We start from the raw sequence: 57671 nt of genomic DNA on the forward strand, positions 1-57671 counted from the left end.
TCTCTTCTCTGCGGCGGGCCCCGGGCGGGGGGGGGGGGGGGGGGGGGGGGGGGGGGGGGGGGGGGGGGGGGGGGGGGGGGGGGGGGGGGGGGGCAGCCCCCCCACCCCCTCCCCGCCGCCGATTTATCGATAAACCCAGCCCCCACGTTCCCCTCTCGATAACGATTGCGATTCGGATCGCTTGCAGGGGTGTGATCCTGGGGACCGTGTTGCGGCTTCTCCCTAGGATCCGACGAGTACTCACGGGGGCTGATCTGTTCAGCTGTTGAGTTGTCTGGGATCTTTCCGGCGAGGCTTCTCCCCACTCGACCGCCTCGCCCAGAGGGGAAATTCATGCTTTCGAGGAAGAGGCGGGGCGCAGCCCGTCTTGCCGCCGCGGTCCTGGCTTCGGGCCTGGTCGCGGCGGGTGCGATAGCCACGGCGGGACCTGCCGCGGCGGACGAGACGGTCGCGGGGCACGGCGGTGCCACGGCCACGCTCGGTGGATTGAAGGTCTACGACCAGGCGATCGTGCACGGTGAGGGTGGGGACCAGCCCCTCGGTGCGGGCCTGTTCGAGATGTCCGTGGACAACGGTGGCACGCTGCAGACCTACTGCATCGACGTGCACAACCCGACGCAGCAGCAGGCGAAGTACCAGGAAGTGCCGTGGAGCGCTTCGTCGCTGCACAACAACGCGGACGCCGGCAAGATCCGCTGGATCCTGCAGAACTCGTACCCGCAGGTGAACGACCTGGCGGCGCTGGCGCAGAAGGCCGGTGCGCAGAGCCTGACGGAGAAGACCGCGGCGGCCGGTACGCAGGTCGCGATCTGGCGGTTCTCCGACCACGTCAAGGTGGACGCGGTGAACCCGGCGGCCGAGAAGCTCGCCGACTACCTGGAGCGCAACGCGCAGAACCTCTCCGAGCCCAAGGCGTCGCTGACGCTGGACCCGCCGGCGGTCTCCGGTAAGTCGGGCAGCCGTCTCGGCCCCGTCACGGTGCACACCAACGCGGACAGCGTCGCGGTGTCCCCGGCGGCGGACCTGCCCTCGGGCGTGAAGGTCGTCGGCAAGGACGGCAAGCCCGTCACCAGCGCCGCCGACGGCTCCCAGCTGTTCTTCGACGTGCCCAAGGGCGCGGAGGACGGCAGCACCTCGCTGACCGCGCAGGCCGCGACGAAGGTGCCGGTCGGCCGGGCCTTCACCGGCATCGGTGAGCACGCGAAGAGCCAGACGCAGATCCTGGCCGGCTCCAGCGAGTCGACGGTGTCGGCGTCGGCGACCGCGTCGTGGAAGAAGCAGGGCGCCGTTCCCGCGGTGACCGCGCAGAAGAACTGCTCCAAGGGCGGGGTGGACGTCACCACCACCAACAGCGGTGACGAGGCGTTCCCCTTCTCGCTGTCCGGCAAGGACTACGAGGTCGCTCCCGGTGAGTCGAAGACCGTGACGGTTCCGGTGGGCGAGGACCAGCCGTACAAGATCACGGTGAAGGGTGCGGGCGGCTTCGAGAAGTCGTTCTCGGGCGTGCTGGACTGCAAGACCGCCGGTTCCGGCGGCGGCAAGCCCACCCCGCAGCCCAGCCCCGCGTCGGTGGGCGGCACCAACGGTGGCAGCACCACCGGCGGCGGTGACCTCGCCGAGACCGGTTCGAGCAACGCCACCCCGGTGATCGCCGGCGTCGCGGTCGTGCTGGTGCTGATCGGCGGCGGCGCGGTGTTCTTCCTCCGTAAGAAGAAGACCGCGTAACACCTCCTCGTGAGCGACGGCGGGCGGCACCCCTCAGACGGGGGCCGCCCGCCGCCGTATGCGCGGACGCCCACGAACCGTGGCCCGGGCGCCTGCCACGGCACCGCCCGGGCCCGGCCACCGGGCCCTGCGCGGGAGCCACCGGCCCACGGGCCACCGAGCCACAAGCCACCGGCCCACAAGCCACCGGCCCACAAGCCACCGGCCCACAAGCCACCGGCCCACGAGCCACCGGCCCACGAGCCACCGGCCCGGCCACCGGCCCACGAGCCACCGGCCCGGCCACCGGCCCACGAGCCACCGGCCCGGCCACGGGGCCACAAGCCCCCGGCGGCACCCCGCCCCTCCCGCTCACTTTCCCCACGCGTTTCCGCCAGGGCCGGGCGGTACGGCAAGATGGGTGTATCTGCCCTCGCGCGGCCACGCCGCTTCATGGCCCACGCGGCGGAGCCCCTACAGACCCGCACGATCCAGACTGCCGGACGGTTTCTCTTGGCTGAGTACATCTACACGATGCGCAAGACGCGCAAGGCGCACGGTGACAAGGTCATCCTCGATGACGTCACGCTGAGCTTCCTGCCGGGCGCGAAGATCGGTGTCGTGGGCCCCAACGGCGCCGGTAAGTCCACGGTGCTGAAGATCATGGCAGGTCTTGAGCAGCCCTCGAACGGTGACGCGTTCCTCTCCCCCGGCTACACCGTCGGCATGCTCCTGCAGGAGCCGCCGCTGGACGAGTCGAAGACGGTGCTGGAGAACGTCCAGGACGGCGCCAAGGAGATCATGGGCAAGCTCCGGCGCTTCAACGAGGTCGCCGAGCTGATGGCGACCGACTACTCCGACGAGCTGATGGAGGAGATGGGCAAGCTCCAGGAGGACCTCGACCACGCCAATGCGTGGGACCTGGACACCCAGCTGGAGCAGGCGATGGACGCGCTGGGCTGCCCGCCCGGTGACTGGCCCGTCACCAACCTCTCCGGTGGTGAGCGCCGCCGCGTCGCGCTGTGCAAGCTGCTGCTGGAGGCGCCCGACCTGCTGCTCCTCGACGAGCCCACCAACCACCTGGACGCCGAGTCCGTGCAGTGGCTGGAGCAGCACCTGGCGAAGTACCCGGGCACCGTCGTCGCCGTCACCCACGACCGGTACTTCCTCGACAACGTCGCCGGCTGGATCCTGGAGCTGGACCGAGGCCGGGCCATCGGCTACGAGGGCAACTACTCCACGTACCTGGAGACCAAGCAGACCCGTCTGAAGGTCGAGGGCCAGAAGGACGCCAAGCGCGCCAAGCGGCTCAAGGACGAGCTGGAGTGGGTCCGCTCCAACGCCAAGGGGCGCCAGGCCAAGTCCAAGGCGCGTCTGGCGCGTTACGAGGAGATGGCCGCCGAGGCGGACAAGATGCGGAAGCTGGACTTCGAGGAGATCCAGATCCCGCCGGGCCCGCGTCTGGGCAATGTCGTCGTCGAGGTGGAGAACCTCTCCAAGGCGTTCGGCGAGAAGGTCCTCATCGACGACCTGTCGTTCACGCTGCCGCGCAACGGCATCGTCGGCGTCATCGGTCCGAACGGCGCGGGCAAGACCACGCTGTTCAAGATGCTCCAGGGCCTGGAGACGCCGGACGCCGGTTCGATCAAGGTCGGCGAGACGGTCAAGATCTCCTACGTCGACCAGAGCCGCGAGAACATCGACCCGAAGAAGACGCTGTGGGCCGTCGTCTCCGACGAGCTGGACTACATCAACGTCGGCCAGGTCGAGATGCCCTCGCGCGCCTACGTCTCGGCGTTCGGCTTCAAGGGCCCGGACCAGCAGAAGCCCGCCGGGGTGCTCTCCGGCGGTGAGCGCAACCGCCTCAACCTGGCGCTCACCCTCAAGCAGGGCGGCAACCTCCTGCTCCTCGACGAGCCGACCAACGACCTCGACGTCGAGACCCTGTCGTCGCTGGAGAACGCGCTGCTGGACTTCCCCGGCTGCGCCGTGGTCGTCTCCCACGACCGCTGGTTCCTCGACCGCGTCGCCACGCACATTCTGGCGTACGAGGGCGACTCCAAGTGGTTCTGGTTCGAGGGCAACTTCGAGTCGTACGAGAAGAACAAGGTCGAGCGGCTCGGTGCCGACGCGGCTCGTCCGCACCGGGCGACGTACAAGAAGCTGACCCGGGGCTGACATCGTGCGTCACACCTATGCCTGCCCCCTGCGCTGGTCCGACATGGACGCGTTCGGTCATGTCAACAACGCGGTCTTCGTGCGCTATCTCGAAGAGGCGCGGATCGATTTCATGGACCGGCTGGCGCCGGGGAACGGCAGTGTGTCGTTCACCGGCGGTTCCGTCGTCGCGCGGCACGAGATCGACTACGTCCGCCCGCTGGTGCACCGGCACGCGCCGGTGACCGTCGAGCTGTGGGTCACCAAGATCAGCGCCGCGTCGATGACGGTCGCCTACGAGGTCAAGGACGAGGAGACGCTGTATCTGCGTGCCTCGACCGTCGTCGTGCCGTACGACTTCGAGGCCGAGCGGCCCCGCCGCCTGACCGCGGAGGAGAAGGCGTATCTGAAGGAGTACCTCGACGACGCCGCGCAGTCGAAGGGGGCAGTCGCCGGATGACGGTGCTGCGTCTGGCCGATGCCGGGGAGGCGGTGGATCTCGCCGCCTTCCTGGCCCGGCTGCTGCATTACGACAAGGCCGCCGCGGTGCGGCTGCAGGGCGCCGGCGGGGCGCTGGCCGTCTTCGGGCGGCCGCCGTCCTTCGAGGTCCTGGCGATCCGCACGGCGCGGCTCGCCGATCCGCGGGGTCCCGGCGGCCCCGACGGGATGCCGCTGGATGTCACCGTCTCGGCCGGTGATCTGCTGGAGGCGATCGATCCGGAGGCCGCCGGGGAGGCCGCCGGTGCGCTGACGGTGCCCGCGGCGGTCACCGGGCCGCCGTGGGCCGGGGTGCTGCCGCCGCGCGGTGGCTGGCGGCGGGTGCCCGGGCTGCCGGGGCCCGAGGCGCTGGGCCGGGCGGTCGCCGCGGCCGTCGCGGAGTTCCGGGCCCGGGACGAGGCGCTGGCCCCGCAGGAGCGCACCCGCGCGGCGCGGGACGCGATCGGCCGGGAGATCTGGTCGCGGACGCTCGGCGACACCCGGCTGCCGCTGCGCGCCGTGCACGCCGCGCGGTCCCTGGGCTTTCTGCGCCCCGCGCAGGTCGCGGCGGCGCCCGGCGGCGGGACGCTGACCGCGCCCGCCCCGCAGCCGCCCGTGCTGCTCGCCGCCGGCGGCTGGCTGCGGCTGTCCACGCCGTACGGTTCGGTGGCGGTACGGGTCACGGGCCCGGGGCTGGCCGGGCTGACGGTCACCCCGACCTGAGCGGGCGCCGGACCGCGCCGCCGCTTCTCTTTCCCCGGATCCGGTGTCCGCAGGGCCGCCGCCGCCGGCTCAGCCGGTCCGGCCCCCGGCGGCGCCGTCGTCCGCTTCGTCCGTACGGCCGCGGGCCGCGGCGTCCGCGGTGCGGTCCGGCCAGACGCCGATGTGATCGCTCTCCAGCTCCAGCAGCACCCGGTGGGCCATGCCCAGGCTCGTCAGATGGTCGGCGGGCAGTTGCAGGCGTCCGGCGCGGTCGAGCATCGCGTACTCGCGGGAGACCAGGGATTCGGCGCCGGTCGCCGCGTCGCGTTCGGTGCGGCGCAGCACCTCCGACGAGGTGCGGCCGTCGCGGATGGCGACGGTGCGGCGGACCTCGTCGGCGACGGCCTGGTCGTGGGTGACGATGACGACGGTGGTGCCCAGCTCCGCGTTGGCGGTGCGGAAGGCGGCGAAGACCTGCTCGGCGGTGGCGGAGTCCAGCTCGCCGGTCGGCTCGTCGGCGAGCAGCACCTTCGGGGCATTGGCGAGGGCGACGGCGATGGCGGCGCGCTGCTGCTCCCCGCCGGACATCTCGTGCGGGCGGCGGTCGCGGCAGTGGCCCAGCTCCAGCACGGCCAGCAGCTCCTCGGCGGCCCGGGCCCGCTCCGCGCGGCGCCGCCGGCCCGCCAGCCGCATGGGCAGGGCCACGTTCTGGAGTGCGGTGAGGTACGGCAGGAGGTTGCGGGCGGTCTGCTGCCAGACGAAGCCGACGGTGTCGCGGCGGTAGGCGAGGCGGTCGCGGGCGCCCATCGTCAGCAGGTCGCGGCCGGCGACGCGGGCGGCGCCCGCGGTGGGGACGTCGAGTCCGGCGAGGATGTTCATCAGCGTCGACTTGCCGCTGCCGGACGCGCCGACCAGCGCCATCAACTCGCCCTCGGCGACCAGCAGATCGAGTCCCTGGAGGGCCTGGACCTCCACGCCGTCGGTGGCGAAGACGCGGACCAGCCGGTCGCAGACGATCAGCGCGTCGTGGCCGTAGGCGGGGCGGTCGCCGCGGGCGGCGGCGCGGCGCTCCAGCTCGGCGAGGGCGACCGGGGCGGCGTCGTCCGGTGCCCGGCCCGGTGTGCCGTCGGCCGGTGCGTCGCGGGCCGGTGTCCGGTCCTCGGTCGCACCGCCGTCCGTCGTCCCGTCGGGGTGTGCGGGGCGTTTCGTCACAGGGCACCTGCTTCCGGTCGGGGGGAGTGCCGTCGTCCGGGCCGCCAGGTCTGCGCCAGGGCCGCCGTCAGGGTGAGGACGAGGACGCCCGCCGACGGCAGCAGCAGGGCGGCGGGGCCGGCGCGCAGCGGGACGGTGCCGGCGGCGCCGCCGGGCAGCGCCAGCGGGGTGAGGTCGGTGGCCGGGCCCAGCAGCCACAGGGTGACGGCGGCGGTCGCCGCGCCGCCCGCCGCCGCGAGGAGGGCCTGCGGCAGCGCCTCCAGGAGCAGCAGCCGCCGCCCCTGCCGCCGGGTCATGCCCAGGGCCCGCAACCGGTCGAGCAGCGGGGCGCGTTCGGGAGCCGCGCGCGCCCCGGCGAGCAGCAGCGCCAGCAGCGCGTATCCGGCCCCGGCGGCGGTCGCCGCGGCGTACAGCCGTTCGGCGCCCTGCTGGAGCGGCGCGTCGGCGAGGCGGGCGCGGACCTCGCCGCGGACCACGGTCACCGGGTGCGCGCCGGGCGGGGTGTGGGCGCGGACGGCGGCGCGGAGCACCGCGGGATCGGGGGAGACGCCGGAGAGCAGCAGGGCGGTGGGGCCGCCGGCCGCGTCGGGGTGGCGGCGGTGCACGGCGTCGGCGGAGACGACCAGGAAGCTGCCGCCGGGCAGGGCGGGGGTGTCGGCGCGTACCGCGGCGGGCCGGACGACGAGGGCCCCGGCCTCGGGTTGCAGCGGCATCGGGTCGCGGCCGAAGCGGCGCGGGACGTCGGGGGAGACGAGGGCGGGCAGCGGGGCGTCGCCGCCGGGGTCGGCCAGGGTGCGGGCGTCGAACGTGCCGAGGCCGGTGGCGCGGGCGAGCCGGGCGTAGGCGTCGGCGTCGGCGGTGACGAGGGTCAGCGGCGGCCCGTTGTCCGGCGCGGGCTGCACCTCGGTACGGACGGCGACGGCGTCGGTGACGCCGGGGACCGAGGTGAGCGCGGTGCGCAGGGCGGGCGGTAGGGGCCGGTCGGAGGTGATGCGGGCCTCGGCGCCGACGGTGGCGAGGGCGGCCGTATCTCGGCCGTGGCCGACGCCCAACAGCACCGCGCCGCCGAAGGATGCGCAGGTCAGGGCGGTCAGCAGGGCGAGCAGCGGGAGTCCGGTGGCGGGGTGGGCGCGGCCGGCGCGGGCCAGTGCCAGGAAGCCGGTCAGGCCGCGGCGGCGGGCGGCGGGCCGGGCGAGGGCGCGCAGCGGCAGCGGGTGGAGGCGGAGCAGCAGCAGGGTGGCGATCACCGCGATCAGCACGGGCGCGGCGCTGACGAGGAGGTCGGGGCCGTTCGCCGGTCCGTGGCGGCGCAGCGCCGCCACGGCCGCGGCGGCGAGCGCGACGGTGGTGAGTTCGGCGACGGCGCGGCGGCGGGAGGGCCGGGCGGTGGCGGTGTCGCGGCGGGCGGCGGGGTGCGGGCGCCGGTGGGCGTGGGCGGCGCGCAGCGGCAGGACGGCCGCGCCCGCCACGGCGACGGCGGCCGCGGCGAGCAGTGAGCCGGTGGCCGGGGTGCCGGGCGGGGCGGGGACGAGGAGGCGGGCGGCGGCCCAGCCGGCCGCGGCGGCGGGCAGCGCGACCGCGCAGGTGCCCGCGGCGAGCCGGCCGGCGAGCCCGGGGAGGGCGGCGCCGCGGGCCCGCAGCAGGGCGAACTCGTCGTGCCGGCGGGCGGCGGCGAGGGAGCCGGCCAGGACGAGGACCACGGCGGCGGCGGTGGCGGCGGTGCAGGCGGCGACGGCGAGGACCGGGGTGAGGGCGGCGCGGGAGCGTTCGTAGCCGGACAGCAGGGTGTCGGCGGCGGTGTCGACGACGGTGTCGGGGCCGGTCACGGCGCGGAGGGCGGCCAGGCCCGTGCCGTGTTCGAGGGAGGCCAGCCGGGCGCGCAGCGCCGGGACCTGACGGGCGGTGAGGTGCCGTGCGTCGAGCCCGTACCACCAGAACTTCTCCGGGGCGCCGCGGTCGTCGGCGGCGAGCGCGGGACCGTCGCCGGGCGCCAGCAGCAGCGCGCCGCGCCAGGCGCGCCGCGGGGGGACGCCGTCGGTGGGGGCGAGGTGCGGGGCGGTCAGCAGGTCGTCGACGGACCAGTAGGCGCCGGTGGTGGCGCGGGGCGTGAGCAGGCCGGTGATCCGGACGGTCAGGGTGCCGGGGTGCAGGGTGTCGCCGGGGCGCAGGTGCAGGGCGGTGGCGGTGGCGGTGGTGACGGCGGCCTCGGGCACCGGGGCGCCGGCGCGCGGCAGGCGGCCCGCGGTGAGCGTGGCGTGGCTGCCGAGGCCGGAGGGCGCGTACAGGGCGAACGCGGCGGGCGCGCCGTCCGGGCGGGGCAGCGCGGGGTCGGGGGTGGTCAGCGGGACGGTGGTGCGGACGCCGTGCACCGCGTCGCCGGGGGCGACGGGGACGCCGAGGGCGCGGCGCAGCGCCCGGTCCTCGCGGTCGGTGCGGTGCGGGGCGAAGGCCGTGGCGGGGCCGGTGGTGTCGGTGCGGGAGAGGGAGATCTGGAGGGTGCGCTGTTCGGCGGGGGCGGTGGCCAGCGCCGCGCGGGCGCCGCGGGTCTCGTACGCGTCGGTGCCCCGGACGAACGCGGCGGCGAGGAACGCGGTGAGCAGCACGAGCGCGCCGAGCACGGCGGCGGGCCCGTGTGCGGGGTGCCGGGCGGGACGGGGACGGGCGGTGGTGCGGCGCATCTCAGAGGCCTCCCCGGCCGCGCAGGTCCGAGACGGTGTCGCCGCGCCGCGCGGCCACCGCGGCGCAGGTCAGCAGCGGCACCGCGACGATCGCGGCGATCAGCGGCGCGATCTGCCCGGCCGGCAGCTCCACCAGGACCGGCGGGACGGGCCGGTCGGCGTGTTCGGTCAGCACGGTCAGCGGGACGACGGCATGGGTCAGCAGCGCGCCGAGGGCCGCGCCGACGCCGGTGGCCGCCGCGATCAGCAGGCCCTGTTCGGCGACGACCGCACGGGCCCGGCGGCGCCGCGACGTGCCCAGGGCCCGCAGCACGGCGAACTCCGCGGCGCGGGCGCGCAGCGCGGCGGCGCAGCCGACCGCGAAGCCCGCCGCGGCCAGCGCGACGGCGACGGCGGTGGCCGCGGCGAGCGCGGCGCGCGGGCCGCGGCCCAGCGGGTCGCCGTGGAGCGCGGCGGCCGTCTCGTCGCGGACCAGGACCTGTCCGGGCTCGGTGTCGGCCCGCCCGCGCAGCGCGGCCGCGGCCCGCGCCGCGTCGCCGTCCGCGGGCCGGATCCACCACTCGGTGGCGGGCAGCGGCGCCGCGTCGCGGTCGGCGAGCGCCTCGTTGACGGCGCCGAAGTCGACGAGGAGTCCCGCGCCGTCGGCGGGCCGGTCGGCGGGCCCGGGCAGGGCCCGTACGGCGCGGACGATGCGGGCCCGCAGCGGCTGCCCGTTGACGGTGATGTCCACCGTGGCGCCCGCCTTCGAGCCGCCGGCGCGCAGATACGCGTCGGTGGCGACGGCGGGCAGCGGGCCGCGCCGCGGGTGGGCGGCGAGGGTGCGGACGGTGGTGACGGCGGCGCCGTAGCCGTCGGCGGGCCGGGCGCCGGTGTCGTAGGTCTGGGCGGCGAGCGCGCCCGGCGGGACGGTGGCGGCGCCGGCGCGCGGGCCGAAGTCCTGGTCGGCGTAGGTGCTCTTGGTGCCGAGGACGCCGGTCCAGGCCGGGCCGCGCGGCGGGCGCAGGGCGCGGTGGCCGCCGTCGGGGAGGTCGGCGCGGGCGGCGGTGAGGGTGAGCTGCTGGCGGTGGGCGACCGGCGGCTGGGCCGTGGTGGTGGTGAGCGCGGTCAGCCGCAGCGGCCCGACGGGCGCGCCGCCCGGGCCGGCGGCGGCGGTGAGATCGGCGGTGCGGGTGTGCGGCCGCCCGTCGGCCGGGATCCGGCCCAGGGCCAGCGGGTACGGCGCGCCGTGGCCGTCGGTCAGCTGGACGGTCAGGTCGGCGGGGACCGGCCCGGTGTCGTGCGCCCGGGCGCCGGGGGCGGCGGTGAGGGTGCGCAGCGAGCGGAGGGTGACGGTCAGCCGCAGCCGGGCGGTGTGCTCCGGGACGGCCACGCCCAGGGCGCCGGGCCCGGGGGCGAGGGCGCGCAGCACGGCGTCGGCGGCGCGGCCCGGTGGCGCGTCGGCCAAGCCGCCGGCGAGGTCGCCGCGGAGCAGCAGGGCGCCGGTGGCGGCGCGGGTGTCGAGGGCGAGGAGGGTGGCGCTGCGGCCGTCGGAGAGGTTCAGCGTGGCCTGTCCGGCGGGCAGCGCCGCGGCCACGCCGTCGGTGGCCGCGAGCGCGCCGCCGGTGCCGAACTGCGGGGCGCGGCCCGCCAGGACGCGGACGGCCGAGCCCGCGCGGTGGTCGGCCTGGTCGTCCTGGGAGCGGTCCCAGGAGGCGCGCTGGCCGACGGCGAGCATGCCCAGCGCGGTGGCGAGGACGAGCAGCAGCACGGGGCCCGCGGCGCCGGTGGTGCGGCGGCCGATCTGCCAGGCGGCGAGCGCGGCGCCCAGGCCCCGCCCGGCGGCCGCGGCGCGTTCGGCGAGGCGGGCGGCGAGCGGCAGCAGCCGCAGCGTGACCACGGCGCCCGCCAGCAGCGCCAGCGCGGGCGCCGCGACCGCCACCGGATCGATGACCGGCCGCCTGGCGGCGTCCTCGGTCAGCACCCCGCCGCCGTCCGCGGAGTGCTGCCGCAGCTGGACGAAGGCGACCGCGGCGAGGACGAGCAGCCCCAGATCGGCCCCGGCGCGCAGCGCTCCGGGCGGCGCGGCGAACCTGCGCCGGCCGGGCCGCGCCGCGCCGCCGCGCAGGGCCGGCGCCGCCAGCGTGAGGGCGCAGCCCAGGGCGACGGCGGCGCCGGTGGCCCAGGTGGTGGCGGTCGGCGCGGTGGCGAGCGGCAGGCCGTCGGAGGCGAGGAGCCGCAGCAGCGGGGCGGCGAGGAGCGGCGCGGCGACGGCGGCGGGCAGCGCGAGCAGCAGCGCCTCGGCGAGCGCGGCGGCGGCCAGGGTGCGGCGGGCGCCGCCGCGGGCCCGCAACAGGGCGCTCTCCGCGGCGCGTTCGCCGTTCAGCGCCCCGGCGACCAGCAGCAGCGCGGCGCCGGCGAGCAGGATCAGCTGGAGGGCGACGATCAGGACGCCGGAGCGGTTGACGAGCAGGGCGCGCCGCAACTCCCCGAGGGTGTCGGGCAGTTCGGTGCTCGCGGTGGCGCGCCCGGCGAACGCCGGATCGGCCATCAGCGCCGCGGCGGCCGGCCGGGCGGCGTCGGTCAGCGCGTCCAGCCGCCCCGCGGTCAGGGTGCGGAAGTCGCCGGTGACCAGCCACCCGGCGGACTCCTGGGCGACCCGCCCGCGGGCGAACGCCTCCGGGGCGGTCAGCAGCGGCCCGTAGGTGGTGAACCCGAGGGTGCGTACGCCCCGGCCGCCGAGTTCGTCGAGTTTCCAGTAGGGGTCGGTGCGGTCCTTGGGCCGCCACACGCCGGTGACCTCGATGCTGAGGTCGGGTCCGGAGAGCCGGTCGGCGAGGGTGAGGCGGCGGCCGGGGTGGAGCCCCAGCCGGGCGGCGGCCTCCGGCAGCGCCACCTGGAGCGGCCCGCCGCCGGTGGGCGCGGCGGGCGCGCGGCCCGCGGTGAAGGTGACGCGGGAGAGGTCGGGGGCGGCGAGCTGGGTGAGGTCCGGGTCGCCGCCGCGGCGCGGCCGGCCGCCGGGCGCCGCGAGGTCGCCGGGCAGCGCGTACGGGCCGGAGCGGACCAGGGTGCGGACGCGGTACGGCAGGCCGTCGAAGGCCCGGTCGGCGCCGCGGCGCACCGCCCGGTCGGCGGGGGCGGTGGCGTCGGCGGGCAGCTGCGCGGTGACGCGGAGGGCGGCCGCGGGGGCGGCGCGGGTGGCCAGCGCCCGGCGCAGTCCGGCGTCGCCGACGGCGTCCGCGTAGCCGGTGAGGGTGGTCAGGGCCGTCGTGGTCAGCAGCACCGCGACGAGCGCGGCGGCCGGCAGCAGCCGGTGCGCGCGCAGCCGCGGAAGAACGAAGCCGAACACGGGTCCCCCTGCGCCGATCGGCAACCGAACACTGTTCGGATGCTGTCAGAGCGGGGCCCGCACCGTCAGCCGGCCGACGGGACGTGTCCGGATTGTGACGTACGACGCCACCGGGCCGCTCAGCCCGGGGAGTTGATCATCGTGGCGGCGGCGTACGTGAAGTAGTTCCACAGCTGCGCGGTGTGCTCCTCGGACAGCTCCAGGGAGTCCACCGCGTCCCGCATCAGCCGCAGCCAGGCGTCGTGGGCCGCGCGGTCCACGGTGAACGGCGCGTGCCGCATCCGCAGCCGCGGGTGGCCGCGCCGCTCGCCGTAGGTGCGCGGGCCGCCCCAGTACTGCATCAGGAACAGCGCCATCCGCTCCTCGGCCGGCCCGAGGTCCTCCTCGGGGTACATCGGCCGCAGCAGCGGGTCGCCGGCCACGCCCTCGTAGAAGCGGCGCACCAGACGGCGGAAGGTCTCCTCGCCGCCGACCTGGTCGTAGAAGGTCAGCTCCGGATCGGTGGTGCGCGGGTCGTCAGTCACCCGTCCATGGTGTCAGACACGCCGGGCGGCGCGGGCCGGGCCGCGGGGTGGACAGTGGAGGCATGGACGCGGAACGCGACGGCGACCCGGCCGGGCCCGCGGCGGCTGCCGCGGCGCGCGAGCGGCTGGTGCGCGGCATCGAACGCGGCGGCGCGCTGCGCGATCCGCGCTGGCGGGCGGCGTTCGCCGCGGTGCCGCGCGAGGCGTTCGTGCCGGTCTTCCACGACAGCGTCCTCGGCGGCTACGACCGGCTGGCGGGCGACGACCCCGATCCGCTGCGCCGGGCCGTCTGGCTGCAGGGCGTCTACCGGGACGCGCCGCTGGCGCTCCGCGTCGACGACGAGGGGCGGCTGGTGTCGTCCAGCAGCCAGCCGTCGCTGATGGCGCGGATGCTGGAGGCGCTGGACGTCACCGACGGCTGCCGGGTCCTGGAGGTCGGCACCGGCAGCGGCTACAACGCCGCCCTCCTCGCCCACCGGCTGGGCGACGCCGCGGTGACCACCGTGGACCTGGAGGAGGAGATCACCGCGGCGGCCCGGGAGCGGCTGGCGGCCGCCGGGTACCGGCCGACCGTGGTGACCGGCGACGGGGCGCTCGGCTGCCCCTCGCGCGCGCCCTTCGACCGGATCCTCGCGACCTGCTCGCTGGGCGCGGTGCCGACGGCCTGGCCCCGGCAGTGCACGGCGGGCGCGGTGATCCTCGCGCCGCTCGGCACCGGCCTGCTGAAGCTGCGGGTGGCGCCGGACGGCCGCGCCGAGGGCCGCTTCCTGCCCCTCCCGGTGTTCTTCGTCCCGCTGCGCACCCCGGGCCCGGCGGCCGGCGCCGACGGGGCGTACGAGGCGGACGCGGTGGGGCAGGGGCTGCCGCGCCAGGCGCTGGGCGACGACCGGTTCCGCTTCCTGCTCGGCATCGGCGCCGCCGGGCTGCTGCCGCAGGAGGCGTACGCGCTGTGGCGGCGCGAGCGGCGGCCGCCGCGGGAGCGGTACGGCGTGACGGTGGCGGGCGACCGCCAGTGGTTCTGGCTCGACGACCCGTCCGGCCCCTACGCCTGGGAGCTGGGCGGATACCCGAACGGGGCGTGACCGCGCAGGTCACGCCCCGTTCTGCCGGCTCGCGGCCTCAGCCGCGGCGGACGGTCAGCGTCGTCCACGCGCCGACGTGCACCCGGTCGCCCTCGTGCAGCGCGACGGGGACGTACGGCTGGATCGGCTCCTCGGCGAGGTTGAGCGTGGTGCCGTTGGTGGAGTTCTGGTCCACCACGGCCCAGCTGCCGTCCGGCTGCTGCACCAGCAGCGCGTGCTGGTGCGAGACGCCCGGGTCCTCCGGCGAACGGCCCAGGTCGACGTCGGGCGACTCACCGGTGCTGTTGCGCCGCCGCCCGATCGCGATCTGCCCGCCGGCCAGCGGCAACTGCTGCTCGGGGCCGTACGAGGGGAGGTTGAGCCCCGCCGCCTCCGGGCCGCTGCGCTCCATCATCGCGGCGAAGTACTCGCGGTCCGGCGCGATGGCGACGACCCAGCCGTCCCCGGTGACCGGCGCCGGACCCTGCGGCGCCTCCGGAGCCTGTGCCGGGCCGCCCCACTGCTGCTCGCCCGGCGGGGGCGGCGGCTGCTGCGGGTCGTACGGACCGGGCTGCTGCGGCGGCACCGGGCCCTGCGGCGGGCCGGGCGGCTGCTGCCCGAACGGCGCCGGCGGCGCGGGCGGCGCGCCCTGGGCGTCCGGCGGGCTCAGCGGCCAGTCGTCCCCGGGCTGCTGCGGCGGCACGGGCTGACCGGGCGCGCCCGGCTGACCACCGGGGCCGGGGATGCCGGGCGGCGGGCCCTGCTGCGGCGGCGGGAAGCCGAAACCGTCCTGCGGGCCGGGGCCCGGCGGGGGCGGGAAGCCGTAGCCGCCCTGGGGCGGGCCCGGCTGTCCGGCGCCGACGGGCGGCGCGAACGACGCGGGCGCCTGCCCGGCGAACGCGAAACGGCACTCCTCACAGGCCGGCGCACCCGCGGCGCGCGGCGTACCGCACTGCGGGCACGCCTCGGACGCACCCTGCTCGGCGCCGGGCGCGGGCGGGAAGCCGGGAGCGCCCTGCGGCTGCCCGGGACCGCCCTGCGGACCGGGACCCGGCGGGGGCGGGAAACCGTAGCCGCCCTGCGGACCGCCGGGACCGGGCGCACCCGGGGGCGGCGGGAAGCCCTGACCGCCCTGGGTGCCGCCGGGCGGCGGCGGGAAACCCGGACCGTCCTGGGGACCACCGGGCGGCGGCGGGAAACCGGGAGCGCCCTGGGGGCCGCCCTGCGGTGCGGCGGGCGGCGGGAAGCCGTAGCCACCCTGCGGCGGGCCGTCCTGCGGCGGCGGGAAGCCGTAACCGCCCTGCGGACCGCCGGGAGGCGGCGGCATCTGGCCCGGGGCGGGCCCGGTCGGTGCGCCGGGGGGCGGCGGCATCTGGCCGGGCGGCGGGCCGGGCTGGCCGGGAGGCGGGAAGCCGGGGCCGTCCTGCGGCGGTGCGAAGCCCTGGGGGCCGCCCGGCGGCGGGAAGCCGTAACCGTCCTGCGGACCCGGGCCGCCCTGGGGCGCGGCGGGCGGCGGGAAACCGTAGCCACCGCCCTGGGCGCCGCCCGGAGGCGGCGGCATCTGACCCGGGGGCGGCCCGGCGGGCGCACCAGGAGGCGGCGGCATCTGGCCGGGCGGCGGCCCGGCGGGCGCGCCCGGGGGCGGGCCGTTCTGGCCGGGCGGCGGGAAGCCGGGGCCGTCCTGCGGCGGTGCGAAGCCCTGGCCGTCCTGCGGCGGGGGGCCGCCCTGGGTGCCGCCGGGCGGCGGGAAGCCCTGGCCCGGGGGCGGCGGCGGGCCGGGGGTTCCGGCCGCCGGGGTGTTCAGGAAGCCTGCGGGCAGGGAGGGCGGCGGGGGGACGGCGCCCGCCATCGGCCGGCCGCACACCTCGCACCAGTCCTCGGCCACCGACTGGTGTCCGTTCGGGCAGGTAGGCATGTCGGTTTCTTCCCCCTCCGTACCGTTTCCGGCGCTCGCGGCCGGCGCTGTCGCTGGTCTGTCATGGCGTGGGGCGGACCGTCTCACGGCCGCGTCGGGTGCGCCCCGCGCCTGCCGGAGCCGCCGCCCCGTCGCACAGTACCGGTCGCGCCCGCGCCGCCGCCGCCCGCCTCGGAGCGGGAATCGCCCGCTCCCGGGGCCTCACCGGGCGTCGTGGCCGCCGTCCGCCCCGGGGTGTGGGGTGCGTCACCCGCCACCCGAAACGGTGCCGATCCGACGAATGGGTACGTCCCACCCACGGGTGTCCGCAACGTTTCGCCGGACCGCCGCCGGACGGCCCGGATCAGGCCGTCGCGGAGTGCCCCGCCGGCGCCGGGAACGGCACCACCGCGACCGTGATGTTGTCGTGTCCGCCGCCGTCGAGCGCATGCGTCACCAGCGTCCGGGCGCTCTCCAGCGGCCGGGCGTGCGCGTCGGCGGGCAGCACCGCGGCCATCTGCTCGGCGGACTCCGCGTAGTTCCACAGCCCGTCCGTGCAGACCACGACGACGCCGGGGCCGTCCGGCTGGAAGTGCCGGGTGTGCGGCTCGACCTCGTACGCGTCGGCGCCCAGCCAGCCGGTGATGGCGTGGGCCCGCTCGTCGGCCATCGCCTCCGCCTCGGACATCAGATTGCCCGCGATCATCTGCGCGGCCCAGGAGTCGTCCTCGGTCAGCCGGGTCGGCGGGACGCCGCGGTCGTCCGGCACCCAGTAGGCGCGGCTGTCGCCGACCCAGCCGACGGTCAGCAGCCCGCCGCCGACCACCGCGCCGACGAAGGTGCAGGCCGGGGCGTTCTCCCGGCGCGGCTCCTGCGGGTCGTCCGGCCCGGCCAGCGCGTTGACCGCGGTCGCCGCCGTCACCACCGCGTCGTGCATCGCCCGCTGCGCGTGGACGCCGCGCGGCAGCGACTCCAGCAGCGACTCGCACGCCGCCTCGCACGCCGCGGCCGACGCCTCGTCGGGCCGGGTCGCGGAGGAGACGCCGTCGCAGACGACGGCGACGACGGCGGGCGAACCGTCCTGGAGGGCCGTCGCCGACACCGTGAAGAAGTCCTCGTTGCGGTGGTGGCGGCGGCCGAGGTCGCTGACCGCGCCGACGCCCTCCAACTCCCGCTCCATGTGGTCGCGTTCGCGCGGCTGGGCCTGCCCGCAGCGCGGGCAGTGACCGGCCGCGTCCACCCCGCCCGCACCGCACAGCACGCACCGGCGGACGCCGCGCACCGGCGTCTGCTCGGCGGCGTCGGCGACCGCCTCGTACCCGGCGACCCGGGGGTCGGTGGCCGGCTGCCGCCCGGCCGCCTCCCCGCCCAGCGCCGCGTCGGGCACCCGGGTCTGCGGGTCGGGCGGCGCCGGAACCCCGGCGCCGCAGCGTCCGCAGCCCGCGCCCTCCTCCTCCGGCGGCTCGCCGCAGTTCGGACACCTGGACGGCCCAGTCACACCCATGTCACACCCACGTCCCGGGGCGGAAACGGGTAGGCCCGCTCCACCAGCTCGATCCCTGTCTCGCCACGCCGCGCCCTGCCGCGCGGTCGGTGCCCCGCCGGCCGCGCGGCGGCTCCGGCGGCACCGCACGGCCCGGTCCGTAGGCCGGACGGGCACCGTGGCCCCCGGAGAGTACCCAGTCCGCGGCGAGGTTCCGTACTCCGGTGGCCCCGTCGGCCGGATCCTCCCGGTGCCGCCCGCCCCGCCCGAAGTTGCCGGACGGGCCGGTGCGTTCGGCCGCGGGCCCGCTCACGCCCCGCCCCCGGGCCCCGGCCGCTCCCCGGCGAGCGCCTCCGCCGCCGCCCGCTGGTAGCGCGCCACCGCCGCCTCGGCCGCCCGCAGATCGCACGGCGCGCTCCACAGCAGCCGCCGGGCCACGTCGTAGCGCTCACCCGGCAGCGGATCGCCTGCCAGACCGCGCCGGGCCAGCTCCGCGCGGTACGCGTCGAGGCGGCCGCGCAGCTCGGCGCGGACCGCGAGCGGCGCGGTCACCGCCGTCAGCGACTCCCGGGCGCGCAGCAGCTCGTCCTCGGCGCTGACCTCCAGCCGGTCCAGCAGCGGCGAGAGGCGGTGCCACTGGGCGCGGCGCCGGAAGTCGGCGGCGGCCGCGAGCTGTTCGTGCAGCGCCGTCGACGGGCCGCTGACCGCCGGGACCTCGCACGACGCGATCTTCGCCAGCACCTCGCCGCGCGCCTGCCGCGCCTCGGTCAGGGTGCGCTCGGCGCGCGAGAGGACGTCCCGCAGCCGCATCAGCCGCGCCTCGGCGTCCTGCCGTACGTCCAGCACCGCCTCGATCTCCCGGCGGACGTCCTCCAGCGCGCGGGCCGCCCGGTCGTAGCGCGTGGTGTCCGGGCGGCCGCCGCCGGGCGCGGCGCTGCCGCCCGCCGGTGCCACCCAGAACGCCAGCGGATCGCTGATCACCTCGGCGCGCAGCCGGGTCAGCTCGGCGGTGATGTCCTCCAGGTCGTCGCCGGAGGGGTGGGTCCCGGGGCGGACGCCGACGGAGTGCGCCAGCGAGCGGGTGCGCCGCAGCTCCTCGGCGAGCAGGTCGATCCGGGCGGGCAGCGTGGACCAGACCGCGTCCGCGGCGACGATGGTGTCCAGCGCGCGGGCGTAGCGGGCGTTGAGCCGGGCCACCAGTTCGCGCAGGGTGCACGGCGCGCCGTCGGCGTCGCCGGTGGCCCCGGGCACCGGGATCCGCGCGTCGCGCAGCAGTCCGGTCAGCTCGGCGAGGTCGTCGGGGGAGAGCCAGCGCCGCCGCGCTCTCAACGCGCGGACGGTGGCGAGCGTCCCGGTGTACGCGTCGAAGTCGGCCCAGAGCGCGGCCAGTGAGCGTTCGGTGGCCGCCCAGCGCTCCTTGGTCACGCCGGTCAGGTCCGCGCCTTCGAGCAGTCTGCGCCCCGCGTGGTCCTGGAGCGCCGCCAGCGAGGACTCGATCGCCTCGTACTCGGCGTTCAGCCGCTCCAGCGCGCGGTCGGCCTCCTCGCGGTCCAGCGCCTGACCGGGCTGCTGTTCCGCGGATCCGGGAAAGGGTCCCAAGACCCCCATCGATCACCTCTCCAAACTGCGTACGGGGCGCGGTGGTTGGTGCGCTTCGGCCGCCTCTCGGGTGCTGCTGCCCCCACTTTTCCTCCATAGTGACGCCCCGGCGCCCCGCGCGGGGACGATCAGCCGGGGTAGTTCGCCGACGGTGGTCCCGCGATGCCCGAAACACCGGAAATGCGGGGTGTTGAGGCCGGGGGCCCGGTGACCGGTGGCACACGCAGAAGGGGCGCGGGGCGGTGGCGCGGTCCCCGGGGCCGCCGTGCCACCGCCCCGCGCCCCTGGGCACGGACCTGCGGGTGTGTGTCTACGTCCAGGTCTCCCGCAGCCGCGCGTACGCCGCGGCCGGGGCCCCGGCGTGGTCGAGGGCGGAGAGCGCGGCGCCCAGCACCGGGGGAGCGGTCACCACGTGGGCGACGGCCTTCGGCGCGCGCTCCGCCAGCAGCCGCACCACCCGTTCGTGCAGCAGCGGGTGGCGGGCGGCCAGCACCCCGCCGCCGAGCACCACCCGGGTCTCCTCGCCGAGCAGCTCCAGCCGCTCCAGCGCGACCGCCGCCAGCAGCACCACCTCATCCGCCTGCCGCTCGACGATCGACCGGGCCACCGCGTCGCCGGCCGCCGCGACCTCGAACAGCACCGGCGACAGCTCGTACCGCCGGTGGTCGGGCAGGCGGCGCAGGTGCAGCGCCTCGATCAGTTCGGCCATGGTGGTCAGCCCGAAGTGGGCGGGCAGCGCCCGGGCCAGCGCGCTGGGGCCGCCGCGGCCGTCCTCGGCGCGCGCCGCATGCCACAGCGCCTCGTCGGCGAGATGGCCGCCGCCGCCCCAGTCGCCGGAGATCCGGCCGACCGACGGGAACCGCGCCGTCGCCCCGCCCCGGCCCAGACCCACGCCGTTGATCCCGGCGCCGCACACCACCGCCACCCCGCGCGGCTCGGCGCCGTCCGGCAGCCCGGCGCGCAGCAGCGCGAACGTGTCGTTGGCGACCGTCACCGACCCGGCCCAGCCGCGGCCGGTGATCTCCGCCTCCAGCGCGCGCTCCTCGACCGGCAGATCGGCGTTGGCCAGATACGCCGAGACGTGCGCCACCGGGCCCTTCGCCCCGGCCTGTGCCAGGACCGACGCGACCAGCGGCGCGAGGACGTCCACCGCGGGTCCCACGCCGACCACCGGCGGCTGGAAGCCGCCGCCGCGGGCCGTGCCGAGCACCCGGCCGTCGGCGCCCACCAGGGCCACGTCCGTCTTGCTGTTGCCCGCGTCGATCGCGAGCGACGCGCCGCTCAGGCCCACGTCAGGTGCTCCCGGTTGTGTGCGAGGAGGTCGTCGGTCAGCTGCTCGGCGTAGGCGATCTGGCCGATCAGCGGGTGGGCCAGCAGCGCCTGGAAGACCCGGTCCCGGCCGCCCTTGAGCGCCGCGTCCAGCGCGAGGCGCTCGTACGCGGTGACGTGGCCGATCAGCCCGGAGAACAGCGGCTCCAGGGGGCGCACGGGCAGTGGCCGCGCGCCGGTGGCGCCGACCGTCGCCGGGACCTCGATCACCGCGTCGTCCGGCAGGAACGGCAGCGTCCCGTTGTTGAAGGTGTTGACGATCTGGGTGTCGCCGGTGTCCCGCAGCAGCGAGGACGTCAGCGCCACCGCCGCCTCCGAGTAGAACGCCCCGCCACGCTTGGCCAGCAGCTCCGGCTTTTCGTCCAGCTTCTCGTCGCCGTACATCTCCAGCAGCTGCTTCTCGATCGCGGCGACCTCCGCCGCCCGCGACGGCTTCCGCCGCTGCTCCCGCACCACCTCGTCGTGCTGGTAGTAGTAGCGCAGGTAGTACGAGGGGACGACGCCGAGGCGGTCCACCAGGGAGCGCGGCATGTGCAGGTCCTCGGCGACCGCGTCACCGTGCTCGGCCAGCAGCCGCGGCAGCACGTCCTCGCCGTCCACCCGGACCGCCCGCTCCCAGGTGAGGTGGTTGAGCCCGACGTGCTCCAGCTCCACCCGCTCCGGCGTGACGCCCAGCAGCCGGGCGAACTTCCGCTGGAAGCCGATGGCGACGTTGCACAGCCCGACGGCCCGGTGGCCCTCGGTCAGCAGCGCCCGGGTGACGATGCCGACCGGGTTGGTGAAGTCCACGATCCAGGCGTCCGGGTTGCGCCGCCGCACCCGCTCGGCGATGTCGAGCACCACCGGCACGGTCCGCAGCGCCTTGGCGAGCCCGCCCGCGCCGGTGGTCTCCTGGCCCACGCAGCCGCACTCCAGCGGCCAGGTCTCGTCCTTGTTGCGGGCCGCCTGCCCGCCGACGCGCAGCTGCAGCAGGACCGCGTCCGCGCCGTCCACACCGGCGTCCAGGTCGGAGGTCCAGGAGATCTTGCCCGGATGGCCCTGCTTGGCGAAGATGCGCCGGGCCAGAGCGCCGACCAGCTCCAGCCGGTCGGCCGCCGGGTCGATCAGGACCAGCTCCGCAAGCGGGAGGACGTCCCGCAACCGCGCGAAGCCGTCGATGAGTTCGGGGGTGTAGGTCGACCCGCCGCCGACCACTGCGAGTTTCATGGGAACAGCCACAGGTTCAGCCCTTTACTCCGGTGAGAGTGACGCCTTCGACGAAGGCTTTCTGTGCGAAGAAGAACACGAGGATGACCGGGGCCATGATCAGCAGCGTCGCCGCCATGGTCAGATTCCAGTCGACGCTGTGCGCGCTCTTGAAGGATTCGAGGCCGTAGGAGAGCGTCCAGGCCCCGGGGTTCTGCGCCGCGTAGATCTGCGGGCCGAAATAGTCGTTCCAGCAGTAGAAGAACTGGAACAGCGCGATGGCGGCGATACCGGGCTTCGCCATCGGCACGATGATTTTCAGCAGCGTACGGACCTCACCGCAGCCGTCCACCTTCGCCGACTCGATGTACTCCTGAGGAATCGTCAGCAGGAACTGCCGCAGCAGAAAGATGGAGTACGCGTCGCCGAACGCCATCGGGATGATCAGCGGCCACAGCGACCCGGACAGATGCAGCTGCTGCGCCCAGACCAGATACATCGGAATGACGACGACCTGCGGCGGCAGCATCATCGTGGAAATCACCAGGATCATCGCCGTACGGCGGCCCCGGAAACGGAACTTCGCCAGCGCATACGCCACCGGAACCGCCGAGCACACCGTGAACAGCGTGCCCAGCCCCGCGTACATCAGGGAATTCCGCCACCAGTCCAGAAAGCCCGGGGTGTGGAAGACGGTGGCGTAGTTGGACCAGTGCCATTCGGTGGGCCACAATTCGCCGCTCATCGCCTGGCCGTCGCTCATCACCGACGTCAGGAAGACGAAGACGAACGGCAGCACGAAGAAGAGGGCGGCGGCGATCGCCACCGTGTGCACGGCGATCCAGTGCAGCAGCCGGGTGCGGCGGGCCCGCAGCGCCGGACCGCGCGCATCGCCGCCGCCGCTGCGTGCCGGTGCGCCCGGGGCGCTCAGGGTCGTGGTGGTCATGGGATCAGTCCTCCGCCGGGAGCAGACCCGCGCGCTTGCGCATCAGCAGGGTGGTGACGGCCATGGCGATGACGAAGAGCACGAGCGAGAGCACGCACGCCGCGCCGGTGTTGAAGTTCTGGAAGCCCAGCGAGTAGACGAGCTGCGGCACGGTCAGCGTCGAGTGGTCCGGATAGCCGGGCTGGATGACGGTGCCGGGGCCGATGGTGACGCCGGAGGCGAGCTTCCCGGCGACCAGCGCCTGCGTGTAGTACTGCATGGTCTGCACGACGCCGGTGACCACCGCGAACATCACGATCGGGGTGATCGCCGGCCAGGTGACGTAGCGGAACTTCCCCCACGCCCCGGCGCCGTCCAGCTCCGCCGCCTCGTACTGCTCGCGCGGCACGTCGAGCAGCGCCGCCATGAAGATCACCATCAGATCGCCGATGCCCCACAGCGACAGCAGCACCAGCGACGGCTTGGCCCAGTTCGGGTCGTTGAACCACGACGGCGCGTCGATGCCGACGGCGCCGAGGATCTCGTTGACCGGCCCGGTGCCCGGGTTCAGCAGGAAGACGAACGCGACGGTCGCGGCGACCGGCGGCGCCAGATATGGCAGGTAGAACGCGGTGCGGAAGAACCCCGCCCCCGACTTGATCTTCGTGACCAGCAGCCCGATGCCGAGCCCGAAGACCACCCGCAGCGCGACCATCACCACGACCAGCCACAGCGTGTTCCACAGCGCCGGACCGAACAGCGGCATCTGCGTCAGCACGTACTTCCAGTTCTTCAGCCCCACGAAAGCGGGCTGCTCGATCTGGTTGTAGTGCATGAACGAGAAATAGACGGTGGCGAGCAGCGGATACCCGAAGAAGACCGAGAAGCCGACCAGCCAGGGGGAGAGAAATCCGACCGTGCGCAGTTTCTCGCGCATTTTCTTACGGCGCAGCGCGGGCGCGTGGGTGGCAAGTGCCATGGGTGGCTCCGTCAGTTCTCGGACTGGAGGTTGTCGGCGTCGATCTGTGCGTCGAGTCTCCGCAGCCCCTTGTCGAGATCGGGCACCTTCCCGGCTTCGACGTCGTAGGAGAAGTCCTGGAGCGCGGTGACGTACTGCCCGCCGTTGTTGGACGGCGGCAGCGCCGAACTGTGCGGGTTCTTCGCGATGTTCAGAAAACTGCGGAACGTCGGATCGGCGTCCAGCTTCGGCGATTTCAGCGCCGCGAACGTCGAGGGGACGTTGTGGATGGCGTTGGCGAAGGCGACCACCTGATCGGTGTCGGTGGTCAGGAACTTCACCAGTTCCCAGGCGGCGTTCTGATGCATGCTGCTGTGCGCGATGCCGGCGACGGTGCCGGTGAGGAAACCGCGCCCGTAGGTGCCGGCCTGGTCGTCGGGGACGGGCAGCGGCGCGGTGTCCCAGCCGAACTTCGCCTTCGCCTCCTTGAGCATCAACCCGCGCCATTCGCCGTCCAGATGCATCGCCACCTTCTGGGTGAGGAAGGCGTTCTGCGACGACATCTCGTCACCGAACATGGTGCGGAACTTCTCCAGCGGACCGTAGCCGCCCTGCGCCTTGATCAGCTTGAGCTGGGTGCGGAAGAATTCCTTGCTGCGCGGCTCCTTCGCCAGCGCCGCCTTGCCCTTCGCATCGAAATACCTCGGACCCCACTGTGCGAACAGCCGGTCCGGACTGTTCTGGTACAGGCGGAACGCCGGCATGAAACCCACCCGCCGGTACGAGCCGTCCTTGTTGCGCTCGGTGAGTTTCGCCGCGTCCCGCTCGAATTCCGACATCGTCCGCGGCGGCCGGGAGATGCCGGCTTCCCGGAACGCGTCCTTGTTGTAGTAGAGCCCGTACGCATCGGCCAGCAGCGGCAGCGCGCACTGCCGCCCGCGGTACTGCGTGTAGTCCAGCAAGGTCTTCGGGAAGACCTTCGCTTTGTCCAGCCCGCTCTTCTTCAGGAACGGGTCGAGATCCGCCCACATGCCCGAGGAGCAGTACTGCCCGACGTTGTTGGTGGTGAACGACGACACCACGTCGGGGGCGTCGTCCCCGCCCGCCCGCAGCGCCTGGTTCATCGTCTCGTCGGTGACGTTGCCGATGGCCTCGACCTTGATGTTCGGGTGGCTTTCCTCGAAGCGGGCGATGCTGTCGTTCACCGCCTTCACCTCGCCCGGCTCCGCCCAGCCGTGCCAGAACTTCAAGGTCACCGGTTTCGTCGGATCGTCCCGGTCACTGCCGACGCTCGGCCGGGCGCACCCCGACACGAGCAGCCCGGCACCGGCCAGCGCCACGATCAGAAACCGGCCTGCACGCATGGGTGGCATGGCGTACTTCCTTTACGGCGGGAAGAAGGAGAAGGCGGCAGGTAAAAGGAACAAGGAACAGGGGTAAGGACGGGAAAGGAACAAGGACAGGGAATTCAGGCCGTGTTGAAGACGGTGTCGCGGGCGGCGGCGAGCGCCGTGCGCAGCGCGCCGGTGAGAATGGGATTGCCGTCGATATGACTGATACGCAGTTCCGGACGCGGCAGCGCCAGCCCGGTGAATTCCTCCTCGACCAGCGCCCGCAGCTCCTCCCCGCCGGCGTGCGCGACCGACCCGGACAACACCACCAGCTGCGGATCGACGACCGCCACCACCGCGGCCAGCCCGGTGGCCAGCCGCTCCGCCACCGCCGCGCGGACGGAGCCGATGCGCAGCGCCTCCTCGACGGTGCGGACGTGGCCGGCGCCGTGGTCGTGGGCGAGTTCGACGACGCTGGGCGAGCCGACCAGGCTCTGGAAGCCGCCGCCGCCGTCGGGCTGTGCGGCGCTGCGGTCCCCGCCGCGCGCCAGCGGCGCCCCGGGCAGCGGCATGTAGCCGATCTCCCCGGCGCCGCCGGTCGCCCCGCGCAGCAGCACGCCGCCCAGCACGATCGCGGCGCCGACGCCCTCGTCCGCCCAGACCAGCACGAAGTCGTCGTAGTCCTGGGCCGCGCCGTCGTGCTGCTCGGCGACGGCCGCGAGGTTGACGTCGTTCTCGATCTCGATGGGCGTGCCCAGGACCTCCGCCAGCTCCTCCTTGAGGGCCCGCGAGTGCCAGCCGGGCAGATGCGGCGCGTACCGCAGCCGCCCGGTGCCCGGGTCGAGCGCGCCGGGCGTGCCGATCACCGCGCCGTGCAGCTGCTCGCGGCCCAGTCCGGCCTTGGCGAGCGCCGCGTCGACGGCGGCCGCGACCAGCTGCGCGGTGCGGTTCGGCACGTCCTCGGCGACCGCGTCGGTGCCCACCCGCGCCTCGCCGCGCACCTGCCCGGCGATGTCGGCCACGGCCGCCGTGATCCCCTCCTGATCCACGGCGAGCGCGGCGACCTGCGCCACGAACGGATTGACCTCGTAGAGCTGCGCGTTGGGCCCCGGCCGCCCGGTGACGTTGCCGGTGGTCCGCACCAGGCCGACGGCCTCCAGCCGCGCCAGCAGCTGCGAGGCGGTCGGCTTCGACAGACCGGTCAGCTCGCCGATCTGGGTACGGGTCAACGGGCCCTGCGACACGAGCAGATCGAGCGCGGCCCGGTCGTTCATCGCCCGCAGTACCCGAGGCGTTCCGGGCATCCCCGCTCCCGCTGCCGCCATGTGCGCACCCACCCCGTTCCCGGTGGCCCCGCCACCATCTGTTAGGAAACTTTCCAATCGGTGCAAGGACGGTAGGGCGCGCCCCGAGGGGCCGTCAATGGTTTACGCGCGAAGACTTTTCCCGATGATCTCCGTCCCGTCATCTGCCGCCCACCACCCGGCCGTTGCCCCGCCACGCGGGTCCGGCCATGTGAGCGGCCCCCGTACCGCGCGGTGCGGTACGGGGGCCGTGGGGCGACGGCGGCGGGGCGCTACTTGCCCAGCTTCGGCCGGGCGATCGGCGCCGCGGCGAGGGACTGCGGCGAGTCCGGGTTGTTGAGCGCGGAAGGCGCGGCCACCGCGGCGGACGGGTCCGCGGCCGCCTCGTCCTCCTCCTCCGGCTCCGGGCGCGGCGCGAGGCGGATCGCGGCGCGGTCCAGCGCCTGCTTGACCCGCCAGCGCAGCTCCCGCTCGATGCCCGCGGCCTTGCCCGGCATGGTCTTGGCCGAGATGCCCAGCGTGACCGTCTCCAGGGAGACCTCGCTCAGGCCCAGCACCTCCACCGGCTCCCACAGCTGTTCGTTCCACGGCTCGGCCTTGGACATCTCCTCGCCGACGGCGGTGATGACCTCGCGGGCCCGCTCCAGATCCTGGTCGGCGGCGAGCTGCACGTCGACATGGGCGGTCGCCCAGCCCTGGCTGAGGTTGCCGATCCGCTTGACCTCGCCGTTGCGTATGTACCAGATGGCGCCGTTCGGCCCGCGCAGCTTCGTCACCCGCAGGCCGACCTCGATGACGGTGCCGGTGGCCACCCCGGCGTCGATCTCGTCGCCGACGCCGTACTGGTCCTCCAGGATCATGAAGACGCCGGAGAGGAAGTCGGTGACGAGGTTGCGCGCGCCGAAACCGATCGCGACACCCGCCACACCGGCGCTGGCCAGCAGGGGCGCCAGATTGATGTTGAGCACCGACAGCACCGTGAGCGCCGCGGTGCCCATGATCACGAAGGAGGCGACGGAGCGCAGCACCGAACCGATCGCCTCGGACCGCTGACGGCGCCGCTCGGCGTTGACCAGCAGTCCGCCGAGCGCGGTGCCCTGGGCGGCGTTCGCGGTGCGGTTCATCCGGTCGATGAGCCGGGTCAGCGTGCGGCGCACCACATGCCGCAGCACCACCGCGATCACGATGATCAGCACGATCTGGAGGCCGGACTCGACCCAGTTGCCCCAGTTCTCCTGCACCCACCCGGCCGCGTTGGTGGCCTTCTCCGTGGCGTCCTCGAAGGACGTCGGGTTGGTGGCGTCGGGCGCCGGAGCGGCGCTGTACCGCGCGGCGGGGACCGCGAGGGCTGACCAGTGCACAGCAGAACCTTCCGTGTGGGGCGGGATGCCCGGACCGAGGTGGCACCGCGGCTCGGGCGACACACCACACTAACGGGGCAACGGAACCGAACCGCGCCCTTGTTCGAACGCCGGCGGCTTCCGGGGCGTTCCCGCAACGCCACGAGTACGCCCGAATGAGGGCGAAGTAACACCGTGCCGCGCGAACTGAGGGGGCGTGCCGGAAAACACCTCCGGCCCGTTACCCGGTCATGGTGGCGCCGCGGCCGGGCACCGGGTGACACTGGGGGAGATCGTCCCGGCGCGAGCCACGCGCCGCCGGCGTACAAGGAGGCACCCGTGCCGCATGTCCTGGTCCTCAACGCGTCGTACGAGCCGCTCGGCGTCGTACCGCTCCGCCGCGCGCTCGTCCTCGTCCTCAATGAGAAGGCCGTCAGCCTTGAGGAGTCCGGCGCCCTGATGCACAGTGCGACCCGCGTCATCCCCGCCCCGAGCGTGGTCCGTCTCAAACGTTTCGTACGGGTGCCTTTCCGCGGTCCCGTTCCCCTCACCCGGCGGGCGCTGTTCGCCCGCGACGGCGGCCGCTGCATGTACTGCGGTGCCGTCGCCACCAGCGTCGACCACGTCATCCCCCGCAGCCGCGGCGGCCAGCACACCTGGGAGAACGTCGTCGCCGCCTGCCGCCGCTGCAACCACGTCAAGGCCGATCGCCATGTCGCCGAGATCGGCTGGCGGCTGCGCCATCAACCGGCCCCGCCGTCCGGCCTCGCCTGGCGGATCATCGGGACGGGCCACCGCGATCCGCGGTGGCTGCCGTATTTGCAGCCGTACGGCGCCGACGACGCCCTGGCCCGGATCAGCGCCGTGACGGCATAGATCCGGGCCTTCGTGCGCCGGGCCCGGCCCGGGGTGCGCGGGCCGCCGTGCGAGCGGGAGCTCCGTCCCGCCGCCCGGCGGCGCGCGTGTCCCGGGCCGCCGTGCGTCCGGGGCCCGGCGCCCGCGCGGCGGTCCACCGGACGGCCCCGCGCCCCGCAGAACTTGCCGCCTGACGCCCGCTCCCGCCGCAAGCTGTGCGCCCCGCACCGGCTCGTACCGCGAAATCGCCCGTCCCGGGTAGTGTGAGGTGGGTCACGTTTCCTGGCCGGTCGCGCCTGTGATCCGGATCGCTGGGTAGCCCAGCCCTTGACCCACTGCCGACGAACGGGAGGCCCTCGTGGCCGCGTCCGCTCAGCTGCTCCTCGACGCCCTGTCCTCCAAACCCGGCGACGGGCCCGTGGAACCGGATCTCTTCGACGGGCTCTCCGGCCCCGAGGGCCTGGACGGGTCCGCCTCCGCCGGCTTCGTCGAGCCGCCCCTGACCAGCGAGCCGCCGCTCGCCGCCGGCGCCCCGCTCACCAGCGAGGTCCCGATCTCCGCCGAACTGCCGCTGACGAGCGAGCCGACCGCCGCCGGTCTGGGCACGGAGTCCATGGAGGTCTGACGGCCCCGGGTGCCCGGCCCGGTGTCCGTGCCGCCCCCTTTCTCCGGCGGTGCCACCTTGCGCCACCCCGGGCGCGCGGGCGGCCGGGGCGTCCTATACGTTGACTCCGTGAACAAGGTCAAGAAGAACGCCCTGCGCGCCGGAACCGTCACGGCCGGCACTGCGCTGATGCTGCTGATGTCGTCCCCCGCGTTCGCGCTCGTTCGCGACGACGGCGACGACCCGGGTCCGGGTCTGAGCGTGCTCTCCACGCTCGGCCTCTACGTCGCCGCCCCCATCGTTCTCTTCCTGGTCATCGCCGGGCTGGTCATGGTGGGCGACAAGTCCCGCAAGCAGGCCAAGTCCAAGGCCTGACGCCGGGCACCGACGCCTTCGAGGGCGCCCTTCGGTTCGTACGAACCGAAGGGCGCCCTTTGTCGTATCCACGGGCGAACGAGGTGAAATAAGGGGATTTAGCAGGTCAGGGACTTAACTCGACCTCACCTACGATGCCGTAACCTACGGAGCCGTAGGTCCAACCTACGGTTCCGTAGGTCATCGTCCCCCCAGGAGTTCCCCCGTGACCATCGCCCCCGCCCGCCACGACGGTGAGCCTGGCCTCAGTGCCTGGAGCGACGCCCATCTTCTCTACGCGCTCGAAGAGGTCGTCGAGAAGGAGCTGAACCGCCATCTGAAGGTCGCCAAGGAATGGATGCCCCACGAGTACGTGCCGTGGAGCGACGGCCGGAACTTCGACGGCGTCATGGGCGGCGAGGCGTGGGCGCCGGAGCAGTCCAAGGTCACCGACATCGGCCGCATCGCCCTCGTGGTCAACCTCCTCACCGAGGACAACCTCCCCAGCTACCACCACGAGATCGCCACCCTCTTCGGCCGCGACGGCGCCTGGGGCACCTGGGTGCACCGCTGGACCGCCGAGGAGGGGCGGCACGGCATCGTGATGCGCGACTACCTGCTCACCAGCCGCGCGGTCGACCCGGTCGAGCTGGAGCGCTTCCGGATGGCCCACATGTCGGAGGGGTTCGAGTCCGACAACGGCCACAGCATGCTGCACTCCGTCGCCTACGTCGCGTTCCAGGAGCTGGCCACCCGCATCTCGCACCGCAACACCGGCCACCACTCCGGTGACCCGGTCTGCGACCGGATGCTGGCCCGGATCGCCACCGACGAGAACCTCCACATGGTCTTCTACCGCAACCTCCTGCGCGCCGCCTTCGAGCTGGCCCCGGACCAGACCATGGCCGCCGTCCGCGATGTCGTCACCGCCTTCCGGATGCCCGGCCACGGCATGCCCGGCTTCGAGCGGGCCGCCGCCCGGATGGCCATCGGCGGGATCTACAACCTCCGCATCCACCACGACGACGTGCTCCAGCCGGTGCTGCGCCACCTCAAGGTGCTGGAGATCGGCGGCCTCGGGCCCGTCGGTCTGGCGGCGCAGGAGGAGCTGGGCCTGTTCATGGGCGGGCTCGACGACCAGGCCCGGAAGTTCGACGAGCGGCGCGCCGCCATCGAGGCCCGCCGGGCGGCCCGCGCCGCCTCGTAGGCCCGGGAGCCCTACTGTTCAGATCGACTGAACGGATCGCATCGAAATTTTCGATGGACCTGATGTTTCCGGAACTGTCACGGTGAGCGGGCACCCCCGCGACCGAAAGGACACCGTGGCAGTTCTGGAACGGCCCCGCACCCCCCGCGCAGGCACGGCGCGCGCCGTCGGACTGGCGCTCGCGCTCACCGCGACCGTCATCTGGTCCGGCAACTTCGTCATCGCCCGCGCCCTGCACGCGACGGTGCCGCCGGTCCAGACCGCCTTCTGGCGCTGGATCGTCGCGCTCGTCGCCGTCGCCCCGCTCACCCTGCCCGAGGTCCGCCGGCAGTGGCCGGTCATCCGCCGCCACCTGCCGCACCTCGCCGGCGCCGCGCTGCTCGGCGTCACCCTCTTCAACACCCTCATCTACCAGGCCGGACGCACCACCTCCGCCACCAACATGGCGATGATCGCGGCCGGTTCGCCGCTGCTGATCGCCGCCTTCGACCGCCTCGGACGGCGCCGCGCCGCGCCCGCCCCGGACGGCGCCCCGGACGACGGCGCCCCGCTCGGCCCGCGCCGCATCGCCGGGATGCTGCTCGCCCTCGCCGGGGTGGTGGTCCTCGTCGGCGGCGGCTCCCCGGCGGCCCTCGCCCGGCTCGACCTCGCCCCCGGCGACCTGTGGATGCTCGCCGCCACCGCCACCTTCGCCGGATACAGCGCGCTGCTGCGCCGCCGCCCCGACGGCATCGGCCAACGCGCCTACCTCTTCATGACGTTCGCCCTGGGCGCCGCGATGCTGCTGCCCGCCTACGGGGTGAGCCTCGCCGTCGAGGGCGGCTTCCCGCTCACCGCCGCCACCGCCGGCCCGCTCCTCTACATCGGCGTCCTCTCCTCCGCCGTCGCCTTCTTCACCTGGAACAAGGCGATAGCCCTGGTCGGCGCCGCCCGCGCCGGGGTCGTCTACTACCTCCAGCCGGTCTGCGTGGCGCTGTTGTCGTACGCGGTGCTGGGCGAGGGCGCCGGGCCCGTCCAGGTGGGGTGCATGGCGCTGATCGTCGCGGGGGTCGCCCTGGGGGCGGGCGGCAAACGGTGAGCCCGCCCCGGGGCCGCCGGGAGGCGGGCGCCGCGCCCCCGGATGCGTACGCTGCCCGCATGGCCGACTGGGACATCAAGAAGCTGCGGATCCTGCGCACGCTGCACGAGCTGGGCACGGTCACCGCGACCGCCGAGGCGCTGCACCTGACGCCGTCGGCCGTCTCGCAGCAACTGGCCTCACTCGCCAAGGCGCTCGGCGTCCCGCTGCTGGAGGCCCACGGCCGCCGGGTGCGGCTGACCGACGCCGCCCATCTGGTGCTCCGCCACGCCGACGTCGTCTTCGCCCAGCTGGAGCGCGCCGACGCCGAACTCCTCGGCTATCTGCGCGGCGAGGCGGGCCGGATCCGCATCGGCGCCTTCTCCACCGCCATCCCCGCCCTCGTCGTCCCGGCCGTCCAGGAGCTGCGGCGCAGCCATCCGGGGCTCGCCGTCGCCGTGCGCGAGGCCGAGGCGGAGGCCGCGTACGAGCTGCTCGCCGAGGGCAGCGTCGACCTGGCGCTCTCCCTCGCCGCGCACGCGCCCACGCCCCGGGACCCCAAGTTCAGCCGCCGGACGCTGCTGGCCGACCCGCTGGACGTGGCGCTGCCCGCGGGCCACCCGCTCGCCGCCGAACCGGGGCTGCGGCTGGCCGACCTCGCGGGCGAGCCGTGGATCTTCGGCTCCAGCGGCCCCTGGTCGCAGATCACCACAGCCGCCTGCGAGAACGCCGGCTTCGTTCCCGAGCAGGCGCACGCCGCCGCCGACTGGAACGCGATCTGGGCGATGGTCGCCGCGGGCATGGGCGTCGCGCTGGTGCCCCGGATGGCACGGCCCGGCGTCGGCGCGCCCGCCCGGGGCACCGGCGGCGGCCCCGGCGTCGTCCTGCGGGTCCTCCACGCCGATCAGCCGCGCCGCCATGTCGTCGCCGCCGCCCGCCGCGGCTCCGAAGGCGCGCCCGGCCTGTCCCGGGTGCTGGCCGCGCTCCAGCAGGTGGCCGCGGCGCGCGCCGGTGCCCGGACGGCGCCCGCGGACGACGGCGCGCCCCCGGACGAGGCGCCCACCGTTCAGTCCACCTGAACAACGACCTCACGAACTGTCGATGGACCTGCCGGGTGGCCGCTGCGACGGTGGAGAGGTCCGCAGCGCCGAGCACCACCGAAGGGCGCCTCACTTCACCGAAGGGCGACGATGACCACCACCCCGGCCGACTCCACCGATCCGCACGCCAACGACGCGAACCCGTACGGCGGCGGCGACCCCTTCGCCGACTACCGCGGCGGCGACTTCGCCTTCACCTCCCTCGTCGACCTCGCCGACCGGCGGTTCGGCGCCGGGGTGATCGCCGCGAACGACGAGTTCTTCGCCGAGCGCGAGAACCTGCTGAAGCCCGGCCCGGCGGTCTTCGACCCCGAGCGCTTCGGCCACAAGGGCAAGATCATGGACGGCTGGGAGACCCGCCGGCGCCGCGGCGCGGACGCGGACCACCCCTTCCCGACCGACGACGAGCACGACTGGGCGCTGATCCGCCTCGCCGCCCCCGGCGTGATCCGCGGCGTCATCGTCGACACCGCCCACTTCCGCGGCAACTACCCGCAGCAGGTCACCGTCGAGGCGACCGCGCTGCCCGGCAGCCCCGGCCCCGAGGAGCTGCTCGCCCCGGACGTGAAGTGGGAGGAGATCGTCCCGCGCACACCGGTCCGCGGCCACGCCGCCAACGGCTTCGAGGTCACCTGCGAGCGCCGCTTCACGCACCTGCGCCTCAAGCAGCACCCCGACGGCGGCATCGCCCGGCTGCGGGTCCACGGCGAGGTCGTGCCCGACCCGGCGTGGCTGGCCGCCCTCGGCACCTTCGACCTGGCGTCGGTGCTGCACGGCGGCGCGGTGGAGGACGCCTCCGACCGCTTCTACTCCTCGCCCACCCAGATCATCCAGCCCGACCTCTCCCGCAAGATGGACGACGGCTGGGAGAACCGCCGCCGCCGGGTCAAGGGCACCAACGACTGGGTCCGCTTCCGCCTCGCCGCACAGGGTGAGATCCGCGCGATCGAGATCGACACCGCCTATCTGAAGGGCAACTCCGCGGGCTGGGCCGCGCTGTACGGCTGCGACGGCACCCCCGAGGACGAGGGCTCCTGGTTCGAGATCCTGCCCCGCACCAGGCTCCAGCCCGACACCCCGCACCGCTTCGCCCTGCCCGAGGCGGTCACCGCCACCCACGTCCGCCTCGACGTCTTCCCCGACGGCGGTCTCGCCCGGATGCGCGTCCACGGCAGCCTCACGGCCGACGGCCGCCGGGCCCTCGGCGAGCGCTTCACGGCGCTGGGCGGCTGACGGCGGGCGGCCGGCGGGGTGGCCCGGCCGGACCGCGGCCGGTACGTGCGGGCCGGCCGCCGCACCGGGCCGGGCCACCCGCCGCGGCCGCACACGGAAACGGGGCGCCCGGGACCACACGGTCCCGGGCGCCCCGCGCGTCAAAGGGCCGGTCAGCCCGCCGCCGCGTCCGCCGCGCGGGCCTTCAGCGCCCGCTCGACGCCCGCCCGGGACTCCACGACCAGCCGCCGCAGCGCCGGGCTCGGCTCCGCCGACGCGAGCCACGCGTCCGTCGCCTCCAGCGTCTCCGGGGCGATCCGCAGCGCCGGGAAGAGCCCGGTCACGATCTGCGAGGCCATCTCGTGGCTGCGCGCCTCCCAGACGGCCTTCACCGCGTCGAAGTACTTCGCGGTGTACGGCGCCAGCAGCTCCTCCTGGTCGTACTGCTGGAAGCCGCCGATGACGGCCTCCTGCACCGCGTTGGGCAGCGTGTCCGCCTCGACGACCGCGGCCCAGGCGGCGGCCTTCGCCTCCGCCGTCGGCCGTGCCGCCCGCGCGGACGCCGCGTGCTGCTCACCCGCCGAGGTGCGGTCGCGCTCCAGCTCCGCCGCGATGGCCTGCTCGTCGGCCCGGCCGGTCGCCGCCAGCCGGCCCAGCAGCGACCAGCGCAGATCGGTGTCGACGACCAGACCCTCGACCGTCTCGCTGCCGTCCAGCAGCCCCTGGACCAGGTCGAGGTGGGCGTCGGAGCGGGCCGCCGCGGTGAACGCGCGGGCCCACGCCAGCTGGTGGTCGCTGCCCGGCGCCGCCGCCCGCAGCTGCTCCAGCGCCGCGTCCGCCCACTGCGCGAGGCCGCTCTCGCGCCACGCCGGATCCGCGTACAGGCTCAGCGCCATCTTCACCTGGCGGTGCAGCGACTGGACGACGCCGATGTCCGACTCCTTGCCGATGCCGGAGAGCACCAGCGCCAGGTAGTCGCGGGTGGGCAGTTCGCCGTCGCGGGTCATGTCCCACGCCGACGCCCAGCACAGCGCCCGCGGCAGCGACTCGGTGAAGTCGCCGAGGTGGCCGGTGACGACCTTCAGCGACTCCTCGTCCAGGCGGACCTTGGCGTACGAGAGGTCGTCGTCGTTGAGCAGCACGACGTCCGGGCGCCGGGTGCCCGCCGGGAACGGCACCTCGGTCAGCTCGCCGTCCACGTCCAGCTCGATGCGGTCGGTGCGGACCAGCGTGCCGTCCTTCAGGTCGTAGCAGCCGATCGCGATGCGGTGCGGGCGCAGCACCGGCTCGCCGGTGGCGCCGGCGGGCAGCGCGGGGGCCTCCTGCCGCACGTGGAAGGAGGCGACCGTGCCGTCCGCGGCGAGGGTGATCTCGGGCCGCAGGATGTTGATGCCCGCGGTCTCCAGCCACTTCTTCGACCAGGTCTTCAGATCCCGGCCGCTGGTCTTCTCCAGCGCGCCCAGCAGATCGCTCAGCCGGGTGTTGCCGAAGGCGTGCGCCTTGAAGTACTCCTGCACGCCCTGGAAGAACGCGTCCATGCCGACGTACGCGACGAGCTGCTTGAGGACGCTGGCGCCCTTGGCGTACGTGATGCCGTCGAAGTTGACGAGGACGTCGTCCAGGTCACGGATGTCGGCCATGATCGGGTGCGTCGAGGGCAGCTGGTCCTGGCGGTAGGCCCAGGTCTTCATGGAATTCGCGAACGTCGTCCACGAGTGCGGCCACTTGGAGCCCGGCGCGTACGCCTGGCAGGCGATCGAGGTGTAGGTGGCGAACGACTCGTTCAGCCACAGGTCGTTCCACCACTCCATGGTGACCAGGTCGCCGAACCACATGTGCGCCAGCTCGTGCAGGATGGTCTCGGCGCGCGTCTCGTACGCCGCGTCCGTCACCTTCGAGCGGAAGACGTACTGGTCGCGGATGGTGACCGCGCCCGCGTTCTCCATCGCCCCGGCGTTGAACTCCGGCACGAAGAGCTGGTCGTACTTCTCGAAGGGGTACGCGTAGTCGAACTTCTCCTGGAACCAGTCGAAGCCCTGCCGGGTGACGTCGAAGATCTCCTCGGCGTCCAGGTGCTCGGCGAGCGAGGGCCGGCAGTAGATGCCCAGCGGCACCTTCCGGCCGTCCGCGCCTTCCCAGGTGCTGTGCACGCTGTGGTACGGACCGGCGATCAGCGCGGTGATGTACGTCGAGATGCGCGGGGTCGGCGCGAACGTCCAGACGGTGCCCTCGGGCTCGGGCGTCGGCGAGTTGGAGATCACCGTCCAGCCCTCGGGCGCCGTGACGGTGAACGCGAACGTCGCCTTCAGGTCCGGCTGCTCGAAGGAGGCGAACACCCGGCGGGCGTCCGGCACCTCGAACTGCGTGTAGAGGTACGCCTGCTGGTCGACCGGGTCGACGAAGCGGTGCAGCCCCTCGCCGGTGTTGGTGTAGGCGCAGTCGGCGACGACGGTCAACTCGTTGCGCCCGGCGAGCAGGGACGGCAGCGCGATCCGGGAGTCGGCGAAGACCTCGGCCGGATCCAGCGCCGCGCCGTTGAGCCGCACCTCGTGCACGGTCGGCGCGATCAGGTCGATGAAGCTCTCGGCGCCCGCCTCGGCGCAGTCGAAGCGCACCGTCGTGACGGACCGGAAGGTGCCGCCCTCCTGCGCTCCGGAGAGGTCGAGAACGATCTCGTACGCGTCCACGGTCAGCAGCCGCGCCCGCTGCTGTGCCTCGTCGCGGGTCAGGTTCGTGCCAGGCACCAGGTCATCTCCTCGTAAGAGTCCTCGTCTGCGGGGTGCGGCCATCCTTCCACGCCCGCATTGTCAGGGTCGGTGGGTACTGTGATCGGAGAGGCAGTCGGCACTGGGAGGTGGCGGTCACGGCGGTTCTTGACCGGCTCTGGCGCGACATCGAGGCACGGAGCCGTACCGAGGGGCACGTCGTCGAGATCATCGACGGCGAGGTGATCACGGCACCGCGTAGCCCGGCCCGGTCGGACACTCTCCGCAGCCTGATCCGGCAGGCGGAACGCGAGCTGGGGGAGGAGGTCCCCCTCGTCTTCGACGTGGGCATCGACTTCCCGGGAGAGACCTCCCTGGCTCCGGACCTCGCGATCCTCGACCTCGACGCCCAGCCGCGCGGAAAGCGTTACGTCTACATGGACGTCGTCGCGGCCATCGAGGTCGTCTCGACGGCGGCCGACACCAACGATTACGTGACGAAGGTGGCCAAGTACAGCCGCTTCGGCATCGAGACCTACCTGATCATCGACCCGTTCACCCGCGTGTGCACCCTGCACGAGGGCGCGGTCGGCGCGCAGTACGAGAAGAGCAGCACGTACCGGTACGGGGGCGTGGTGGAAATGGAGCTGGCCGACGGCCGGAAGTTCTCCATCGACACCAGCGGCTTCCCGGGGGAGACGGCGGCACGGCCCGCTGAGTGAGCGGAGGCGTTCCGCGACTGCCGGAGCGAAGGGGCGCTTGCCGGACGGCTCCGGCGGGCGCCCTTTGGGTTGGCCCCGTCCCGTAGGGCGGTGGGGCCCGCCCCGGCCACCACGCCCCTTTCCGGTAGCACCAAGGTAGGAAGCCGGGTAGCATTGTCGGTATGAAGATCAGTGTGAGTCTGCCGCAGGAGGACGTGGCCTTCGTCGACGAGTTCGCCAGCAGAACGGAGGCCGAGTCGCGGTCGGCCGTGATACACGCCGCCATCGAGCTGCTGCGGGCGGCCGAGCTGGAGTCGCAGTACGCGGAGGCGTTCGAGGAGTGGGACGCGAGCGAGGACGCGAAGCTGTGGGACGGCACGAGCGGGGACGGAATCGCTCATGAGGCGTGGTGACATCTACCTGGTCGACATGGAGCCGGTGCGCGGCAGCGAGGCGAACAAGACCCGCCCGGCCGTGATCGTCTCCAACGACGGCGCCAACCGCGCGGTCGAGCGGCACGGCCGGGGCGTCGTCACGGTGGTGCCGCTGACCTCGAACACCTCACGGGTGCTGGCCTTCCAGGTGTTCCTGCCGGCCGGGGAATCCCGCCTGCCGAAGGACTCCAAGGCGCAGTGCGAGCAGGTCCGGGCCGTGGCGCCGGACCGGATGCGGCAGCGCATCGGGGCGGTGCCGCGGCAGCGGATGACGGAGATCGACGTGGCGCTCCGCCGCCACCTGGCGCTCTGAGCAGCGCATACGCGACGGGGCGCCTGCCGGGAGGCTCTCCCGGCAGGCGCCCCGTGACGCACGGCGGACCGCTCAGCCCCGCAGCTCCGCCGCGACCAGTTCGGCGATCTGGACGGCGTTGAGGGCGGCGCCCTTGCGGAGGTTGTCGCCGGAGACGAACAGCGCCAGGCCGTTCTCGGCGGTCTCGTCCTCGCGGATGCGGCCCACGAAGGAGACGTCCGCACCGGCGGCCTGGAGCGGGGTCGGCACGTCGGAGAGGGCGACGCCGGGGGCGGCGGCCAGCAGCTCCTGGGCGCGGGCCACGCTCAGCGGGCGGGCGAAGCGGGCGTTGAGCTGGAGGGAGTGGCCGGTGAAGACCGGGACCCGCACGCAGGTACCGGAGACCTTCAGCTCCGGGATGCCGAGGATCTTGCGGCTCTCGTGGCGGAGCTTTTGCTCCTCGTCGGTCTCGTGCAGCCCGTCGTCGACGATCGCCCCGGCCATCGGCAGGACGTTGAACGCGATCGGGGCGACGTACTTCTCCGGCTCGGGGAACTCCACGGCCGCACCGTCGTGCGTCAGACGGGTGGCGTCCTGCTCGACGGCCTTGCGGACCTGCCCGTTCAGCTCCTCGACGCCGGCCAGACCGCTGCCGGAGACCGCCTGGTAGGTGGCGGCGACCAGCGAGAGGAGACCGGCCTCGTCGTGCAGCGGGCGCAGCACCGGCATCGCGGCCATGGTGGTGCAGTTCGGGTTGGCGATGATGCCCTTGGGGCGCTCGGTGACCGCCGACGGGTTGACCTCGGAGACCACCAGCGGGACCTCGGGGTCACGGCGCCAGGCGGAGGAGTTGTCGATCACGACGGGGCCGGAGGCCGCGACCTTCGGCGCCAGCGCCTTGGAGGTCGCCCCGCCCGCGGAGAACAGCACGATGTCCAGGCCGGAGAAGTCGGCGGTGGCGGCGTCCTCGATCGTGATCTCGGTGTCCTGCCAGGGCAGGGTGCGCCCGGCGGAGCGCGCCGAGGCGAACAGGCGCAGCTGCTCGACCGGGAACTTCCGCTCGGCGAGAATGCCCCGCATCACGCCGCCGACCTGGCCGGTGGCTCCGACGATTCCGATCCTCATGGAACTCCCTCTTTCCTGACCTGACATCGGTGCTTCTCAGTGGAACACCTGCTCAGAAGTGTCCCCATCATGTGTGGGAACCCCGTCGCCTTGTCCAATCCGTTCCGATACGTGGCCTGTACGTGGCCTGCGTCACCACGGCCCTCACACGGCACGGGAGCGGGCCGCGCGGCGCGGTGATCCCTGTGCGGTGATGGGCCACGGCTGTTGCGGTGGCGTTCACGCCGCCGACACCCCCGCTGCCAAGCATCCCCGGAGAGCGGGCAGTTGAGCTGCCCGGCCGCCCGCGCCCACGCAACCGGGGAGTCCGCGCATGTCCCGCACACGGTCCGCCGCCTCCGCCCTCGACCGCCGCGCCTTCCTCGCCGCCACCGGCGCGGTCGGCGCCGCCGCCGGACTCGGCCTCGCCTTCGGCGGCGGCGAGAGGCCCGCCGCTGCCGCCACACCCCCGGGCGGCCGCGCCCCCGTGGCGCCCGTCCCCGTCGACGCCCCGGCCGTGCCCCCCGTCCCCTACACCCGGGGCACCACGCTCACCTCCGTCGCCACCCCGCACGGCACCGGCGGCTACCGGCACCTCGGCGACGGCCCCGGCTGGCGGCGGCTGGTCCGCACCGAGCTGGCCGCGGCCCACCCCGGGCGCGCCCGGCGGCGCACCGCGCTCGCCTCGTTCGTGCACTTCACCGACCTGCACCTGGTCGATGTGCAGAGCCCGCTGCGGTACGAGTACCTGCGCGCCGAGACGGCCAGCGCCTGGCGGCCGCAGGAGGCGCTCTCCGTCGCCGGGGTCGTCTCGCTCATCGAGCGGGTCAACGCGCTGCCCGGCGGGCCCGCGACCGGTGCGCCCCTCGCCTTCACCATGACCACCGGCGACAACACCGACAACAACTCCCGCCTGGAGCTGGAGTGGTTCCTCACCGCCATGAGCGGCGGCCGGATCACCCCGAACTCCGGGGACCCGCGCCGCTACGAAGGCGTCCAGGACAGCGGGCTCGCCCTCTACTGGCAGCCCGGCAGCGCGCTGCGCGACGCCGACAAGCGCCTCGGCTTCCCGCGCATCGACGGTTTCCTGGACGCGGCGATCCGCCCCGTCCACAGCCCCGGGCTGCGGATGCCGTGGTACTCCACCGTCGGCAACCACGACTCCCTGCCCGGCGGCTGCTACGCGCCCGGCGACCCGTTCTTCACCGCCGTCGCCACCGGCGACCGCAAGCTGGAGACGCTCCCCGCCGACCGCGCCGCCCAGGTCTGGAAGGCCGTCCGCAAGGGCCTCGACCCGCGCGGCGAGGACTTCAAGGAGCTGCTGCGCTCCCAGGCGAAGAAGGCCCGGCACGTCACCCCGGACCCGCGGCGGGCGCCGTTCACCCGCGCCGAGTACCTGCGCGCCCACCTCGACCCGGCCCACACCGGCCCGGGCCCGCACGGCCACGGCTACACCGCCGGCCACCTCGCCGACGGGCGCCTGTACTACACCTTCCCGGTCGCCGACGACGTCCTCGGCATCAGCCTCGACACCACCGACCCGGCCGGCCACTACACCGGCTCCGTCGGCGCCGAGCAGTTCGCCTGGCTGCGCCGGACGCTGGCGGAGAACGAGCGCGGCGGCGCCCGGCACGTGCTGGTCTTCAGCCACCACACCTCCGCGACGATGGACAACACCCGCCCCGACCCGGCCCGCCCCCGCGAGAGGCGGCACACCGGCGCCGAGCTGGCCGCGCTGTTCTCCGCGCACCCGTCCATCGTCGCCTGGATCAACGGCCACAGCCACAAGAACGAGGTCACCGCCCACCCGGGCTTCTGGGAGGTCTCCACCGCCTCCCACATCGACTTCCCGCAGCTCGCCCGGGTCATCGAGCTGACCGACAACCACGACGGCACGCTGTCGCTCTTCACCACCCTCGTCGAGTCGGCGGCCCCGCACCGCGCCGACCCCGCCGACCTCTCGCAGACCGGCCTCGCCGCCCTCTACCGGGAACTGGCCGCCAACGCCCCCAAGGCCCGCAAGGACCTGGCCGGGGAGGCCACCGACCGGAACCTGGAGCTGGTGCTGCGGCGGCGGTGAGGGGGCGGTGCGCTCCGGCAGGGGCACGGTCGGGGCTTCCGCGTCCGTGGCCCGCCGCCCGTCCCGAAAATCGCTGGACACCCGGCCCGCACCGCCCTTGGCTGGCCGGATGGCCGCCACTTCGTCCGTACCCCGTCTGCACACCGCCCGTCTGCTGCTGCGCGAGTGGCGGGAGTCCGACCTCGCCCCCTGGGCGGCGATGAACGCCGATCCGGAGGTCCGCCGCCATCTGGGCGGCCCGCTCACCCGCGAGGAGAGCGACGCCTCCGTGGCCCGCTTCCGCGCCGCGTTCGCCGCGCGCGGCTACGGCTGGTGGGCGGTCGAGGAGCAGGCGGGCGGCGCGTTCCTCGGCTTCGCCGGGTTCGACCTGGTCGAGGAGGGGAGCCTGCCCTTCCACGGCGTGGAGGTCGGCTGGCGGCTGGCCCGCCACGCCTGGGGCCACGGCTACGCCACCGAGGCCGGCCGCGCCTGCCTCGACTTCGGCTTCACCACGCTCGGCCTGACCGAGATCCTGGCGCTGACCACCGCCGCCAACACCCGCTCCCGCGCCGTGATGGAACGCCTCGGCATGGTCCGCGACCCGGCCGACGACTACACCGACCCCACCGTCCCCGAGGGCCCGCTGCGGGCCGGGGTCTGCTACCGGATCCGCGCCTGAGCGGTGCGGGGCCCGGGCCCGCGGTGCGCTACCGCGGCGCGATCACCACCGTCGCCGGGTCCCGGTCGCCCGCCGCCATCAGGGCCGTACGCATCACGACCGCCTGCTCGGCGGGGGCGCGGCGCAGGCCCTCGGGGGTGCAGCGGACCACCGTGATGCCCAGCAGGTCCAGCCGCTCGCGCTTACGGGTCCAGGCCGCGCCGGGCAGCGTGCCGTCGCCGTCGGGCGCCGCCGTGTCGATCTCCACCGCGACCGCCTCGGCGGGCCAGTACGCGTCCACCCCGCCCAGGTGCGGGCCGTCCGGCAGCCGCAGCCCGACGTTCCACAGCGGGTCCGGCAGTCCGTGGTCGCGGACCAGCGCGTAGAGCCGGTCCTCGGCGCGGGCCCGGTCCCCGGCCAGCAGCAGCGCCACCGTGTCCACCACGTGCGGGCGCTCCGCCAGCCGCGCCCGGCGCAGCTCGCCGACGACCGTGGCCGCCTCGGCGTGCCCGTCGCGCACCGCCTCCGTCACCAGGTGCCGCACCGCCGCCGCGTCCGTCAGCGTCGCCACCGTGTCGGCGAGCGCCCGCGCCACCGGGGCGACCGGCAGCCCGTCGACCTCCTCGGCCCCGGGCAGCTCCGCGGACCGCACGACCCGCGCGAAACCGGCCGAGGGCAGCCGCCGGCCGTGGCCCACCAGGACGTGCAGCCGGTTGAGCGAGGGCAGCGGGGGAGCGGCGGCGACGCCGTGCAGCGCCAGCGCCGCCGGGCCGGTCAGCATCGCCCGCGCGCCCGGCCGCACCCCGCCGCCCTGGCAGGGGACCGACGGGCCGCGCTCCGTCGCGTAGAGCACGGCGGCGCGCAGCCGCTCCTCGGTGGACGGCGGCCCCGGGTGCAGCAGGTACACGCCGGGCAGCACCTCGCGCCAGGGGCCGCCGGGGCGGCAGCGTCCGGCGGTCTCGGCGGCCGTGACGCCGCGCTCGCGCAACCGGTGCGCGGTGACCAGCGGGCTGCCGGCGTCGGTGCGGGGGAGCGGGGAGAGCGGGGTGTCCTGGGTCATGCCCGGCACTTTTCCCGTGCGCGGGGCGCCCGCTCACGGTTGTTACACACCTGTGGCAGGAAGCGGACAACTCCGTTCAGATGGACGGGTGTTCGGTCCGGGGGATGTTCGGGGCGGCGGGGGAGCGGCAGGGGGACGCGGGACGGGCCGGGGGCCCACGCCGCGTCCGGCCCTGCGCCGGGTCCGGACGCGAGCCACGCCCCGACGCCGGGCCGGACGCGAGCCACGCCCCGACGCCGGACCGGACGCGAGCCACGCCCCGGCACCGAGCCGGACACCGAGCCGGCCCCGCCGCAGGCCACCGGCCCGCCGCGGTCCGGCCCGGTCCGGCCCGGCCGGGAGGTCACCCCCGGGCGCCCGCCGCCGCGTCGCAGGCCCGGGCCCGCAGCGCCCGTGCCAGGTCGTCGCGCTGCTCCGACACCAGGCGGCGCAGCGCCGGTGCGGCGTCCGCGTGGCCCGTCAGCCAGGCGTCGGTGGCGTCCAGCGTGGCCTGCTCGATCTGCCAGAACGGGAAGAGCCCGCGGACCACGGCCATGCCGATCTCGATCGACCGCTCCTGCCAGATCCGCTCGATCGCCGCGAAGTACCGCTCGCCGTACGGCGCCAGCAGCTCGCTCTGGCCGGGCCGGGCGAAGCCGCTGATGGTGGCCTCCACCAGCGCGTTGGACAGGGTGTCCGACTCCACCACGTCCGCCCACGCCCGCGCCTTGACGCCGGCGTCCGGGCGGGCGGCCAGGCAGCGGACCTGGTGCCGCTTGCCGGACGCGGTGTCGTCGCGGGACAGCTCGGCCTCGACGGCGGCGGCGTCGGCCGCGTCCTGCGACGCCAGCGACGCCAGGAACGTCCAGCGCAGCTCCTGGTCCACGTCGAGACCGTCGATCCGCGCGGTGCCGTCCAGCAGTCCGCGCAGCAGCTGCAGGTCGGACGGCTGGGTGGCGACCGCGGCGAAGTGGCGGGCCCAGGCCAGCTGGTGGTCGCTGCCCGGCGCCGCGAGCCGCAGCTCGTGCAGCGCGCCCTCGGCCAGCGCCCGGGTCGCGGCCTCCCGGTGCTCCGGCGCGGTGTACGACTGCAGCGCCGTCTGCGCCTGCCCGTGCAGCGTCTGGAGCACGCCGATGTCGCTCTCCCGCCCGGCGAACCGCAGCACCAGGTCCAGGTAGTCGCGGGCCGGCATCAGCCCGTCGCGGGTCAGCCCCCACACCGCCGCCCAGCACAGGGCGCGGGCCATGGGGTCGGTGAGGTCGCCCAGGCGGGCGCGGAGGGTGTCGAGCGAGCCCTCGTCGAAGCGGATCTTGCAGTACGTCAGGTCCTCGTCGTTGACCAGGATCAGCTCGGGCCGCTCGGCGCCCGCCAGCTCCGTGACGACGGTGTGCGGCCCCGCGACGTCGACCTCGGCGCGGGCGTAGCGCACCAGCGAACCGGTCGCGTCCTCGCGCCGGTAGAGGCCGACCGCCACCCGGTGCGGCCGCAGCTCCGGGTGGGAGGCGGCGGCTTCCTGGAGGACGGCCAGCTCGGTGATGCGGTCCTGGGCGTCATAGGTGACCTGCGGGGTCAGCGCGTTGACCCCGGCGGTCTGCAGCCAGGCGCGCGACCAGGCGGCCATGTCGCGGCCGGAGGTCTCCTCCAGCACCGACAGCAGATCGGTCAGCCGGGTGTTGCCGTAGGCGTGCCGCTTGAAGTAGCGGCGGGCGCCCTCCAGGAACGCGTCCCGCCCCGCGTACGCCACCAGCTGCTTGAGGACGGAGGCGCCCTTGGCGTACGTGATGCCGTCGAAGTTGAGCTTGGCGTCCTCCAGGTCACGGATGTCGGCGGTGACCGGGTGGGTGGAGGGCAGCTGGTCGGCGCGGTAGGCCCAGGCCTTGCGGTTGTTGGCGAAGGTGATCCAGCCGCCCTCGAAGCGCGTCGCCTCCACCAGCGACAGCGCGCCCATGAAGTCCGCGAACGACTCCTTGAGCCACAGGTCGTCCCACCACTCCATGGTGACGAGGTCGCCGAACCACATGTGCGCCATCTCGTGCAGGATGACGTTGGCCCGGCGCTCGTACGCCGCGTCGGTGACCTTGCCGCGGAAGACGAACTCCTCGCGGAACGTCACGCACCCCGGGTTCTCCATCGCCCCGATGTTGTACTCCGGGACGAACGCCTGGTCGTACTTGCCGAACGGGTACGGGTAGTCGAAGTGGTCGTGGAAGAAGTCCAGGCCCTGCTTGGTGACGGTGAAGACGTCGTCCGCGTCGAAGTGCTTGGCCAGCCCCTTGCGGCAGAGCGCGCCCAGCGGGACGGTCAGCTCCGTGCCGTCCTCGAACGTCCGCCGGTAGGTGTCGCGCTCGTAGTGGTAGGGACCGGCGACCACCGCGGTGATGTAGGTGGAGATCGGCCGGGTCGTCGCGAAGCGGTGGCGGCCGCCGGACGGCTCGCCCTCCTCGGCGCCGTTGCTGAGCACCAGCCACTCCTCGGGCGCGGTCACCTCGAAGGTGAACGGCGCCTTGAGGTCGGGCTGTTCGAAGTTGGCGAAGACCCGGCGGGCGTCGGCGGGTTCGTACTGCGTGTAGAGGTAGACCTCGCCGTCCTCGGGGTCCACGAAGCGGTGCAGCCCCTCGCCGGTGCGGCTGTAGGCGCACTGCGCGTCGACGGTCAGGGTGTTCTCCGCCGCGAGGTCCGCGAGCGTGATGCGGGTGCCGTCGAAGACCGCCGACGGGTCCAGGACCGTGCCGTTCAGCGTCACCGACGTCACCGACGGCGCCAGCAGATCCGCGAAGGTGGTGGCGCCCGGCTCGGCGCAGCGGAAGCGGATCGTGGTCAGCGAGCGGAAGGTGTCCTCCCCCTTCACCGCCGACCGGACGTCCAGCGCCACGTCGTACCCGTCGACGCTCAGCAGCCGTCCGCGCTCGTGGGCCTCGTCCCGGGACAGATTCTCACCTGGCACGCTCTGACTCCTTCGTCCTGTTCGTCGTCTTCTTCCGGTTCCGTGGTCCACCGGTCGAACACGGGAATCATGGCACGCCCGATCTCTGTTGAAGCGGGCGCCGACCGGCGCATGCCACGGCACCCACCGCACCCGAGGAGAGTCTGTGTCCGACACCGCGAAGACCCCCGCCGACTTCTGGTTCGATCCGCTGTGCCCCTGGGCCTGGATGACCTCCCGTTGGATGCTGGAGGTGGAGAAGCTCCGCCCCATCGAGGTCCGCTGGCACGTCATGAGCCTCGCGGTGCTCAACGAGAACCGCCTCGACGAACTCCCGCCGGAGTACGCCGAGGCGATGCGGCCCGGCGGCTTCTCCTGGGCCCCGGTGCGCGTCTGCATCGCCGCCGAGCAGCGCTTCGGCAGCGAGGTCCTCGGCCCGCTCTACACCGCCCTCGGCACCCGTATGCACAACGAGGGCATGGGCCGCGACCGCGCCGCGATCACGGCCGCCCTCGCCGACGCGGGGCTGCCCGCCGAGCTGATCGACGCCGCGGACTCGGATGCGTACGACACCGCGCTGCGCGCCTCCCACAAGGAGGGCATCGAGCTGGTCGGCCAGGACGTCGGCACGCCGGTCATCGCGGTGCCCGGCGCGGACGGCGAGCAGATCGCGTTCTTCGGCCCGGTCGTCACGCCCGCCCCCAAGGGCGAGGAGGCCGCCAAGCTGTGGGACGGCACCCTGATGGTCGCCTCCGTCCCCGGCTTCTACGAGATCAAGCGGACCCGCACGGCCGGTCCGGTCTTCGACTGACGCCCCCGGGCATGGGCAGGGCCCCGCGAGTCACGTCCTCGCGGGGCCCTGCCGTTTATCCGCCTGCCGGGTGAAGGTTGAGAAGACGATCACGAGGCAGGACGCATGAGGGGTGTCACGGCGCCAGCAGCAGCGTGTTGGCGCGCTCCTTGGCGGCGGCGTAGCGCTTGGCCACGTCCTGCCAGTTGACGACCTGCCACATCGCCTCGATGAAGTCGACCTTCTGGTTCTTGTACTGCAGGTAGAAGGCGTGCTCCCAGGCATCGAAGACCAGGATCGGCACGGAGCCCTGGCCGACGTTGCCCTGGTGGTCGTAGATCTGCTCGACGATCAGCCGGCCGCTGACCGGCTCGTAGGCGAGCACGCCCCAGCCGGAGCCCTGCGTGGTGGCGGCGGCCTTCGTCAGCTGCGCCTTGAAGCCCGCGTACGAGCCGAAGCTCTCGGCGATGGCGTCGGCCAGCTCGCCCACGCCGTCCTTGGCGTCCGGCTCGCCGCCGCCGTCACCGCTCATGTTGTGCCAGTAGATGCTGTGCAGGATGTGCCCGGAGAGGTGGAACGCGAGGTTCTTCTCCAGCCCGTTGATGCCGCCCCACTGCTCCTTGTCGCGGGCCTCGGCGAGCTGCTCCAGGGTGTCGTTCGCACCCTTCACATAGGCCGCGTGGTGCTTGTCGTGGTGCAGCTCGATGATCTCGGGGCTGATGACCGGGGCCAGCGCCGAGTAGTCGTAGGGGAGCTCCGGAAGGGTGTAGGTCGCCATGTGCCCAGCCTCTCCAACTGCTTACGCCTTCTTATTGCAACAGGGAGCTATTGCAATTGGTGTGCAAGAACGTTCGCTACGCTACCAGCCGGGGTGATCACCGGCGCGGCAAGGGCGGGGCGTCTGGTCCCAAAGACGGAGGCGGGGCCAGACCCCCGGAGGAGTCCCGCCCCGCCTCGCGCGGTGCGTGCGGTCCGGTCAGCCGGCCGCGGGCCGCTCGCCCTCCACGGGCGTACGGCCCAGCTTCGAGCGCAGCAGCCCGATCACGGCCAGCACCAGCGCGAACCCGCCGGTGAACAGCAGCTGGATGCGCTGGTTCTCATCGCGCAGCATCAGCAGCAGCACCGCCGCGATACCGGCCAGCGCCACCCAGGTCAGGAACGGGAACGCCCACATCTTCACGACCAGCTTCTCGGGCGCCTCCCGCTCCAGCTGCCGGCGCATCCGCAGCTGGGCGGCGGCGATGAAGCCCCACACCACCAGCACCGCGGCGCCGACCATGTTGAGCAGCCACTGGAAGACCGTCGTCGGCCACCAGAAGCTGAAGAGCACCGCGAGGAAGCCGAACGCCGAGCAGAGCACCACCGCGCGGCGCGGCACCCCGCCGCTGACCTTGCCGAGGAACGCCGGACCCTGCCCGCGCGAGGTCAGCGAGAACGCCATCCGCGACGAGCCGTAGATGTTGGCGTTCATCGCGGACAGCAGCGCCACCAGGATGACCACGTTCATGATCTGCCCGGCCGCCGGGATGTCCAGGTAGTCGAGGACGGCGACGTAGGGGCCGCTCTTGGTGATGGAGGGCTCGCTCCACGGGATGACGGTGACGATGATCGCCATCGAGCCGACGTAGAAGAGGGCGATCCGCCACATCGCGGTCCGCACCGCCCGTGCCACACCGCGCACCGGGTCCTTCGACTCGGCGGCGGCGATCGTCACCGTCTCCAGACCGCCGTACGCGAAGACCGACGCGAGCAGGCCGACCATCAGGCCGTCCACGCCCTTGGGCAGGAAGCCGCCGTCGCCGGTGAGGTGGGAGGCGCCCGGCGCGGCGGTGCCCGGCAGCGCGCCGAAGATCGCCAGCAGGCCCAGGATCAGGAAGATGCCGATCGCGGCGACCTTCAGGGCGGCGAACCAGAACTCGAACTCACCGAAGTTGCTGACCGCCGCGAGGTTGGTGCCGCAGAAGATCACCATGAAGAGCAGCACCCACATCCACGTCTGGGTGCCCGGGAACCACTGCGTCATGATGCCCGCCGCGCCGATCGCCTCGGCGGCCACCGCCACGCACAGCAGCGCGGTGAACATCCAGCCCGCGGTGAACCCGGCCCACGGCCCGATCGACCGCCCGGCGTGCACCGAGAACGAGCCGGACGCCGGGTTGGCCGCGGCCATCTCACCCAGCATCCGCATGATCAGCATGACCAGCGCGCCGGACACCGCGTAGGCGAGCACGATCGACGGCCCGGCGGCGGCGATGCCCGCACCGGAGCCGACGAACAGCCCCGCGCCGATCACCCCGCCCAGGGCGATCATCGACAGATGGCGCTGCTTGAGGCCGTTGGACAGCGGGGTGCCGCCGTCGCCTCCCTGGCCCGCGTCGGACCGCTCGCGCGCGGTCGCGGCGGACGGAGGTATCCCATTCATGTCGTACCTGTCCCAGTGGTGAGAGCGGAGCGGAACCTGCGTTCTCCCGGGGCTGCGACCTGTACGCCTCCGCCGCCGACCCCCGGCCCCCCGCCCGCGACGGCAGGCGCGCACGGCCCTGCGCATGGCGCGTAAACGAGGGGTCCTCGGTGAAGCGCGCTCAGTTTGGGCGTCGGTGTCCGCTCAGGGCAACAGGCATGCAGCGAATGTTCGGTATTCAGACGCGATCGTGACCGTCCGTGTCCAGGTCATCGTGGTATGCCACCACAAGGCCCCACATGGCGGCAGAACTCCGCCTCAGCGCCGGTACGGCCGCCCGCGCACTTCCCGGACCCCGGCGACCAACAGGACCAGCGCGGTGGCCCCCGCCGACCACAGCAGCTGCGGCCGCGCGGTGGCGTCCCTGAGCATCAGCACCAGCACCGCGGCCATCCCCGCCAGTGCGGCCCAGGTCAGATAGGGGAACGCCCACATCCGCAAGGTCAGCTTCTCCGGCGCCTCCTGCTCGATCCGCCGTCGCAGCCGCAGCTGCGAGACGGCGATCAGCGCCCAGACGAAGAGCAGCACCGCGCCGACCGCGTTCAGCAGATAGAGGAAAACCGAATCCGGCCACTCGAGATTCAGCAGCACCGACACGAAGCCGAACGCCACCGACGCCAGCACCGCCCGCCGCGGCACCCCGCCGCCCGCCACCGTCAGCAGCCCGCGCGGTGCCTCGCCCCGCTCCGCCAGCGAGAAGATCATCCGGGAGGCGCCGTAGAGGTTGGCGTTCAGCGCCGACAGCAGCGCCACGAACACCACGATGTTCATGATCAGCCCGGCGCCCGGGATCCCGATGTGGTCGAGCACCGCGACATACGGGCTCTTCCCCGGCACCAGCTTCGACCACGGCAGCAGCGTGACGATCACCAGCATCGAGCCGACGTAGAAGAAGAGGATGCGCCACACCGCGCTGCGCACCGCCCGGCCCACCGCGCGCGCCGGATCGTCCGACTCCGCCGCCGCGATGGTGACGACCTCCAGACCGCCGAACGCGAACACCACCGCCAGCACCCCGGAGACCACCCCGGACCAGCCGCGCGGCAGGAAGCCGCCCTGACCGGTCAGATTGGCCAGCCCCACCGGCTCGGTGTCCGGCAGCACCCCGAAGATCGCCAGCAGGCTCAGCACCAGGAAGAGCACGATCGCGGTGACCTTCAGCGTGGCGAACCAGAACTCGAACTCGCCGAAGTTCTTCACCGCGGCGAGATTGGCGCCGGTGAACACCACCATGAACAGGAGCACCCAGCCCCACTGCGGCACCGCCGGCACCCAGCCGTGCGCGATCTGCGCCGCGCCCGTCGCCTCCACGGCGAGCACCACGACCAGCAGGAACCAGTACAGCCAGCCGACGCTGAACCCGGCCCAGCGGCCCAGCGCCCGCTCCGCGTGCACCGAGAACGCCCCGGACGCGGGCATCGCCGCCGACATCTCGCCCAGCATCCGCATGATCAGCATCGCCAGCGCCCCGGCGATCAGGTACGACACCGTGATGCCGGGCCCGGCCACGGCGATGCCCGCACCGGAGCCGACGAACAGCCCGGCGCCGATCACCCCGCCCAGCCCCAGCATCGTCAGATGACGCTGCTTGAGCCCCCCGGAGAGCGGTTCCCGCTCCCCGGCCCCCTCTCCGAGCGGAGGATTCCCGGAGGAGGGTGGTGCGTCGTGCATGGCTCGTACTCTCACGCGGTGCGGGGCCCCGCACGCGCGCGGCCTTGGTCCTTCACAGTTTCCCCGCCCCGGCGACCACCGCAAAACGCGCGCCCGTCAGGTGACGAGCATCACGTGACCTGCGAAAAGGCTCCGAGAGGCGGCCGTGCCCGGCGGGGCGGGGGGTTGTTCGGAACTCTCCAAGCAGCCCGGCGCCGCTTTGTCGCCGCCACACGATGATCGCGGTGGCCGGGCTGGACTAACGTCCATCGGGTCCGACCTGTCCGTATCTCTTAGACCTTCGCGGAGTTCTGATGAGCACTGCCGCTCTCACCCGTCCCGGTGCGGTCCTCGCCGATCTGCTGCCCGCCGCCACCGCCTCCCGCGCCCGCGTCCGTGACGCCGCGCTGGTCGCCGGGGGTGCCGTCCTCACCGGCGTCGCCGCCCAGATCGCCCTGCCGATACCGGGCTCCCCGGTGCCGGTGACCGGCCAGACGTTCGCCGCGCTGCTGGTGGGCACCGCGCTCGGCGCCCGCCGCGGCCTCGCCTCCCTCGCGCTGTACGCGGCGGTCGGCATGGCGGGCGTGCCGTGGTTCGCGGAGGGCAAGTCCGGCCCCGGCGGCGCCACCTTCGGCTACGTCCTGGGCATGCTGCTGGCCTCCGTCGTCGTCGGCGCGCTGGCCCGCCGCGGCGGCGACCGGGGCGCGCTGCGCACCGCCGGGACGATGGCCGCGGGCACCGCCGTGATCTACGCCGTCGGCGTCCCCTACCTCGCGCTGAGCGCCGGCATCTCCCTCGGCCAGGCGCTCGCCGTCGGCATGGTGCCGTTCCTGATCGGCGACGCCCTGAAGGCGGCCCTGGCGATGGGCGCCCTGCCCACCGCCTGGAAGCTGGCCGGCCGCCGCGGCTGACACCGGGCACACGAACGGGCCGGGCCCCGCACTCACCCAGGTGGTGACTGCGGGGCCCGGCCCGTTCCCCGTCTCCGTGCCTCCGTGCCGTACGCGCCCGGGGGCTACGTACGGTCCGCGGTCTGCGCGGGAGCGGCCTGGGGCGCCTCGGCGGGCGTGGCCTGCGCCGGCACGGCGGCGGCCTCGCGGGGACGGCGGCGGTCCAGGATCAGGCCGACGGCGAGGACGACCACGGCGGCGACGACGGACAGGACCATCTGCTTGCGGCCGTCCGGGTCGTAGAACATGTAGCCCACGACGAAGAGGATCAGCGCGATCGTCGCGTACGTCAGCCACGGGTACAGCCACATCCGGACCGTCAGCCGCTCCGGCATCTCCTTCTCGATGACCTTGCGCATCCGCAGCTGCGAGAAGCAGATGACCAGCCACACGAAGAGCGCGACGGCGCCCGAGGAGTTCAGCAGGAACTGGAAGATGGTGTCCGGCGAGGTGTAGCTGAAGATCGTCGCGACGAAGCCGAAGGCCACCGACGCCCAGATCGCCACGGCCGGCACGCCGCCCTTGTTGACCTTCGCGAACGCCTTCGGCGCGTCCCCGCGCTCACCCAGCGAGAAGGCCATCCGGGACGCGGTGTACAGACCCGAGTTGAGACAGGACAGCACCGCCGTCAGCACGACGACGTCCATCACGGTGCCCGCGTACGGGATGTCCAGCGACTCCAGCACGGCCACGTACGGGCTCGCGTCCAGCTTCGGGTCGTTCCACGGCAGCAGCGTCACGATGACCGCGATCGAGCCGAGGTAGAAGAGCGCGATCCGCCAGATGACGCTGTTGACGGCCTGCCGCACGGCCTTCACCGGGTTCGGCGACTCGCTGGCCGCCAGGGTGACGATCTCGCTGCCCATGAAGGAGAAGACCACCAGCAGCATGCCGGAGAGGATCGCCCCGGGGCCGTTCGGCAGGAAGCCGCCCTGACCGGTGAAGTTGCTCAGCCCGACCGCGTGGTCGCCCGGGGGCAGACCGAAGATGGCCAGCGCGCCGACGATGATGAAGACGACGATGGCGACGACCTTGATACCGGCGAACCAGAACTCGAACTCGCCGAACGAGCCGACGGAGATCAGGTTGGTGCCGGTCAGCACGATCATGACCAACAGTGCCCACGCCCACTGCGGGACGGCGGGGACCCAATTGGTGAGGATCGCGGCAGCGGCGGTCGCCTCGACGGCCAGCACGACCGACCAGAAGAACCAGTACAGCCAGCCGATGGTGAACCCGGCCCAGCGGCCGAGCGCACGGTCCGCGTACGCGGAGAACGAACCGGACGTGGGGGAGGCCGCGGCCATCTCACCCAGCATCCGCATGACGAGCACGACCAGAAGTCCGGTCAGTGCGTAGGAGAGGAGAATGCCCGGTCCGGCGGCCTTGATACCGGCTCCGGACCCGACGAACAGTCCGGCTCCGATGACGCCACCGATGGCGATCATCGACAGATGCCGGTTCTTGAGTCCTGCCTGAAGCCCGTCCGTGGTAGGCGGGTGCGTGCCCATGTGCACCGTCCTTCAGTGGTTCTCGGTTTCGAGTCCCCGCATTAGACAGGCGATACCGACCGCTTAGGAAGATCCGACTCCGGATCGTTGCCGTTCCTGTTCAGCTGTATGAAGAGTGGCTGAAACCTCCCCGCCATATGTACGAAGACCCGGGGCCACGAAGCCGCATTCCGCATGCCACACTCATGCCATGCGCGTGTATCTCGGCTCCGACCATGCCGGTTTCGACCTCAAGAACCACCTCGTCGACTGGCTCAAGGCCCACGGCCACGAGCCCGTCGACTGCGGTCCCCACATCTACGACGCCCAGGACGACTACCCCCCGTTCTGCCTCCGTGCAGCTGAGCGGACCGCCGCCGACGCCGACGCCCTCGGCATCGTGATCGGCGGCTCCGGCAACGGCGAGCAGATCGCCGCCAACAAGGTCAAGGGCGTCCGGGCCGCACTGGCCTGGAGCGAGGAGACCGCGAAGCTGGGCCGCGAGCACAACGACGCAAACGTGATTTCCGTCGGTGGCCGGATGCATACCCTTGAGGAGGCGACCAAGTTCGTCGAGATCTTCCTCGCCACCCCGTACTCCGGCGAGGAGCGTCACACCCGCCGCATCGAGATGCTCTCGGCGTACGAGACCACCGGCGAACTCCCCCCGATCCCGGCCCACCACCCCCAGGGCTGACCGCCCCCAGGACGCCGCCCGCTTCCCCGGCCGCCGGGGGAGCGGGCGCACCCATTCGAAGGACGCACCGCATGCCCGAGGGCCACACCATCCACCGCCTCGCCCTCGACCACCGCGAGCGCTTCGCGGGCGAGACGGTCCGCGCGAGCAGCCCGCAGGGCCGGTTCGCCGCCGGGGCGGCGCTCGTCGACGGCCGGGTCCTGGAGCGCGCCGAGGCCCACGGCAAGCACCTCTTCCTCGGCTTCGGGCCCGCCGGCTGGATCCACATCCACCTCGGCCTCTTCGGCAAGCTCGGCTTCGGCACCGCCCCCGCCCCGCCCGCCGCCGACACCGTCCGCCTCCGCCTCGCCACCGGCGAACACCACGCCGACCTGCGCGGACCCACCGCCTGCGCGCTGATCACCGACGCCGAGAAGCAGGCGATACACGACCGCCTCGGCCCCGATCCGCTGCGCCCCGGGGACGACGGCGAACGGGCCTGGCGCCGCATCTCCCGCAGCCGCACCACCGTCGCCGCGCTCCTCCTCGACCAGAAGGTCGTCGCGGGTGTCGGCAACGTCTACCGCGCCGAGGTCCTCTTCCGCCGCGGCATCGACCCGTACCTGCCCGGCCGGGCCCTCGCCCGCGACGACTGGGACGCGATCTGGGCCGACCTCGCCGCCCTGATGCGCGAGGGCGTGCGCCACAACCGGATCGACACCGTCCGGCCCGAGCACCTGCCCGAGGCGATGGGCCGCCCGCCGCGCGTCGACGACCACGGCGGCGAGGTGTACGTCTACCGCCGCGCCCACCAGCCCTGCCACCTGTGCGCCACCGAGATCCGCACCGCCGACCTGGCGGCCCGCAACCTCTTCTGGTGCCCGCGCTGCCAGCCGGCGCACGGCGGCTGAGCACGGCGTGCGCGGGCCGGGCCGCGCCCGGGCCGTGGGGCGGGGCCGCGGCGGACTCAGGGCCCGGGGGCAGGGCCCCGGCGGACGCAGGCCCCCGGCGGACGCAGGCCCCCCTCGGCGGCCGCCGGCCCCCGCCCCGCCCGTCACCGCGGCCCCGGCCCCGCCCCGCTCAGAACTCGTGCGGCAGCCACGGCTGGACATCCTCGCCGAACGCCACCGACGCCGCCGCCAGCGCCCCCGGCCGCAGCTCCTGCACCCGCCCGGCCCCGGCCATCGCCGACAGCGTGAAGCCGCCCAGGTACGCCGAGCCCAGCTCCCGCACGGACAGCGCCAGATCGGCCGGGTCGGTGGTCCGCTCGCAGGTCGCGCCCGAGCCGTCGCCGGACAGCCGCCAGCGGCCCTCGTTCCACGGGCAGAACGGGTCGGCCACCTGGAGCACCGTGTCCACCGGCCGCTGGTACGTCCGCGCCGCCAGCGCCGCGCCCAGCTCCACCGGCCGCACGAACGCCGCCTCCCGCAGCCCGATCAGACACCGCCGCATGTCCGGGACCAGATGCAGCAGCGGATCGTCCACCGGCAGATTCCACGCCGTCACGCACGTCGTCAGGTCGATGCTGAACAGATAGCGCCACAGCGCCGCGCCCACCACCGGATCGGTCGCGGCCAGGTCCCGCACCCGCACCGTGCCCTGCGCCCCGGCCTCGGCCCAGTCCATCACCACGGAGTACCGGGCGTATCCGGCCACCTCGCCGCCGGCCTCGGCCACCACGCACTGCAGCGGGCCCTCGTCGTCGTCGCGGTCGTCCTCCGGGTCGAGGATCAGCATCCGGTCCCAGCCCGGCGGCCGCACCAGCATCCCGGCGCGCCCCGCGACCGTCCGCGCATAGACCGCCTCGCACGCCGCCAGCGCCTCGTCCGGCTCCTTCAGCCGCAGCCGTACGTCGTCGCAGCCGGGCAGGGCCGCGGGGGCCACCCGGGTGGTGTCGGCCTTGATCCGCATCTCCTGCGTCGCCGCGCCGTACCCGAACCGCCCGTAGATCGCGGACTCGGACGCCGTCAGCATCGCCAGCGGCTCGCCCCGCTCCCGTACGTCGTCCAGCTGCCGCCGCATCATCGACGTCAGCACCCCGCGGCGGCGGTGCGTCGGCTGCACGCTGACCATCGTCACCCCGGCCGCCGGCACCGAGGCCCCGCCCGGCACCGTCACGCCGAAGGAGAACGCGCCCGCGGTGCCGACGATCTCGCCGTCGTCCCAGGCGGCGAGGGAGCGTCCGGGCTCCATCAGCTCCCGCCACATGGCCCGTTCTTCGGCGGACTCCTCCTCGCTGAACGCCCGCTCCAGCTTCCCGTACCAGGTGTCTCCTTCATCCGGCTGCAACACCCGCAACTCTGTCGTCATACGCCACCTGTACCAGGAGGGTCTCCGGCAGCGCGACCGCATTTCGAACGGGATTCCCGGCAATCACACCGGGGCGCGTCCGGCGAATCGACGTGCCGCCGAACGGGTGGATAAAGTCCCCGTGACATGACACGCCGCCCGGGAACGGAACCCCTGACGGCCCGGCTGCACAAGGCGCTGCACCGGGCCCGCGTCGCCGTGCGCAAGGCGGGGGTCGACTACTTCCGCGGCGACGGCTCCGACGGACCCGCCCTCGCCGCGCTGCTCCTCTCGGTGGCGCTCATCGGCGGCGGCACCCTGTGGCACACGGAATGGTTCGGACCGACCGCATTGGTCCTTCCGGTGATCGCCGGCGGCCTTCTCCTGCGCCCCGCCAACCTCCTCGCCCTCTACGCCGCTTCCGCGACCGCCCTGATCGTGGAGGCGGCGCTCTTCGGCCCGTACGACGAGGGACCGGAGCGCATCACGCCCGGCACGGTCCTGATCGTCGCCGCCGTCGGGCTGATCGGCCTGCTCATCGCGCAGTTCCGCAGCCGGGTCGGCGTGCCCTGGCGCCGCGGCAGCACCATGCTCTTCGACCTGCGCGAACGCATCCGGGTCCAGAGCGAGCTGCCCCGGCTGCCGGACGGCTGGCACCACGAGATGGCGCTGCGCCCGGCCGGCGGACAGTCGTTCTCCGGTGACTTCGTCGTCGCCTCGCGCACCCAGGGCGGCAACATCCTGGAGGTCGTCCTCACCGACGTCTCCGGCAAGGGCATGGACGCGGCCTCCCGCTCCCTGCTGCTCTCCGGCGCCTTCGGCGGCCTCCTCGGCTCGCTGCCGCCGAACAGCTTCCTGCCCGCGGCCAACGGCTATCTGCTGCGCCAGGACTGGGACGAGGGCTTCGCCACCTCCATCCACCTCGTCCTCGACCTGGAGTCCGGCGACTACGAACTGCTCTCCGCCGGCCACCTCCCGGCCCTCCAGCTCTGTGCCGGCAGCGGCCGCTGGGAGGAGAAGTCCGGCGAGGGCCCGCTCCTCGGGGTGTACGACGGGGCGCAGTTCGACCCGGTGAAGGGCCGGCTGCGCCCCGGCGACGTCCTGATGATGTTCACCGACGGCCTGGTCGAGTCCGCGGACCGCGACATCGCCGAGGGCATGGACCGGCTGACCGGCGAGGCCGACCGCTATGTCGCGGGCGGCTTCGCGGGCGCCGCCTGGCATCTGATCGAGGCGGTCGCCAAGGACGTCAACGACGACCGGGCGCTGCTCCTCATCTGCCGGGACGCGTAGCGCCGACGGGCTCGGGCGCCGCCTCCGCAGCCGCCTCCGTGGTGTCCGCCGCCTCTGCCGCGGCGGCGCGGCCACCCGGCAGCACCCGCGCCAGCCACTCCGCCCGCCCGGCGGCCAGCGGCCCGAGCACCGCGAGGATCAGGACGTATCCGGCGATGAAGGGCGACAGCCGCTCGTCGAGTCCGGCGGCCGCCGCCATCGTCGCCAGGATCAGCGCGAACTCGCCGCGGGCCAGCAGCGAGGTGGCGATGCCCGCAGCCGACCGCGGTCCGAAGCGGTGGATCCGCGCGGCCAGCATCCCGGCGACGACGTTCATCACCACCGTCAGCGAGACGGCGACGAGCACCGGCCCGACCACCGACGGCAGGTCACCGGGGTTGATGGAGAGCCCGAACGCGAAGAAGAAGATCGCGCCGAACGCGTCCCGCAGCGGATGCACCAGCTCCCGGATCCGGTCGCCGGAGCTGGTGCCGCCCAGCATCAGCCCCACCATGAACGCGCCGATGGCGTCCGCGACCCCGAACCACTCGGAGACCCCGGCTACCAGGACGGCCGCGCCGAGGAAGGAGATGACGAGGAG

At 74.0% G+C, this 57671-nt stretch carries 46 protein-coding genes (1 of these 46 running past the window's edge); 22 read left to right on the forward strand and 24 right to left on the reverse strand.

Going from position 1 to position 57671, the window contains the following annotated elements; genetic code table 11:
- Positions 1-333 precede the first annotated feature (333 nt).
- The 4 genes from ABT345_RS32015 (at position 334) to ABT345_RS32030 (ending at position 5061) form a co-directional block, all read left to right on the forward strand.
- The gene (locus ABT345_RS32015; protein ID WP_345084270.1) at positions 334-1725 is read left to right on the forward strand and encodes an LAETG motif-containing sortase-dependent surface protein; all 1392 of its coding nucleotides are present in this window, start codon (positions 334-336) and stop codon (positions 1723-1725) included.
- Positions 1726-2217: 492 nt separating this feature from the next.
- A complete protein-coding gene (gene ettA / locus ABT345_RS32020) occupies positions 2218-3882 on the forward strand; it encodes an energy-dependent translational throttle protein EttA (protein ID WP_345084267.1) in 1665 nt (554 codons plus the stop codon).
- Positions 3883-3886: 4 nt separating this feature from the next.
- Positions 3887-4321 carry an acyl-CoA thioesterase gene (locus ABT345_RS32025; protein WP_345084264.1) on the forward strand — a complete coding sequence of 145 codons (435 nt, stop codon included), beginning with the start codon at positions 3887-3889 and terminating at the stop codon, positions 4319-4321.
- Positions 4318-5061: a DUF8185 domain-containing protein gene (locus ABT345_RS32030; RefSeq protein ID WP_345084261.1), complete on the forward strand. Its 744-nt coding sequence runs from the start codon at positions 4318-4320 to the stop codon at positions 5059-5061. The genes ABT345_RS32025 and ABT345_RS32030 overlap by 4 nt, the downstream gene beginning before the upstream one ends.
- 69 nt (positions 5062-5130) lie before the next feature.
- Here ABT345_RS32030 and ABT345_RS32035 read toward each other — a convergent pair whose 3' ends face one another.
- The 4 genes from ABT345_RS32035 to ABT345_RS32050 all read right to left on the reverse strand — a co-directional run bounded on the left by ABT345_RS32035 (position 5131) and on the right by ABT345_RS32050 (position 12779).
- Positions 5131-6114, reverse strand: coding sequence for an ABC transporter ATP-binding protein (locus tag ABT345_RS32035; RefSeq protein ID WP_345085125.1), 984 nt, complete (start codon positions 6112-6114; stop codon positions 5131-5133).
- A 134-nt stretch (positions 6115-6248) separates the two neighbouring features.
- Positions 6249-8930, reverse strand: a complete 2682-nt coding sequence (locus tag ABT345_RS32040; protein ID WP_345084258.1) for an FtsX-like permease family protein — start codon at positions 8928-8930, stop codon at positions 6249-6251.
- A gap of 1 nt (position 8931) precedes the next feature.
- Positions 8932-12255, reverse strand: a complete 3324-nt coding sequence (locus ABT345_RS32045; protein WP_345084255.1) for an FtsX-like permease family protein — start codon at positions 12253-12255, stop codon at positions 8932-8934.
- Between the two features lie 119 nt (positions 12256-12374).
- Positions 12375-12779 (reverse strand): globin, encoded by a 405-nt coding sequence (locus ABT345_RS32050; protein ID WP_345084252.1) that lies wholly within the window; start codon positions 12777-12779, stop codon positions 12375-12377.
- A 62-nt stretch (positions 12780-12841) separates the two neighbouring features.
- On the opposite strand from ABT345_RS32050, the gene ABT345_RS32055 reads away from it, so the two are divergent.
- On the forward strand, positions 12842-13861 hold the full coding sequence (locus tag ABT345_RS32055; protein ID WP_345084249.1) for a methyltransferase domain-containing protein: 1020 nt from the start codon (positions 12842-12844) through the stop codon (positions 13859-13861).
- A 37-nt stretch (positions 13862-13898) separates the two neighbouring features.
- Here ABT345_RS32055 and ABT345_RS32060 read toward each other — a convergent pair whose 3' ends face one another.
- From ABT345_RS32060 to ABT345_RS32105, 10 genes are all read right to left on the reverse strand, one after another.
- The gene (locus ABT345_RS32060; protein WP_345084246.1) at positions 13899-15755 is read right to left on the reverse strand and encodes an FHA domain-containing protein; all 1857 of its coding nucleotides are present in this window, start codon (positions 15753-15755) and stop codon (positions 13899-13901) included.
- A gap of 343 nt (positions 15756-16098) precedes the next feature.
- The gene (locus ABT345_RS32065) at positions 16099-17238 is read right to left on the reverse strand and encodes a PP2C family protein-serine/threonine phosphatase (RefSeq protein WP_345084243.1); all 1140 of its coding nucleotides are present in this window, start codon (positions 17236-17238) and stop codon (positions 16099-16101) included.
- Positions 17239-17526: 288 nt separating this feature from the next.
- Positions 17527-18825 carry a hypothetical protein gene (locus ABT345_RS32070; RefSeq protein ID WP_345084240.1) on the reverse strand — a complete coding sequence of 433 codons (1299 nt, stop codon included), beginning with the start codon at positions 18823-18825 and terminating at the stop codon, positions 17527-17529.
- A gap of 301 nt (positions 18826-19126) precedes the next feature.
- Complete coding sequence (locus tag ABT345_RS32075) at positions 19127-20107, reverse strand: N-acetylglucosamine kinase (protein WP_345084238.1); 981 nt, start codon at positions 20105-20107, stop codon at positions 19127-19129.
- Positions 20098-21351 (reverse strand): 6-phospho-beta-glucosidase, encoded by a 1254-nt coding sequence (locus ABT345_RS32080; protein ID WP_345084235.1) that lies wholly within the window; start codon positions 21349-21351, stop codon positions 20098-20100. The genes ABT345_RS32075 and ABT345_RS32080 overlap by 10 nt, the downstream gene beginning before the upstream one ends.
- 16 nt (positions 21352-21367) lie before the next feature.
- A complete protein-coding gene (locus ABT345_RS32085; RefSeq protein WP_345084232.1) occupies positions 21368-22276 on the reverse strand; it encodes a carbohydrate ABC transporter permease in 909 nt (302 codons plus the stop codon).
- Positions 22277-22280: 4 nt separating this feature from the next.
- Positions 22281-23234 (reverse strand): carbohydrate ABC transporter permease, encoded by a 954-nt coding sequence (locus ABT345_RS32090; RefSeq protein WP_345084229.1) that lies wholly within the window; start codon positions 23232-23234, stop codon positions 22281-22283.
- A gap of 11 nt (positions 23235-23245) precedes the next feature.
- On the reverse strand, positions 23246-24586 hold the full coding sequence (locus tag ABT345_RS32095; protein ID WP_345084226.1) for an ABC transporter substrate-binding protein: 1341 nt from the start codon (positions 24584-24586) through the stop codon (positions 23246-23248).
- A 95-nt stretch (positions 24587-24681) separates the two neighbouring features.
- Positions 24682-25848, reverse strand: a complete 1167-nt coding sequence (locus ABT345_RS32100; protein WP_386461170.1) for an ROK family transcriptional regulator — start codon at positions 25846-25848, stop codon at positions 24682-24684.
- A gap of 272 nt (positions 25849-26120) precedes the next feature.
- On the reverse strand, positions 26121-27209 hold the full coding sequence (locus ABT345_RS32105) for a mechanosensitive ion channel family protein (RefSeq protein WP_345084223.1): 1089 nt from the start codon (positions 27207-27209) through the stop codon (positions 26121-26123).
- Positions 27210-27527: 318 nt separating this feature from the next.
- Here ABT345_RS32105 and ABT345_RS32110 point away from each other — a divergent pair, with 318 nt between their 5' ends.
- The 7 genes from ABT345_RS32110 to alc all read left to right on the forward strand — a co-directional run bounded on the left by ABT345_RS32110 (position 27528) and on the right by alc (position 33598).
- Positions 27528-28064, forward strand: a complete 537-nt coding sequence (locus ABT345_RS32110; protein ID WP_030283966.1) for an HNH endonuclease — start codon at positions 27528-27530, stop codon at positions 28062-28064.
- A 337-nt stretch (positions 28065-28401) separates the two neighbouring features.
- A complete protein-coding gene (locus ABT345_RS32115; protein ID WP_345084217.1) occupies positions 28402-28668 on the forward strand; it encodes a hypothetical protein in 267 nt (88 codons plus the stop codon).
- Positions 28669-28836: 168 nt separating this feature from the next.
- Complete coding sequence (locus ABT345_RS32120) at positions 28837-29022, forward strand: hypothetical protein (RefSeq protein ID WP_345085119.1); 186 nt, start codon at positions 28837-28839, stop codon at positions 29020-29022.
- 205 nt (positions 29023-29227) lie between these two features.
- Positions 29228-30208, forward strand: coding sequence for an acyl-ACP desaturase (locus ABT345_RS32125; RefSeq protein ID WP_345084214.1), 981 nt, complete (start codon positions 29228-29230; stop codon positions 30206-30208).
- 115 nt (positions 30209-30323) lie between these two features.
- A complete protein-coding gene (locus tag ABT345_RS32130; protein ID WP_386461167.1) occupies positions 30324-31286 on the forward strand; it encodes a DMT family transporter in 963 nt (320 codons plus the stop codon).
- Positions 31287-31345: 59 nt separating this feature from the next.
- The gene (locus ABT345_RS32135; protein WP_345084211.1) at positions 31346-32344 is read left to right on the forward strand and encodes a LysR family transcriptional regulator; all 999 of its coding nucleotides are present in this window, start codon (positions 31346-31348) and stop codon (positions 32342-32344) included.
- 111 nt (positions 32345-32455) lie between these two features.
- Positions 32456-33598: an allantoicase gene (gene alc / locus ABT345_RS32140; RefSeq protein ID WP_345084208.1), complete on the forward strand. Its 1143-nt coding sequence runs from the start codon at positions 32456-32458 to the stop codon at positions 33596-33598.
- A 152-nt stretch (positions 33599-33750) separates the two neighbouring features.
- On the opposite strand, the gene pepN (ABT345_RS32145) is transcribed toward alc, so the two are convergent.
- Complete coding sequence (pepN, locus tag ABT345_RS32145) at positions 33751-36321, reverse strand: aminopeptidase N (RefSeq protein ID WP_345084205.1); 2571 nt, start codon at positions 36319-36321, stop codon at positions 33751-33753.
- 110 nt (positions 36322-36431) lie between these two features.
- On the opposite strand from pepN (ABT345_RS32145), the gene ABT345_RS32150 reads away from it, so the two are divergent.
- The 3 genes from ABT345_RS32150 (at position 36432) to ABT345_RS32160 (ending at position 37730) form a co-directional block, all read left to right on the forward strand.
- Positions 36432-37004, forward strand: a complete 573-nt coding sequence (locus tag ABT345_RS32150; protein WP_345084202.1) for a Uma2 family endonuclease — start codon at positions 36432-36434, stop codon at positions 37002-37004.
- Positions 37005-37165: 161 nt separating this feature from the next.
- A complete protein-coding gene (locus tag ABT345_RS32155; protein WP_345084198.1) occupies positions 37166-37396 on the forward strand; it encodes a ribbon-helix-helix domain-containing protein in 231 nt (76 codons plus the stop codon).
- Complete coding sequence (locus ABT345_RS32160) at positions 37383-37730, forward strand: type II toxin-antitoxin system PemK/MazF family toxin (RefSeq protein ID WP_345084195.1); 348 nt, start codon at positions 37383-37385, stop codon at positions 37728-37730. Before ABT345_RS32155 ends, ABT345_RS32160 begins: the two co-directional genes overlap by 14 nt.
- Before the next feature lie 72 nt (positions 37731-37802).
- Here ABT345_RS32160 and ABT345_RS32165 read toward each other — a convergent pair whose 3' ends face one another.
- Positions 37803-38834, reverse strand: coding sequence for an aspartate-semialdehyde dehydrogenase (locus ABT345_RS32165; RefSeq protein ID WP_345084192.1), 1032 nt, complete (start codon positions 38832-38834; stop codon positions 37803-37805).
- A 313-nt stretch (positions 38835-39147) separates the two neighbouring features.
- Here ABT345_RS32165 and ABT345_RS32170 point away from each other — a divergent pair, with 313 nt between their 5' ends.
- On the forward strand, positions 39148-40893 hold the full coding sequence (locus ABT345_RS32170; RefSeq protein WP_345084190.1) for a TIGR03767 family metallophosphoesterase: 1746 nt from the start codon (positions 39148-39150) through the stop codon (positions 40891-40893).
- A 109-nt stretch (positions 40894-41002) separates the two neighbouring features.
- The gene (locus ABT345_RS32175) at positions 41003-41551 is read left to right on the forward strand and encodes a GNAT family N-acetyltransferase (protein WP_345084187.1); all 549 of its coding nucleotides are present in this window, start codon (positions 41003-41005) and stop codon (positions 41549-41551) included.
- A gap of 28 nt (positions 41552-41579) precedes the next feature.
- Here the strand turns inward: ABT345_RS32175 and ABT345_RS32180 are convergent, their stop codons facing one another.
- Together ABT345_RS32180 and pepN (ABT345_RS32185) are read right to left on the reverse strand one after the other, a co-directional pair.
- Positions 41580-42590, reverse strand: coding sequence for a hypothetical protein (locus ABT345_RS32180; protein WP_345084184.1), 1011 nt, complete (start codon positions 42588-42590; stop codon positions 41580-41582).
- A 343-nt stretch (positions 42591-42933) separates the two neighbouring features.
- Positions 42934-45513, reverse strand: coding sequence for an aminopeptidase N (gene pepN, locus ABT345_RS32185; protein ID WP_345084181.1), 2580 nt, complete (start codon positions 45511-45513; stop codon positions 42934-42936).
- A 145-nt stretch (positions 45514-45658) separates the two neighbouring features.
- Here pepN (ABT345_RS32185) and ABT345_RS32190 point away from each other — a divergent pair, with 145 nt between their 5' ends.
- Positions 45659-46303, forward strand: a complete 645-nt coding sequence (locus ABT345_RS32190) for a mycothiol-dependent nitroreductase Rv2466c family protein (RefSeq protein ID WP_345084178.1) — start codon at positions 45659-45661, stop codon at positions 46301-46303.
- A gap of 115 nt (positions 46304-46418) precedes the next feature.
- Here ABT345_RS32190 and ABT345_RS32195 read toward each other — a convergent pair whose 3' ends face one another.
- From ABT345_RS32195 to ABT345_RS32205, 3 genes are all read right to left on the reverse strand, one after another.
- A complete protein-coding gene (locus ABT345_RS32195; protein ID WP_345084175.1) occupies positions 46419-47060 on the reverse strand; it encodes a superoxide dismutase in 642 nt (213 codons plus the stop codon).
- A gap of 198 nt (positions 47061-47258) precedes the next feature.
- Entirely contained in the window at positions 47259-48704 is a 1446-nt protein-coding gene (locus ABT345_RS32200; protein WP_345084172.1) for an amino acid permease, read from the reverse strand.
- A gap of 297 nt (positions 48705-49001) precedes the next feature.
- On the reverse strand, positions 49002-50414 hold the full coding sequence (locus ABT345_RS32205; protein ID WP_345084169.1) for an amino acid permease: 1413 nt from the start codon (positions 50412-50414) through the stop codon (positions 49002-49004).
- Between the two features lie 293 nt (positions 50415-50707).
- Between ABT345_RS32205 and ABT345_RS32210 the strand changes: the two genes are divergently transcribed.
- Positions 50708-51304 carry a biotin transporter BioY gene (locus ABT345_RS32210; protein WP_345084166.1) on the forward strand — a complete coding sequence of 199 codons (597 nt, stop codon included), beginning with the start codon at positions 50708-50710 and terminating at the stop codon, positions 51302-51304.
- A gap of 104 nt (positions 51305-51408) precedes the next feature.
- Here the strand turns inward: ABT345_RS32210 and ABT345_RS32215 are convergent, their stop codons facing one another.
- Positions 51409-52854: an amino acid permease gene (locus ABT345_RS32215; RefSeq protein ID WP_345084163.1), complete on the reverse strand. Its 1446-nt coding sequence runs from the start codon at positions 52852-52854 to the stop codon at positions 51409-51411.
- A gap of 190 nt (positions 52855-53044) precedes the next feature.
- Here ABT345_RS32215 and ABT345_RS32220 point away from each other — a divergent pair, with 190 nt between their 5' ends.
- Both ABT345_RS32220 and ABT345_RS32225 read left to right on the forward strand, forming a co-directional pair.
- A complete protein-coding gene (locus ABT345_RS32220) occupies positions 53045-53530 on the forward strand; it encodes a ribose-5-phosphate isomerase (protein WP_345084160.1) in 486 nt (161 codons plus the stop codon).
- A 71-nt stretch (positions 53531-53601) separates the two neighbouring features.
- The gene (locus tag ABT345_RS32225) at positions 53602-54420 is read left to right on the forward strand and encodes an Fpg/Nei family DNA glycosylase (RefSeq protein ID WP_345084157.1); all 819 of its coding nucleotides are present in this window, start codon (positions 53602-53604) and stop codon (positions 54418-54420) included.
- 169 nt (positions 54421-54589) lie between these two features.
- Here ABT345_RS32225 and ABT345_RS32230 read toward each other — a convergent pair whose 3' ends face one another.
- Positions 54590-55819 (reverse strand): GNAT family N-acetyltransferase, encoded by a 1230-nt coding sequence (locus ABT345_RS32230; protein WP_345084154.1) that lies wholly within the window; start codon positions 55817-55819, stop codon positions 54590-54592.
- A gap of 126 nt (positions 55820-55945) precedes the next feature.
- Between ABT345_RS32230 and ABT345_RS32235 the strand changes: the two genes are divergently transcribed.
- Complete coding sequence (locus ABT345_RS32235; protein WP_345084151.1) at positions 55946-57091, forward strand: SpoIIE family protein phosphatase; 1146 nt, start codon at positions 55946-55948, stop codon at positions 57089-57091.
- On the opposite strand, the gene ABT345_RS32240 is transcribed toward ABT345_RS32235, so the two are convergent.
- A protein-coding gene (locus tag ABT345_RS32240; RefSeq protein WP_345084148.1) for a cation:proton antiporter crosses the window boundary here: on the reverse strand, positions 57072-57671 show its 3' portion. The gene runs 624 nt beyond the window's last position; 600 of the gene's 1224 nt are visible here — the last part of the coding sequence; its start codon lies beyond the right edge, outside the window; its stop codon occupies positions 57072-57074. The genes ABT345_RS32235 and ABT345_RS32240 overlap by 20 nt on opposite strands.

This window comes from Streptomyces sp. NPDC000404 (assembly GCF_040300365.1).
GTDB classification, from domain to species: Bacteria; Actinomycetota; Actinomycetes; order Streptomycetales; family Streptomycetaceae; genus Streptomyces; species Streptomyces ramulosus.

Bases quoted from the DNA above. Each gene is read 5' to 3' on its own strand.
- ABT345_RS32015 (WP_345084270.1), top strand. From the start codon at position 334: ATGCTTTCGAGGAAGAGGCGGGGCGCAGCCCGTCTTGCCGCCGCGGTC.
- ABT345_RS32030 (WP_345084261.1), top strand. From the start codon at position 4,318: ATGACGGTGCTGCGTCTGGCCGATGCCGGGGAGGCGGTGGATCTCGCC.
- ABT345_RS32040 (WP_345084258.1), bottom strand. From the start codon at position 8,930: ATGCGCCGCACCACCGCCCGTCCCCGTCCCGCCCGGCACCCCGCACAC.
- ABT345_RS32055 (WP_345084249.1), top strand. From the start codon at position 12,842: ATGGACGCGGAACGCGACGGCGACCCGGCCGGGCCCGCGGCGGCTGCC.
- ABT345_RS32060 (WP_345084246.1), bottom strand. From the start codon at position 15,755: ATGCCTACCTGCCCGAACGGACACCAGTCGGTGGCCGAGGACTGGTGC.
- ABT345_RS32065 (WP_345084243.1), bottom strand. From the start codon at position 17,238: ATGGGTGTGACTGGGCCGTCCAGGTGTCCGAACTGCGGCGAGCCGCCG.
- ABT345_RS32070 (WP_345084240.1), bottom strand. From the start codon at position 18,825: ATGGGGGTCTTGGGACCCTTTCCCGGATCCGCGGAACAGCAGCCCGGT.
- ABT345_RS32080 (WP_345084235.1), bottom strand. From the start codon at position 21,351: ATGAAACTCGCAGTGGTCGGCGGCGGGTCGACCTACACCCCCGAACTC.
- ABT345_RS32085 (WP_345084232.1), bottom strand. From the start codon at position 22,276: ATGACCACCACGACCCTGAGCGCCCCGGGCGCACCGGCACGCAGCGGC.
- ABT345_RS32090 (WP_345084229.1), bottom strand. From the start codon at position 23,234: ATGGCACTTGCCACCCACGCGCCCGCGCTGCGCCGTAAGAAAATGCGC.
- ABT345_RS32095 (WP_345084226.1), bottom strand. From the start codon at position 24,586: ATGCCACCCATGCGTGCAGGCCGGTTTCTGATCGTGGCGCTGGCCGGT.
- ABT345_RS32100 (WP_386461170.1), bottom strand. From the start codon at position 25,848: ATGCCCGGAACGCCTCGGGTACTGCGGGCGATGAACGACCGGGCCGCG.
- ABT345_RS32120 (WP_345085119.1), top strand. From the start codon at position 28,837: ATGCTGCTGATGTCGTCCCCCGCGTTCGCGCTCGTTCGCGACGACGGC.
- ABT345_RS32135 (WP_345084211.1), top strand. From the start codon at position 31,346: ATGGCCGACTGGGACATCAAGAAGCTGCGGATCCTGCGCACGCTGCAC.
- alc (WP_345084208.1), top strand. From the start codon at position 32,456: ATGACCACCACCCCGGCCGACTCCACCGATCCGCACGCCAACGACGCG.
- ABT345_RS32155 (WP_345084198.1), top strand. From the start codon at position 37,166: ATGAAGATCAGTGTGAGTCTGCCGCAGGAGGACGTGGCCTTCGTCGAC.
- ABT345_RS32160 (WP_345084195.1), top strand. From the start codon at position 37,383: ATGAGGCGTGGTGACATCTACCTGGTCGACATGGAGCCGGTGCGCGGC.
- ABT345_RS32165 (WP_345084192.1), bottom strand. From the start codon at position 38,834: ATGAGGATCGGAATCGTCGGAGCCACCGGCCAGGTCGGCGGCGTGATG.
- ABT345_RS32170 (WP_345084190.1), top strand. From the start codon at position 39,148: ATGTCCCGCACACGGTCCGCCGCCTCCGCCCTCGACCGCCGCGCCTTC.
- ABT345_RS32175 (WP_345084187.1), top strand. From the start codon at position 41,003: ATGGCCGCCACTTCGTCCGTACCCCGTCTGCACACCGCCCGTCTGCTG.
- ABT345_RS32180 (WP_345084184.1), bottom strand. From the start codon at position 42,590: ATGACCCAGGACACCCCGCTCTCCCCGCTCCCCCGCACCGACGCCGGC.
- ABT345_RS32195 (WP_345084175.1), bottom strand. From the start codon at position 47,060: ATGGCGACCTACACCCTTCCGGAGCTCCCCTACGACTACTCGGCGCTG.
- ABT345_RS32200 (WP_345084172.1), bottom strand. From the start codon at position 48,704: ATGAATGGGATACCTCCGTCCGCCGCGACCGCGCGCGAGCGGTCCGAC.
- ABT345_RS32205 (WP_345084169.1), bottom strand. From the start codon at position 50,414: ATGCACGACGCACCACCCTCCTCCGGGAATCCTCCGCTCGGAGAGGGG.
- ABT345_RS32210 (WP_345084166.1), top strand. From the start codon at position 50,708: ATGAGCACTGCCGCTCTCACCCGTCCCGGTGCGGTCCTCGCCGATCTG.
- ABT345_RS32215 (WP_345084163.1), bottom strand. From the start codon at position 52,854: ATGGGCACGCACCCGCCTACCACGGACGGGCTTCAGGCAGGACTCAAG.
- ABT345_RS32220 (WP_345084160.1), top strand. From the start codon at position 53,045: ATGCGCGTGTATCTCGGCTCCGACCATGCCGGTTTCGACCTCAAGAAC.
- ABT345_RS32225 (WP_345084157.1), top strand. From the start codon at position 53,602: ATGCCCGAGGGCCACACCATCCACCGCCTCGCCCTCGACCACCGCGAG.
- ABT345_RS32230 (WP_345084154.1), bottom strand. From the start codon at position 55,819: ATGACGACAGAGTTGCGGGTGTTGCAGCCGGATGAAGGAGACACCTGG.
- ABT345_RS32235 (WP_345084151.1), top strand. From the start codon at position 55,946: ATGACACGCCGCCCGGGAACGGAACCCCTGACGGCCCGGCTGCACAAG.